Source organism: Bacillus sp. FSL R9-9410 (assembly GCF_038050385.1).
In the GTDB taxonomy this organism is placed as follows: Bacteria; Bacillota; Bacilli; order Bacillales; family Bacillaceae_G; genus Bacillus_A; species Bacillus_A cereus_U.
Genome location: NZ_JBBOTV010000001.1, coordinates 2,129,724 through 2,187,394 on the forward strand (window position 1 = coordinate 2,129,724; position 57,671 = coordinate 2,187,394).

Here is a 57,671-nt window from a genome sequence, read left to right on the forward strand (position 1 = left end):
TTCAGCTTTTTGCAAATTGGATTTATAAAGACAAAGATATATATTTGCATAGAAAATATGAAATATTTCAGAAAGAAAGTCTAAGTTTAGACCAATTACAAGATCGAAAACTTAAAAGAACTCAAGCTGCTGTTAAGCAAAGAAAACAAAATTTCCTTAACGAATATATGAAAAACAAATGTAATGCTACAGCTTGTTCCAATTTAGAAATAAGCGAATTAACTTTTATAAGTTGGATAAAAAATGATAATCAATTTAAAAAAGAATATGAACAAATTAATTCAATATATATAAATATTGATAATACAATATAAAATTCTAGAAAACCTTAGTATAGGTATTAAGATAGCCATACTAAGGTTTTTAATTTGAGATTATTAAAGGGTACTTATTTTTATTTATAGAACATAGTAAATACATAGATTTTACAATTAACTTATTTAAAAAGGAGGGATGTAATGATGCTTGCTAATAATACTCTAGAGAAAATACTACAAATAGCTTATGAGACTAAAATGATTTCATCTAGAGATAATTCTCCAACTATAAAAATAAGTGAAACAAATCTTCAATATTTACTTGTTATGCTTCATCTTAGAATTGAATCAAATACTATAAAGACAGTACTAAATTGGACTAATGAAGAATTTGAAAAGGATAGGAGAAGGCTACTATACGACGTGTATGGTTATAACAGCTTATAAAGGGAATACATTGTATAACCTATGTAACCCTCTAATTAAACCTACACTTAAAATGATTGAGAAATATTCTAATCAAATTGATATTATTTCTAAAAGAATTGAAACATTTGATTATTTACCTAAAGAATCGTATAGTCTATTACTTTATAGTGGTGTGTTACTAGATTTTGGACAAATAGATAATATTGAAGAAAACTATTTAGAAACGGAACGACCTTTGAGAAATGAGAAAAGATATTATTATGCGATCCAAGAACAGGAACAAACAGACATAGAGGCATTCGGGATGTATGGTAATACGTATTTAGATTTAGGAGAAGTTCAAATTGGCCTTTATGGAAACACACGATATTCAACCTTAAATTTAATAACAGCGAATAAGGAAATACTTGAAGAACATTTTCACGATGCTATTACTGATATTAATTACGCGAAAAAGCAATTAGTAAAAATTTTTGCAGCAGTAGATAGTCAAATAGACTTAAATTTAAATGTATTTTACGAAAAACTAGGCTTAAATCAAAATGCACAGCCTATTATTCCAGTTTTTAAAACAAACGACTTATCTATTCTTAGCGAAATCGCTAACACAATTAGTGAAGAATTAATCTTATTGTTAAAGGGAAATGATCAACCTCTTAAAGAATATTACGTAAGCAGCAGATACTCAATGGAAATAACCTATGAAGAATTTTTTATATGGTGGTATCACTTTTTCTATACAAAAGTAACTGATGAATTAATAAAACAAGACGTAATTAAAAGCAGCTCTCGAGGGAATCAAACATATATAACTCTTTAAACTGTATGTATAGAATTTAACTTCACATTGTAGCAGGAAGATACGTGTATGACTGTTATATGCTTAGTTAGGCACGAGGAAACTGAGTGAAATGCTATCGGAAAGCTCCAAGGTCGCGAGAACATTAAGCTAAATAAAAATGGTAAACAACAAGCTGAAAAATGCGGTTTATATTTACGTGAAAAACAGTGGGACATTACTTTTTACTGCTTGTATCAGTAGCATCTATTACCATCAAGAACAATGGAAAATAAGTGGATACAACAAAATAGATCATTTGTGAACAGATAATAGTTCAGAAGTCAGCTTAAATCAATACATAAAGAAAACACGATATAAAAAGGAGAGAAGTACATTGCAAAAGAAATTTATCAATCCGGAAACTTTGCCAGCAACTTTTGGATACTCACATATTGTTGAGGTTAGTAACGCTAAACGGACAATATACATATCTGGACAAGTAGCGATTAATGCTGATGGTCATATAGTCGGAAATGGAGATTTAGGTACACAAACGCGCCAAGTATTTGAAAATATTAAAGTAGCATTAGAAGCTTCAGAATTAAATTTTAATGATGTAGTAAAATTAACATTTTTCTTGACGGACATTTCTCAAATGGCCATTGTTAGAGATATTCGAGATCAATACATCAACACAAACAATCCACCAGCAAGTTCAGCTGTAGAAGTTAACAAATTGATTAACGATAAATTATTAATCGAAATCGAAGCAATTGCTGTAGCAAACTAATTTTAAAAAACTTATTCTGAATCATATCAACGCAATTCGTTTAAAGTGAACGAATTGCGTTGATATGATTCACTAAAATATAAATTATACACGGAAACATCCTTATCAATAACACAACATAAATAACTTAAAACAACTTTAAAAAACAAATAACCACACAATCTATAACACATTATTAACCTAATTAAAGAGGGGAGACTAACAACCAAAACTAACATATAATAAGTTTATTACTTTTTACTAGTTAACATAATATATATTATACAAAGTTGTATAGAATAAGTGTTTATCTGTATCAAAAACCAAGTAAACTATACTTAATGAGACGAGACAGGGATTTTTAATGAGATTCACATAAAATCTTATCTAAATGAATTTCTACAGTTTTTATCGTTTATTTTGCTATAAATTAATCACAGCAAATCTTAATCGATTAATTATCGTTTAACGAGTCAAAAATAATTTTGATTAGCACGGAATTTTTTTTATGCGAAATAAATTTTTCTATACAAATGATAAATTTCATTTTATGTTTTGCTTTATAGATTTATTGCTAATTACATATGTTTTATTATTTTATATTTTTGTTGTTATTTCTTTTATTTACGCTTGACTTTCATTGTATTCTTCATTCTAGTTAACATAACGTTTATTTTTAACGTAAAAAAATCCTCCTCACCTTCAGGAAGATTTCTTTTGCTAGCTAGTAATCCATTTATCTATTTTTAGTAACAATCCCAATTGTAAATAACATTGGAAAAATCTAGGTTAGATAAATCTTCCTTGCGTATAAAGAAATTAGCAACCCCAGAATCTCCCCACATAATATTTAATGAATCATCTGTATCGATTTGTAACAATAATATATCGTGTTGTTGGTGTTTTTCTTCCCATTCCCTCGGATCTGTCTGTGTGAAAAATGGATAACCGCCAATTTTATGCCCTTGATCTTCGTATAGATCATCATACAGTTCGCCTAATTTTGTTTTATTTTCTTCATCAACAATTTCTTCCCAATCAATGTTTTCCTTAAAAATCTTTTCAAATCGATAATCTCTTGATGTTACTGGTTGATAATCCAATTCAAACTTTAGTTTAGCTGCTTCAGGTATGATAAAATGCTCTAAATCTAAAGTGTTTAAATAACTAAAATCAGTAATAACCTTAGTTAAATCTTCCGTTATTGTAGAATGATAAATAATTCGAAAGTCTTTTTGGCTAGTTGGATGGTCAAAATCTATTCCAAAAAGTTCATCATCAGCACTTACGAAAAATTGTAATAGTCCCTTTTGAGGCATAGGTTCAATATGCGGCATTTCTTCAAAGTTTAACTGCGCAAGTAGCATCATAGGTTGTCCGTTTGAATCTTTAGGATGCTCTTGATTTATAGGTACATACGGATAGCCACCAAACTTACTTTCAAAAAGAGTTGTTTCTGCTTGCGTTCCAGACACTTTAATATACGGTTTCACACTTTCTTCTAAAATACTTCGATACTGCTCTAGTTCTTTCGGTAATTGAAGCTGATACGTATTCTTCATTTCTTCTGCCTCCCTTTAAAGATAAATAATAAATGCCTACCTCAATTATATTGCAAAAGATGGTTTCATTAAAAAAAGCTAAAAATCCGTTTTAACCCTCATTTTTTGCGCACTTGGCGGACAAAGTAAATTATGTTCTGAGACCTTTTTATTAATAGTTGTAATTAACATAGCTGCTTCTACATTATCCGTTAGTTCTTTTAAATTTTCTTTTAGATGATCTATTTCCTTTGAAAGTTCAATCCACCTAGGCAAAACATGATTATTTTTCAAAGTTCTATAAAGTTGCTTGTCAGGATTATACGAAAGATCTTTATCAAGATTAAGAGGTTTCCCTTTCCCAGGTAAATCATTAAACGCTCCTGTTTTTTCTGCCTGTTTAACGATAGAACTAATATGATCCTCATACGTGAACGACCAAACTTTTTCATCTTTAACTAAAATTTCTTGTTTTTTAAGTTTTTTATCTAGCTCATCTTGATTCATAGATTCTCTCTCCTTTTTATTTTATAGTGTGGTTTTTGTATGTTTTAATGCTATCAATCCATCACGTGACTTTTTATAGCGTCAAACACTGCTCTGATCCACTTTAAACTCTTCGTAAGCATTTAGGTACCCCTTTGCTTTTAAAGGCTCATATGGACGTCTATTAACTGTTAAAAGATGTTTGTTTTCAGACACTCCTGATTCCGTACACGAATGAGGATTAGACGCAATGGGATTTGAAGATGTAATTTCATTTTCAATCTAAGGAATATCATTTTTAAAACTATCCTTTTTCCAATGCACGGATTCAGATAGTGACAAAGTACTTGAAAAAATATGAGGATTTTGAAGCAATGTATAAAAAGCTGCAATCTTTGTATACTTTTCTTCTTGATGCACACGATAATTAGCTTGAATCTCTGTTAAAAATGGGTTCGTTTTATTGTTATAAGTTAATCATTCTAGCTCATTAACATAATCTGCAGCAACGACAATACAAGGCGTTATTTATTTTTCTCAAATTAAATAATTGAGTGTTTTTATAATAGAAAGGTTCAGTACAATAAGTATTTTTTGAAGTGGTGGTGTTTGAGAATAATTATGAGGTGTATGTTTATCATCTAAAATTGAACTAAAGGAAGAATAAATTTCTAGAGAGCCTTGCTACTTTTATTGTAATAAGACTCTTTAAATTTGGTTCATTCTGCTAATCTATGTAGTTAAGTTATCAATTGCTTGAATAGAAAGTTCTAATGCTTTAATTCTCCTTGTTAAAAGCGTTCTTTGAGGACTACCAGCCTTAGACTTATCATAGGCTCTCTCAATTGATGGAAGCAAACCAGCAAGGACATTACGAGCTTCTGCTAACTCTTCTTGGCTATACCGATGACTTTCTTGATTCCACACGTTCTCTAACACTGCTAGCCCTATACAAACGGCTTTAAGCCTTTTTTTCACTAAGGTAGTATTTGCTCCTTTTTGAGTCATCTGTGAAAAAGCATTTTCAAGTTTACGAATTGTCGATTGTAAAGATTTTATTGATTCCAATTTATCTATATTTGACACGTTTTCCATGTTAGTGCTGTCCCTTCTGCGTTTCTAATTTATTTTGTTTAATGTTTGATAAAATCGTTAAGAACTTGATTTTACTCGAAATATTTTAACATAAATAACTATATTCAAGCTGGACAATAACTTAAAGGAAAACGGCTACTAAACTTATTCTCCCTCCCTTACATCATTCTATATGTACTTCTTTCTTCTCATTAGAATTCCTATATAAACAAGTTGATTATATTTTATGAACTAAAAAAACGCACAAGCTATTTAACCTGTGCGTCTTCGTCTTTATTCAGTAAGATAGTAAAGTAATAGTTTCCGAGCCTTCTCATAATTTATGAAATCTCTATACAAAATGGGATACTTCACAATTTCTGTTTCTATAAAACGATATTGTGGAAACCATTCAAAAAACGATTTTCTTAGCCACTGTATTTGCTGAAACGAAATATTCTTTTCTTTTTTATTTAGTACAGAATTTAAAGTTGCTGCTGTATGCATCCAATAATAATTTAAATCAGAACTTATGCAATCATCTTCTGTAAATATATTTTTATAATCTTTCCGTATTTTTAGAATGTCACAATTCGGAAATGGTTTATATAGAGGACTATGCATTTTCTGCAATTCATTAAAAATAACTTCTTTTCCTAATACCAACGTTCCACTCCTTTATTTCTCCATCCAATTCAATAAATTTTCATAATGATTATGAGCATCCTTATACCCAAGATTATATAAATTAACGAGCTTTTCTTTATTTCTTTCTATTCCGCTTATAGGAAGCTGTGCGCTTGGCTGAATTACATAAAAATTATCTTTTTGTTCGTTGTGATTCATATAAGATACAGTTTCATTATAAAAACGATAATGTTCTACTAAATGCTCTGCGAGTTTTGGATATCTTCTATATAAAATTTTAGCTAGTCCAGAAAATTTATTACGCTGCTTCTCGTATCCTTCTGGCTTTGTCATTATAACAACGTTTTTTAAATAACCATCATTTTGCGCTTTAAAAACTGGAATAGGATCTATAATCCCTCCATCTAACAATTTTCGATTATCATATTCTACAGCAGGTGCTATAAACGGCACAGAGCTTGATGCACGAATAATTTTTAAAATATCATTTCCATGTTCTGTTTTATTATAATAAACTGCCTGTCCTGATTCACAATCAGTCGTTCCGATTACAAACTGTTCATTTGAATTTAGGAATGTTTGAAAATCAAACGGTACAATTTTGTTTGGTACTTCATCAAATAAAAAATCCATTCCAAATAATTCACGTTTTTGAATTAAGTTTCGATAAGATATATACCTGTGATCTGCTACTAGCTCTGTATTCACTTTCTTATTTCTTCCTTTTTGACGTGACAAATATGTTGCTCCCATACACGCTCCAGCGGATACACCGACTACATACGGAAAGAATAAGTCCCTTTCCATAAAATATTCGAGTACTCCTGCAGTATATAACCCTTTCATTCCGCCGCCTTCTAATACTAAACCGATACTCTTCATGCTTAATCCCTCTGCTTCTATTTTCTTAATTACATGTTAGCACAAGATTTTAGGATGAGGTTATATAAATTAATTGCAACAATAACGAAAAACTATTGAACTTATGTCATAATGTCTTATCCAATAGCATGGTACAATATAAGAAACTCATTCCACATATTATAAAGGAGGAATTTCATATGGGTTTATTTAGTGGTATTTTAGGAAATGCATCAAGTGCGAGTACAGAAAACGTTGAACGTGATTTAGAAAAGATTATGCTAGATGATGAGAAAGTTGAGCATGCTTATAAATTAATTCGTGATTTAATCGTATTTACAAATCGCCGTCTTATTTTAGTAGACAAACAAGGAGTAACTGGTAAAAAAACAGAATACCATTCTATCCCTTATAAAAGTATTACACAATTTAGTATTGAAACAGCTGGGCATTTTGATTTAGATGCAGAACTTAAAATATGGGTATCTAGTTTGAGCGCGCCAATTACGAAAGAATTTAAAGGCGATGATAGCATATTAAGTATTCAAAAAGCGTTAGTAACATATACGACAAAATAGTTCATTTTTGTATATTTATTCGAATTTAAAATTACTAACCCGAACTTTTTGGAAGAATATACATAAAATTTGTATATTTAATCTAAAGTGATACAAAAAGGTAAAGCATTTAAAATGTGCTTTACCTTTCTTTTTTATAATAAATTAAAGTTGCTTTATCATTTAATTTCTTTTTAAATTCCGCTCTTATATATCCCATCTTTTCATATAGAAAACAATTTCGTTTTTCCTCTAAAATTGTAGCAAGCTCCCAAGTCGTTATTTCCGGAAACATCTCCTCAATTAAAATTAATACTTTTTGAGCAATTCCGTTTCCTTGATAGTTTGGAATAATAAACATCGGGCTTATCCCAAATTTGGATACCTCTTCTTTACGTGATATACATATTGCTCCGACAAGATTCGTATTTACTAAAATTTTATAAAATCCACCGTCCGGATTATTTATTCTTGAAATCGTTCTTTCAATAAGTTCATTTGCCGGACTTGTTTCATAGTCCTTATACTTTTCTAGTAATGAGCTAAATGATTCTACTTGCATTTGAAATATAATCTCTGCATCAATTTCTGTCGCCTTCTCTAATGTTACCAATTTAAACGCTCTCTTAAAGAAGTAATGTGAGCTGTATGATGACGACCGTGCCATGCATATAGTCCAATTGCAGCAGCAAGTTTTGTTTCTCCTGATTCAGGATGATTAAATGTCTTTTCTAAATCTGCCGGTTCTAAAGAATATAATAAGTTAACCCATCTTTTATGTAATGAATCTAGCATTACAAGTGAAACATCTACTGGTAATTTCGAGTCAGGTAGCTCTGCCCATTTTTCTTCTTTGTACGGTTTAATAGTTGGATTCTTTTCTGTCAGTGCTAATTTAAAGCGTATGTAGCTATTCATATGACTATCAACAATATGATGAACAACTTGACGAACAGTCCATCCACCGACGCGATACGGTGTATCTAACTGCTTCTGATCTAAATCTTTTATCGCTCTTGCTAGTTCATTAGGTAAATCCTCTATTTCTTGAATCCATTTATCAATTATTTCTTCTGTAATAGTTCCTACATAAGTAAATTGACCTATTGGATAACGTAAATCCTTCATGTACATGTCCCCCCTATTATTTTTAATCCTTAGTAGTCCTCCAAATATAATGTACGAAATTTACGTTTTCCCCGTTTAAATCTACAGTAGTTGTCTCCGCTTCCTTTTCACGAGAAAATCCGCTCTTTTCTAATACAATTTGTGAAGCTATGTTATTTGTTGTTGTCATAGCATGTATTTCATTAATTTCATAGACTCTTGCTTGAGCCAAAATCAATTTTACAGATGCTGCTGCAACTCCTTTTTTTGTAAAATCCTCTCCAACTCGGTAGCCTAACGACCCAATTCGTTTTTCCTTATCTACATCAACTAAATTGATACGTCCTACAATTTCTTTTTCTGTATTACGTATGAGATGAAAATAAGAAACCCCCTCAGTTTGTTCTTTTAATAGTTCGTCAAGTTGCTTTTGAAAGTATTCATACACGTAATAATTAGAGCCACGACTTGGTACCATTGTTTCAAAAAATGATTTGTTCGTGAGTTCAAAGTTAAATAAATCTTCAGCGTCTTGTTTCTTTAATTGTTCTATGTATATTTTCATCTCGTTTACCCCTTCTTGATTTACTAACTGTTATACATTCTTTTTTAAACGATAATTTTCCTGCTATTTCTTTCGTCTGAGTAATACAGTAAGTAATACTCTAGGATGAAAAAGATGAAATGGACTACGAATTAAGTTCATAACTCTGACTAACCGAATATAAATATCAGAATCACTTGCAGAAAGTTGATATATTTGTTTCGTAGTTAATTCTTTCTGTAACTTAGGATGACGTGCTATCTCCGTTGTGGTCATTTCCCAAGGTGTTTTGATAATCATAGCAGTCTTCCTATAAAACTCTCGAGTTAATGTTTTACCAAGCCTTTTTCTCCCTTGAAGAATTAGTTGCAATTGGTGAGCTTCCATAGCTGCAACTGAAACACCTTGTCCGAAAACTGGATCAAAACGACAATGCGCATCTCCAACTACTAACAATCCTTCAGGCAAATTATTAACTAGATCAAATCGCCTGCGTACTTGATATGGAATTTTGTACGTTTTTATATCGGTAATCGCCTCAGATTTGTTTAGAAACTCTGTAACATTAGTGATTGATAGGTTTTCAGCAAAATCATAAAATTCATCATCTGTTTGCGGTGCTTTTTCATTTGCATATCCACTAAAAGTAACAAAATAACGATCATCTTCAATCATTTGAACTAGAACACCATAAGGATTCTCAGGAAAACTTGGAGACATAAGCATATTACAGCAGTCTAATTTCTCTTTTTCTTTGAGCCTAAACATTCTAGTTGCGTAAAACAAATCAATTCTTACTTTCTCTTCTTGTACTTCGAAATTGTATTCTTGTAACCAATCTATACTTTTCGAACCAAATCCACTTGCATCAACAACAAGATCTGCATGAAATTCTTCTTTCATTCCTGTTTTCAAACATTTAGCTGTTATTCCATAGACTTTATTAAGTTTGTTATCTACTAGTAATCCTTCAACCAACATTTCATACTTCGAAGTAACATTTGAAACTTGTTCAATTCGTTTTTGAATATGCGATTCTAACAGAAGACGACTTTGTTGAATCATATTTATTTCGCCTTTGAAAGGCTGCTTCCATAGGCCGAACTGATGCCATTTTAAATCGCGAGTAAAGTTATTTACGATGCTACCTGCTTCAATTAATTCATTAGTAATGTTAGGAAACAACTCCTCAAGTGCTTCTTCGCCGCCTTTTAATAACACATGCGGATGATTACTTTGCGGAACTCTTTTTCGCGGACCTTTTCCATCCCATTCTTCACCAGCTTCTACAATGATTACTTCTTCAAACGTATTTGATAAAGCCTTTGCGGCGAGTTTTCCTGCGATACTTCCACCAATAACAATAGCCTTAGTAAACATTTTTCCCCCTTAATGAAAAGAGATCCTGTCGTGTATGAATGGAACAGGATCTTAACTAATAATTCCTTGATAATTATATTTAAAACACCTGTGTGAATTGCAACGTTAAAATTAAAATACCTAATCCCCATACGTAATACGCGAATACTTTTAAAGAATGACGTTTTAAATATTGAATCATCCATGAAACTGCTATGTAACCAAAGAACGCTGCTGATAACGTTCCGACAATTAATGATGTACTAGAAATAGATTCTGCTTTCCCTTGAAAAACATCTGTAAATTGCAAGATGATAGCTCCGACAATAGCCGGTGTTGATAATAAAAATGAAAAGTACGCCGCTGTTTCGCGGTCTAACTTTCTCCATAATGCAGCGACAATTGTCATTCCAGAACGAGAAATTGCTGGAAATATAGCTACTGCTTGAAATGAACCAATTATGAATGCATCTTTATATGTAATATCATTCATTTTTTTACGACCGTTCTTTTGGTTATCGGCCATATAAAGAAATAAACCCGTCACTAAAAACTCCCAACCTATTGTTATACCTGTTTTTGAAATATCTTCAAAAAAGTCTTTAAATAATAAGCCGATTACAACCGCAGGGATCGTCCCGACAATAAGTAAAAACATAAGCTTTGAAAACGGATTTTTTATTAAATAAATGAATTCTTTTCTATAATAAATAAACACTGCAAGCAAAGTTCCGATATGCAGCATCGTATCTAAAAACAAACCTGCCTCATCTAAATGAAAAATATGCCTCCCTAAATATAGGTGACCTGTACTGCTTATAGGTAAAAACTCTGTCAGCCCTTGAATAATTCCTAAAATAAAAGCTTCTAGCCAATTCATGATGATCTCCTTTCTCATTTGCTTGTACCAATATATGATGCTTTATTTTTTGTTATGAAAAAAAGTATATTTCTCTTGGGGATTTACTTTAACCTTTATTTAGAAGTTATGGATTGCAATGACGATGGATATATATGTTAAAACAAAGGAGGGTTTACATGGAGAAACACACAAAGTTAGGCAACATATTACTTTGGATTGGACCTATTCTTGTGTTCTTAGGATTATGTATGACAAATGTAATTACAGACATACCTTTCTTCGAAGGAAAGCATAAAACTCTTGGAATTATTATGTTATTAATCGGGGTAATTTCTTTAATTGCCGCTCATTACTTTAAAATACGAAAAAATTCTGTCGATTAAATAATATATTCCCTTATAAGGAGGAACAAATGCGAAGGAAATCATTACGGATAAAAATTACAAAGCTATATAAATAAAAACAATCCTAGTGTATGTACTAGGATTGTTTCATTTCGCTAATGTTGTTTATTTATAAAACACTTTATCAACGTTATATTTCGCTTTGTATTCATTAATGATGTAAGTTTCGTAAATTTCTCTTTCTGTTGGATCTTCTACGATACATGCATCGATACGGTATACTTCATCACGATTATTTTTGATTGGTGAAACATTATCTTCAAAATGCTTTTTAATACGTTGTCTAATTTTACGAGCTTTACCTACGAAAAGAAGTTCGTCATTAATATTGTAAAACATAAAAATGCCGCCTTTATCTCTAGGGAACAAGTGGAAATCGATAAAACCGTTAATTGGAGTAATTAATGGCTCGTCTCCTTTAATAACTTGGTTACGTTCAGTAATTGAAACATCAGCTTCAGGAATATTAATTTTAATCAAGTTCATTCACGTCCTCTTTTATTATAAAGATAAATAATAGCATAAGTAGGTAAGAAAAGCTATGTTCAGAGACATATTTCATTTTATAATTCAAATATTATAGGTATATCATGTAAACTTTTTTTCCAAATCATATGATCACTTGATTCGCCCCAATAATCCTTCAGTACATAAATAGGCTCTCCGAATTTCTTCTTCCATATTTTTTGTGCGTTTTTATATCCACTATCCAAACAAAATTCTGTTATTCCTTTACCTAGTAAAGTAAGAAACATTGCATTTAACAGCAAACTCCCTATACCTTTTCTTTGATACTCCGGAAGTATAAATACAGTTCCTATTTCATACAAATCCTTAAGTACACCATCTGTACAACTATTAATTAATGTACTTGCTGGACCGATTTCAATCGTTCCAATGATTTTATCGTTATTTGTATCTATTGCTAATAAAAAGTAACGACTTTCTCCATTACTATCAAAATCATTTTTCAAATATTGTTTTTTCGAGTTAATTTCATTTTCTATGTCATCTAATAATTGTGATAACCCTTCGTTTTTATAAGTATTCGTAATAACTAGACGGAAAAATAAATTTAGTTCATCAATATCATCCGAATTCGGCCTTCTAATTTCAACGTTATACATGATTTAAATCTCCAATCTTTGAAAATATATGAGAAAGTGTATTCATTCAAAAAGATTTTATACAATTGTTAAGACCATACTTTATATACTCTATTCATTATTATTCTACACAGCTCTGCATAGATCCAGCAGTATAGAAAACTCAGTATAAATATTAATGTAATAATTTTCATATCCATAGTTGTATGAATAGTAGGACCAAGTACAGGAAAACGGAAGATATCGAGAATGATCATAATTCCTATAAGTAGACATATCGCTGAAAAGGAAATTACCCAAATCCTCCTCTTGAATTGTAAAAAGGATACTCCTAACGCTATACCTAATAATCCTGTAGTAAAGGGAAAGACAATTAGTTCACTTGGCTCAATAATGAATAATAGGAAAATAGTAAGAATATAAGAAAGTACTCCCTCACGAATAGAATAACAAATAGCCAGAAAAATCGGTAGCGTCGCGAAAGGACTAATAAATAACCCAATTCCAGGGATTAAGTTCCCCGCAGATTGAAAAATAGCAGCAAATGAACCGAGTAACGCTGTAATGACTAACCTACTTGCAGGAGTCACCTTTCTTTTATGAACAAAATTCGCATCCTGCTCTATCATCCATTGATACCAATAGCATCTAAAGCGATTCATCAAAATACCTCCTAAAGATACCTAATTCATCACTTACTATAGTATTCATACACTTATGGTTTATGAGTTACTTTCTGCTAGTCGTTTATACATAGAAGTTTTTTAGGGGGACAACAGGTCATGCATTTTGAAGAAGAATGAATTTCTTGTATTTTTAGACTTAGAGTTTATATCTTATCAAGGAACAATTTCATAAATAGTGCCTTTGTTAAAATCAGTTACTTTCATAGAACCGTAAACTCCTAAATATAATCTAGTTTGATCTAAGTTTGTTCCTAAACTAACATAATAAGCTGCTTGAGTCCCAAAATCATAAGTGGTTTCAATAACATGAAAATCATTACGTTTATCGTCTATACTTGCTCTAGTATAAGCTAACACTCCTTTTACTGGAGATTGAGATTCTTCTTTCTTGGCAAGATCAGTAAACACGACGCTACCTGATAAATTTGTGATTGTAGTTCCCATATATGGCTGAACTCCTGTAAGTGAAGTTCCTCCAAACTTATCCGGTCTGGAATCTTTATGAAAATAACTAATTAGAGGCTGAATACGTCTCACTGACGTTTGAATTGTTTCATTATAATAAACCATTGTTCTCTCATCCAAAGTAGGGTTCTCAGAACAGTGCCGTATGAAAGAAGTAGGTAATTCTCCTTCCCATCCTCGCCAACCAAAATTAATAAATCCATCTTGATTGGGAGTGGATCTCATTAAATGCGTTTGAACAAGTTCGGTAACCGGTATGGGTTTATAATGAACAAACGAAAAAATAGACTCTACAATATCTTGCCCGACATTTCCAGCATATTTGATATACTGATTATAAAACCTTTGAAAGGAAATACCTGTTATATTACGAACTCCTTTCGCAATTACTGTAAGTGTTTCTTGTATAGATAAAGGAAGTTCATTAAAGCGCGTAACTACTGGAGGGTTATTTATGAATGTATTTTTACTTACATCAATTTCAATTATTTTACCCGCTATTTCTAAAGCATCCTGGCTTAAATTAAATGGATCATAACCCGATCCACCATCTCCATTTGTAAAAACAAGTTTTCCAGTCTCAGGTGAAAAGTTTAAACTATTGACTCCGTTATGATTAAAAAAGGGCCTTCTTATGTTAAGTAATGTCCGTCGTTTTTGAGGTTGACTATGTGATTGTAAAATCCATTCCTCAACCGTATCGATATGATCGTATTGAGTATCTCTATTTACCCACTTTAAGTTTAAAGTTTTCGGATCACATGGATTAGGTTTAAAAGGTTCAGAAAGGGCACCCGGACCTTGAGTGCCAGCTACTGAATAATGAAGATAAAATAAACCGTTTTGATAAAATTGTGGATGAAACGCTAGTCCTAGCAATCCTCGTTCATCATACCCCGTACCAGAAACACCTTCTTCAGACTTACCTAATTTTATGATTCGCGGGCGAATATCTAAAAAAGTCCTTATAACTCCGTCTCCTATGTAAAAGATTTCTCCTACCTGGGTTGCAATAAATAACCTTTCAATTGAGTCACCTGGTAGTATAGTTGTTTTCAAAACAGTAGGTAAATTCAACTTACTTGCAATGGGTCGTAAACTAACCTTAACTTTTGTCAACTTACTTTACACCCCTTTAATTGCGTTTTATTAAAAGAGTATGATTAGAACTGTTCGATTAGTATTCAATTAGGGACTAGGGAATTGGATACTATTTCTGACCGCGCTGCATTTCCTGATTCTCCATATAACTACGCATCCGTCGCATATATTCAGGTGCGTCCATCGAATTCCCTGCGATCATTTCAATTATACAGAGTCTTTCGGCGCTTTCCTTTTCAGCATGGATTATAGCTTGATCAAGCTCTCCATAGGTCCGGACCGTAACGGTAAACGCGTTACCTCCAAAAGCTTCGGCCAGCTTGGTGTAAGACCATCGAGGGATTTGGTTGTACTTTTGATCCTCTGTTTTGACATTTAAATATTTCTCAATTGTATAACCATCGTTGTTCAAGACAAAGATTATGGGCTTGCAGCCGTAATAGAGCATAGAACTGATTTCCTGTGCTGTTAGCTGCAGGGCGCCGTCACCTGTAAACAGCAATACTCGGCGTGCTGGCGCCGCCATAATAGCACCGAACGCCGAAGGGATTGCGTAACCGATGGACTGCCATCCACCTTGCCCAATATATGTTACATTGCCCGGCAGTCTTACCTCTCCCATTCCATTATAAAACGTTCCGGTCTCGGCGATTACAATATCACCCTCTTTCAGCATACGCTGAAAACGCGGATAATAGCCGTCAGCCATTAGAGGTCCGTCAGCAGTAGTTGTTAATTGATCGTAAGGGAATGAAATTTTTTCTGTCAAACCTTTTCCCTTATAACCCACCTTCTGCACGGCAAGTAGCATGTCGGCTGCAAGAACATTCGGATATTCCGCCTCAGCGATTTTAACCATGTCTGGTTGAATATTGACAGTTATCAGTGGGTTCAGTTTTGCGGTAAATTTTGCAGTGTTTGTGTCCGCCCATACCATGCCAATCGCAATGATACAATCTGCATTCTCCACCGTACTTTGGACTTCAGCCCTCCCGAAAGAGCCTAGATACATTCCGATATAATTTGGATGGGTCTCGTCGAATGCCCCCTTCCCGTAAAGCATCGTTACAACAGGGACATTCATTGCATCGGCTAGCTGCCGAGTTGCTGTCTGAAGTCCGAAACGCATCGTTTTTACATCCACCAGGATAACCGGTCGTTGGGCACGTTCCAAAAGCGGACGGATATGATTCACTGCAGCCTGAAGGGTATTCGGGTTGGATGCTGGACGTGGTGGTATTGGCTCTGCCCAGACTTTAATCGGCTTGGTCACTAAATCATTAGCTATAACCAGGTATACCGGCTTTTTCTTTTCCTTAGCAATGCGAATCGCAGTCTGAATTTCAATCTTGGCATTTTCCGGCGTAAGCACCGCGGTATATGCCGTAATCTGCTCATACACCTTGCGAAAAACGTCAAAATTCCCATCCATTAAGGTGTGATGCATCAGCTTATGCTCTTTTTGATCCTTCTCAGGAGGGGCACCCACAATGTGTATTATTGGCACATGCTCGCTGTTGGCTCCCGCTATCGCATTGCATGCGCTGAGCTCCCCGACCCCAAATGTCGTAATAAGAGCCGATATTCCTTTGATTCTTGCATAGCCATCTGCAGCGTAGCCCGAGTTTAGTTCATTTCGTCCTTCTATAAAACGGATGCCGTTATAACACTCCAAAGTATCAAGAAGTGTAAAATTATAGTCCCCTGCGACACCAAAAATTTCGGTAATGCCCTCGAATTTCAGGCAATCGAACAAATACTGGCCAACCGTTTTTTGAGCAGGCCCCCTTTGTAAACCAAAGCTGCCCGCACTTATCATGTTGTCCATCGCTTGCTCACTCCTTATCTATTTTTTGGGCTTGTTCTGTTTTATAGTACCCTTTTTGATAATTCCCTTTAATTAAACCAGTTATCCGTTGGCAACAATTAATGGGGAAGAAATGCTACATATCGGTGGTCAACTCAAGATTTAATTACACTGGACAAGATTCCTTACATCGGTTAAATCACCTCTGGTCAAAAGAATGTATTAATTAATATTCTAATGCTTTCTTTAACTCCTTTCGATCACTTTTAGCCCACTTTGTTTTACGGTGAAGATTTTTGTACAACCATATATTACAACTACATTCTTCGTATTTTATATATTATCAATAAAGAGTTCAGAAAACCCATAAATAAAAAAAACGAGTGCTGTGAAGAAACGCACTCATTGAAAGGAATTTACCATTCTCGACGATTATCACAATCACAGTCACGATCATGATTACGTCTACGACGACATTCATCACAATCACAGTCGCGGTCACGTCTACAACGACGGTCATCACAATCTCTATGTCTGCGTCTACAAAACATTAAATCATCCCAAAATCTATCACAATCTCGGAAACGTCTAAAATTACCATTACATCCCATAAATATAATTACCTCCTCTTAACTCTAGGATTCATCATATTCTATGCTAAAAAACAAAAACAGCTTGTTTACTAGTCTATTTTCTGCATTTTAAAGTAATATAATGTTCTTTTTAAATTGTTTCCCTTTAAAATATCCCATTTATCATGTTCCTCACTCTGTTTTGCAAAAGTCTAGCTTACTTTTAAAAACTTTGTAACAGAACCTTAAAAATAATAAAAACCCACGAAGAAAATGCATTTTCTTCGTGGGTTTAGTTATTTAAATGGACTTTCACCTAACTCAAGAAGCATCCGCACCTTCAAACTGACTATTATAAAGCGAAGCATAGAAACCATCAGCTTTCAATAACTCTTCATGATTACCTTGTTCTACAATATCTCCGTCTTTCATGACAAGGATTAAATCTGCATCACGTATTGTTGATAATCTATGAGCGATAATGAAGCTTGTTCTACCTTCCATAAGGTTTTCCATCGCTTTTTGAATCAGTACTTCTGTACGAGTGTCAATGGAGCTTGTTGCTTCATCGAGTATTAATATTTTCGGATCCGCTATAAGGGCACGTGCAATTGTTAGTAGTTGCTTTTGTCCTTGGGATACGTTGCTTGCTTCTTCGTTTAGTTCCATTTGATATTTATTTGGTAATGTTTTTACGAAGTTGTGAACGTGAGCTGCTTTCGCTGCTTCAATTACCTCTTCGTCTGTAGCATCGAGTCTACCGTAACGTATATTTTCCATGATGGAGCCGTTAAATAGCCAAGTGTCTTGAAGTACCATACCAAACATGTTGCGCAGGTCTTCTCGCGTGAAGTCTTTTATATCGTGACCGTCGATACATATTGCACCGCTGTTTATGTCATAGAAACGCATTAACAGTTTTACAATCGTTGTTTTACCAGCTCCGGTTGGTCCGACGATTGCTACCTTTTGTCCAGGTTTAATGTTAGATGAGAAATTATTGATGATGATCTTATCTGGATTGTATCCAAATTGAACATCTTGGAAGGCAACTTCTCCTTGAACTTTTTGCAGCTTCACTGGATTTTCTGCTTCTGGCACTTCCTCTTCTTCTTCTAAAAATTCGAAGACTCTTTCTGCAGCAGCTGCAGTAGATTGAAGTACGTTCGCGATTTGTGCTACTTGAGCGATTGGTTGCGTAAAGCTTCTAACATATTGCACAAAGGCTAAAATGTCTCCAACTGCGATGGTTCTCTTTACCGCAAGCCATCCACCTAAAATAGATACAGCGACGTAACCGATATTACCGATAAATGTCATAATCGGCATCATCATTCCAGATAAAAATTGAGATTTCCATGCGGAATGGTAAAGGGTATCATTTACCTTTTCGAATTTTTTTACTTCTTCTTCTTCTTTGTTGAAGGCTTTTACGATATTGTGACCACTATAAATTTCTTCGACCTGACCGTTTACGTGTCCTAAATATTCTTGCTGGGATTTGAAGTATTTTTGTGATCGTTTTACGACTGCCATGATGAGAATCATCGATACTGGCAATATTAAAAGCGCCACTAATGTCATTTGCCAGCTGATTGATAACATCATGATAAGTACACCGATGATTGTAATAACGGATGTGATGATTTGCGACATACTTTGGTTTAAAGTTTGGCTCACCGTATCTACGTCATTTGTAATTCTCGATAATACTTCGCCGTGCGTTGTTTTATCAAAGTATTTCAGCGGCATACGGTTAATTTTTTCAGCGATTTCTTTTCTGAAGTTATAAGATACTTTTTGAGCTACTCCAGAAATAATGTACCCCTGGATAATACCAAACACAGTGCTTAGTATATATAACCCAAGGAGTAAAATGACAATGTTTCCGATATAGGTAAAGTCAATGGCCGCACCGGGTGCTCCTGATACTTTGCTTACGAGTCCTTCGAAAAGTTTTGTTGTCGCGTTTCCTAAAATTTTTGGACCAACGATTGTAAAGGCTGCACTACCGATTGCGAAAAGGATAACGACTAAGATTGATAATTTATAGGGCTTCAAGTATTGAAGGAGTTTATTCATCGTTCCTTTGAAGTTTTTTGCTTTCTCAATCTTTCTCATGCCGCCGCCCATAGGACCGCCACCGCCAGGACCAGGGCCGCTTTGTTTTCTATTTTCTATTTTTCTATCACTCATGATGACAACTCCTCTCTTGAAAGTTGTGATAAAGCAATTTGCTTATAAACTTCACAGTTTTCCATAAGCTCTTCATGAGTACCAGTCCCAATTATTTTTCCTTCGTCAAGTACAATAATCTTATCGGCATTCATGATTGTACTGATTCTTTGGGCAATAAGTAAAATAGTACTTCCTGTAATCTCATTGTTTAAAGCTCTGCGCAATGCTGCGTCTGTCTTAAAGTCAAGAGCTGAGAAACTATCATCGAATATGAAGATTTCTGATTTTTTCGTAAGAGCACGCGCAATAGAAAGTCTTTGTTTTTGACCACCGGAAACGTTCGTACCACCTTGTGATATTTCTGTGCGGAAGCTTTCAGGTTTCGCGTTAATAAACTCCATAGCTTGCGCGATTTCCGCCGCTTTTTCGAGTTCTTCTTCAGTTGCTTCTTTTTTACCATATTTCAAATTGCTCTCGATTGTACCTGAGAAGAGAACTCCTTTTTGCGGTACATAACCAATTTTCTCTCTTAATTCCTTCTGAGATACTTCTCTAATATCCGTTCCATCTATTAATATTTGGCCGCTTGTGACATCGTAAAAGCGTGGAATTAAGTTGATTAATGTTGATTTACCACTACCTGTACATCCGATGAAAGCTGTCGTTTCACCAGGTTTTGCAGTAAAGGTGATATTGGAAAGCACATCTTCTTCTGCACCTGGGTATCTAAAGCCAACATTTTTAAATTCAACGTAACCTTTCTTGTCTGAAGCAAATGTTTTCGGCTCTTTTACATCACTAATGGTAATGTCAGTATCTAAAACTTCTGCGATACGTTGTGCGGAAACTGAAGCACGTGGAACCATAATAGATACCATTGAAATCATTAAGAAGGCCATGATGATTTGCATTGTATATTGCATAAATGCCATCAAATCACCAACTTGCATATGTCCCATATCCACTTGGTGTGATCCAACCCAAATAATAAGTACAGTAACGGCATTCATGATAAACATCATCATTGGCATCATAAATGACATTAAACGGCTTACAAATAAATTTGTTTTTGTTAAATCTTGATTTCCTTTTTCAAATTTCTTTTCTTCATGTTTTTGAGTATTAAAAGCACGAATAACGAGCATACCTGTTAAAGATTCACGAGTGATCAAGTTAATTTTATCTACTAACTTTTGGATACGCTTAAACTTAGGAATCGCGATGCTAAATAAACCAATGACTAGGCTTAAAATCGCAATTACCGCAACTGCGATAATCCATCCCATTGAAAGGTCTGTAGTAAGTACTTTAATAATGCCGCCGATACCTAAAATTGGTGCATAGAATACAATGCGAAGCATCATAACCATAAGTGTTTGAACTTGCTGGATATCATTTGTACTTCTTGTGATTAGAGATGCAGTGGAAAACTTATCAAACTCCGCATTCGAGAAGTTGGTAACTTTCCGGAATACTTTCTTTCTAAGGTCTCTGCCGAGTCCTGCAGCTACTTTTGCAGCAAGTAAACTCACGATAACGGTAGCTGCCATACTTACTAAGGATAAAAGTAGCATTTTCCCGCCGGAAGTAAGAATAAAATTAGATTGAAGTTTATCAGTATTGATACCGATTTTCTTATACTCATTCTCAATGTATGAAACAGCTGATTGTGTTACCATGCTGCCTGGCATATTCTTAAACTTTTCATCTGCCTTTTCTTTCATTGCATTGATTTGATCTTGAGGAAGTTTCGCAATGATTGCAAAAGGATCTGTATTTGGCGGAAGTTTCGCTGGTGTGTTGTTGTCACCTGTCGCAGCAGAAGAGAAAGCAGATGAGCCACCTTTTTCAATTCCTTGTGTAATTAACATTGGTTTCCCAAAGATATCGTTAAGTCCGTTAATTATTTTTTTATCTTCTGTATGTAACTTATAAAGTGGCTCTTTATCAAGCTGCGGATAATCTTTTAAGTCATTTTTTAGTTCACTTTGAGAGAGGTTGTTCTTATCTAAAAGGACATAGTTGTCAGCAACTTTTTTCTTCTCATTTTCATTCATAAAGAGCGTAAGTTTATCCATTTCACTTTTACGAATAACCTCAGGTACTGCATTTTCTACACCTTTTTGTTGAATCCCTACATTGACAATGTTAGACATGTAGTCTGGCAGTGATAGATCGCATACTGCCTGTACAGTTAAAAGACATACAACTGCAATGATGGAAGCAATAAATGGTTTTAAATGCTTGATGATCTTTAACATTTAGTTCATCTCTCCATTTTCTTTGTCTAATTTTTTTAGTTTTTACTCCGCTTCTCTCCTTTATTCTTCGTATTCTCAGTAATTCATTCTAGCAGCTCTTTACGCATTTTCGACTACAGATTAATTTTATGACTATATGAAGATATGATGCATCTTTTAGTGTGTAGATGTTGTTTTATAGGACTTAAATCCAAAATAGAACGCACATGTTTCTTAATAAAACGATGATCTTGTTCCACTATATAATTAATATATCAAACTAATCTTTTCTGACGGAAAACCAGAGTTTCGTAAACTACCTGAATTGATTGATGAATATCGGATTAATATGTTTCCTGTAGTCTTAGGCAGTCGACTACCTTTATTAAAGAAATTACGGACAAAATCAATCTTAAACTTATAAAAAACAATACATTTAAAACTGGAGCGGTTGGTCTTATCCACCAACCGGAGGAAAATGCTTGACTACTCGGCACTTCAACTATCGAGTGCTAATATTCAACAACGCGTACCGAAAATAATTAACCATATTTTATAAAAAGTGATTCTATAAAATATGTTTAGAGCCTATTTTGATAACTCTTTTTTTCAAAAACAGGCTTTTTATATTAGGTAAATCAGCAGTAATAGACTTACCTTTGATCAAACATGTTTATAAACCAACATAACGTACAGGAAATCGACTTTTCTCTTGTCGAAATTTACTTAGCATACAGTGGTCATATATTTTCAAGAATAACGGAAGAATATATAGAAAATGCTACATAAACGTGAAGTTTGATCAACTTAGGGGGGACAACCTTGTTCAATCAAATAGTAAAAGCTGTACCCAATTTATTTACGATTGGAAATTTATTGTGCGGTGTTTTTTCAATTACCATGAATATGAGTGACTATTTGGAAGTAGCCTCCATTTTTATTTTCTTTTCAGCTGTTTTAGATCTCCTTGATGGAAGAATTGCGAGAAAATTAAAAGTGAACAGTGAGTTTGGTGTACAATTGGATTCCTTAGCTGATATTGTTAGTTTCGGAGTTGCTCCTGCACTTTTATTTCATTCGATAGCAACACCATCTATTTTAACTTCTTTGGCATTTATCCTTTTCCCAACGATGGGTGCTTTAAGATTAGCTAAATTTAGTGTAAAACCAACCATTGGATATTTTAAGGGATTACCTATTCCAGCTGCTGGATTACCATTGGCCGGTATGGGATTGTTTTCATATAGCAATGCATGGATTACATTAATCCTCGCTCTCTTAATGGTAAGTCCAATTAGGTTTAAAAAACTTTAATTGGGATCACGTATATCGCTTTATTTTGTGGGTTATCTATTTTCTTAGCTTGATAACGATGTGGTGGTACCCCTTGTTTAAAAGAACTCCTACCTCCCAAAATACTTAGTTACGCCCAAATAACATAACAAAAAGATTAGGAAATCACTCCTAATCTTTTTTGTTTATTACTATTCCATTGCCCCAGCAACATCATAATCATTTAAATCTAATTCAATCGGTTTCCCTAACGCAAGTTTCGCAAGTTCAGATCCTAAGTATGGACCTGCTGTTAATCCTGAAGCACCTAATCCGTTCGCAATGAGTATGCCTTCAAAATTAGGTAGTGGTCCAATAACAGGTAAGAACCCTGGTGTAAACGGTCTAAAGCCAACTCTTGTTTCAATCATTGTGCCATCTTCCAAGCCAGGCGCAACTGTTAATGCTTTATGGAATACTTCATGTAAACCACCTGCAGTTACACGGTGGTCAAATCCAGTATCGTTTTCATGTGTTGCACCAATTACGACATGGCCATTGTCAAATGTCAAAATATATTGATCGTTCGGCGGCATAACAACTGGCATATTTTCTGTTGCTGTATTTTCCATTTGTAAATGAACAATTTGTCCTTTTTGGAACGTAACTAAGAAATTAATTCCTAATGGGTTCAAGATTTCATTCGCCCATGCGCCTGCAGTTACCATTACCTTTTCAGCTACAATTGTTTCGTCATTTACTTTAACTCCCGTAATATGATTCCCTTCACGGACTAATACTGCATCACCTTTTATGAAAGTTGCACCATGCTTTTTCGCAGCGCTTATTAATGCGTTGCGTAATAATCTTCCATTTACTCGTGCAGCGCCACTAATATGAACAGAACTATATTCTTCCGATAATGCTGGGAATAATTTTTTCGTTTCTTCAGCTGATAAACGAGTGATTTCACCAATCTCCGGTGCATCTTCACGGCGGTTATACGCTCGCTCTTCCATTTGATCTAGTTTTTTCTCATCAGTATGTAAACTAATTGCACCTACACGGTTGTAACCTGTATCCGTTTCACCGTCTTCTTCTAATTGCTGAATTAACGAAGAATAGTAACGCGCACCGCCTTTAACGATTTTATACCATGCTTTATTACGGCGCTGTGAAAGCCATGGGCATACAATACCCGCTGCTGCATCAGTTGCTTGACCTAACTCTTGACGATCAACAATTGTTACATTTGCACCGGCCTTAGCAAGGTGATAGGCAGTAGATGCCCCTAAAATTCCAGCTCCAACTACAATATACGATTTCATTTCAAACACCTTTTCTCTTTTGCTAATTATTTAAATATAAGAACATACTTTAGTATACTGAAAGGAATCCTTTTTTCAATGTGCTCAACGTAATTAATTGTTGCATCATTGTGACGTTCCTAAACATTATTTTTTCTTCTTACGGAATAATTCAATTGTTTTATAGCCTTGTGAAAGGATTTCAATCATTTTCTCAAGACGTTTATCGCGTGTTTTTTCTTGTTTTACAGAAAATAAATTACGTGCCCAATCTTTTTGATATCCAGGTGTTAAACTTTGATAGAATTTCAACTCAGTCGGATGGTCAGTCAATAGTGTTTCCACATCTTGAATTCGATCAGCATAATCAGCAACACATTGACTTGCAGCAGGTGTTTTCTTCGCTTTTTTCTTTTCACGTTTTAAACCAACAACAGTGAAAACGTCATCCATACTTACCATTCGCGCAAATTTAATTTCACTTTCCCCCACATATCCATCATCTCCAACGTTTAATGCCGGAAACATCTCATCACGGTGAACAAACGTACTGTAACGAGCATTACCTTTTTTCGGATATGCGAAAAACACGTAACCTTTTTCAGTTAGTAAGTCTTCATTACTAATAATAAAATTCGTTTGTTTCACCATCTCATCAAGTGTTTCAACAAAAATAAAAATAGCATCATGTTCTTTTGAAAATGAAGTTTCTTTACCTGTGAAAATGTCATAATCACTTGGTTCGTTAATAACGACCATATTTGTATACTTATTTAGTTTCAATTTATCAATAACTGACATTATAATCTTCCTTTACATCCAATATTCATTTTATATACTTCTTTATACTGTTCTAGTGTATTATATCTATTAAGAAAATTAAACTTGAAATCGTATCATTCTGTTTCAATAGACCATAATTTTTTTACTATAAGGAGTGGTTTTATGCCGTATGTAATCCGAGATGAAGGGCTAGTTTTGCAAGGAGATAATGGAAAAGAGCCAGTCTTTCATACATATGAAGAAGCTGAGGAAACGTTAAAAACGTTAACTATACCGCAGTTTCCGAAACATATTAGACGAAAACCATTTAAACCAAAAATAATAAAAATAGCCGATTCTGAATAAGAACCAGCTATCTTATATTCACAACTCAATAGCAAATAAAGTATATAAAAGCTCTTTATATTGATTTTCTGTAATTTCACGCTTCGTTTTTTCTCCATAAATAATTTCAGTTAAACTAGTATTCGTTAATGAGACATGGCCAGAGTCCGTCAATTTCACTGCAATGGGTCCTTTATTGAAAATAGATTTCTCATCTTCTATCACTCTTCTTTGAACATCGTTTACTACTGTCTCATCAATAATATGTTTATAAAAAGCATGACAAACTTTCCATTCTCCATCAACATCTATTCTTTCTAGAACATAGTTTCCTTTACTCGTATCTTTTTGTCTTACTCGATACGAACCGTTTTTAGAAGAAACAAGTTCGCCAGTAAACGGTACTGGCACAAGAGGTACTAATGAAGCAATACCTACATCAATTAAGTACCTTACGTTTTCGTAATTTAAAATAATTGTTATATGCCCATCTTCAAGTGCCCAAGCGTTTATATCATTTTTATATACGGTACCTAGTGCGAGTTGTACATCATAACCACTATCTTTTAAAAAATAGTAAAAAAGAGTATTTAATTCATAACAAAGTCCGCCGCGGGATCTAGTTAAAATTTTTTCTTGTAAGTTTTCCATAGAAATTGTATTCGCATTACTTGCTATTACATCTAAATTCTCAAACGGGATTGTGTGGGCAAATGCAAAGAGTATTGTACTTAATTCTTCAAATTTTATTTCAGTACGTTTTTCAAGGTTTAATCTTGTGAAAAGTTGATCTTGTAACTTTGTCATATTCAGCACCCCTTAATAAGTTATAAATTAAAATAATATATGCTGATTGTAAATTTGAAGGGATATAGTAACAATGTACATTTGCAGTTACTGTACCGGTACAAAATTTAAATTTGAAAAACATATTTATATAAAAATACAAATAAGAGGCACCTTCACGGATGCCTCTTTCGAAATACATTTTATATCTTTATTTCAATGAGCTTAACTTTTCAATTGCTTGTTGCTCAGTTGCTAAGAAAAAAATATCCTTACCTTTATTACATTCATAAATGAAATCTTTTAAGCTTTTACTAGTGTACATAGAAAAATCCCCGACGATAGCAATTTTCACGCTGTAATTAATAAACTTTTGAAGAATATCACCCGCAAGACGTGTTTTTAAGTCAAAGAAACTTTCACTTATTAATGATTTTTTGATAATAATCCGCTTTGAATCTGCTTCATATTGAACTGTTGCCATGAGATCTAATGCAGATTGAACGTCGGATATTAATACTGTATCGTTTCTGACGACGGCAATATTTATTCCGCCAATTACTACTTTCTTTATTTTCATAGTCTCACTCCTATATACTTTATAAAGTATATATTAAACATGCTGTGTAGATCTTCATTAACACACATAAATGATTTGCCCCTGGCTCAATATCCTCTATATCATCGTAAATAATTATTGTTTTAAAACTTCTCATACGGTCAATGAAATTAAGGGTAATCTATCTTTTTACTATTTTTGAAAATTTATCTCTCCACAATAACTTAATAAATTATCAAAAGAAGTAATCTCGGCATATGGTTTTGTGTCGGTATTATTCTTAATCATATTAGGATTGAACCATATGCCCTTTATATTTGCATTTTGACAACCAGCAATATCCTTTTCTAAGTCATCTCCAACAAATAATACATCTTCTGATTGTACATTTAGCTTATTTAATGCTAATTCAAATATGCGTTTGTCAGGTTTACTAAATCCCGCTTCTTCAGAAATAATGATTGTATCAAAATAACGATTCAAATTCGTGTTAATTATTTTTGCTTTTTGCCTCTGAGTTGAGCCATTTGTTATAATTCCAACTTTAATATGTGACTTTATAGTATTTATGATATTAATAGTTTTTTGGTTTATAGAAAAACATTTTGGGAAATTATTATTCCAAAAGTCTTGAATGTAATTGCGTGGTAATCTATATTTCGGTGGGAATTCATCAAATAATGATTCCAATACCTTCACTTTATCGCTGTGGCCATAGCTTTTTTTATCATATCCCTTGAATTTCTGTAACATTGCGTTTTTTACTGAATGTTGTTCAACATCCCCATAAAACTCCTCTAAAATAATGGAAAACAGTTTATCTACTGCCTTATCCCTATCAAGTAACGTATCATCTAAATCAAATAGCATTGCTTTATAACCCCTCAAATAATTTCACAACCTTTCTCGCATTATATAAATAATCCCTAATTCATTCCTTTAAACTTTTGGTTTACCAAAAGAGTTGTTATTTAGGCGATTAACGATTAAACAGAGAACTAGATAAAAAACTCCAAAGTTTGTGGCACGCGCTCTAGTATTTCGGTAGCTTCTTTTATATTGAAATTCATTTCCTTTTCCCCTTCTGGTAAAGAAGCAAAAGTATATTTTCATACAGTTTTAAGAAATTACATGCAATTTACATTATTATACATTAGTTTTACTTAAATATTAATCGTTCATTTTATTGAACGTGGAGCTAACACAATAATCGTCTTGTGAAATCTCCTAATTTATCTCCACATAAACTCCAGATAGTAAGGCTATAATGACTACCAGAGGTGATATTATGAAAAACTATCATATTCTCGTGGTAGAAGACGATCAAGAAATTCAGGAATTAATTAAACAATTTTTAATGACACAACAGTATACAGTGGTAGTCGCATCAGATGGATTAGAGGGTATGACACAATTTAATAAGCAATCCTTTGATTTAATTCTTCTAGATGTAATGATGCCCAATCTTAATGGATTTGAAGTATCCAAGATGATTCGAAGTCAGTCAAACGTACCAATTATTATGCTAACTGCATTGGAAGAAGAGGAAGATCAAATGAAAGGGTTTGATCTTGGAATCGATGATTATATAACAAAACCCTTTTCGTTTCATGTTTTGATTAGACGAGTCGAAGCTGTACTGAGAAGAAGTTATGATAACAATGTAAATAATCATTTGGTGTTTAAAGAAGTGCGTGTCGATGTTGATGCATATAAAGTATATGTAAATGACGTTGAAATTTTATTAACGACAAAAGAGTTTGAAATTCTACAACTACTATTTCAAAATGAGAGAAAAGTACTTACAAGAGAAATTATCGTAGAAAAAGTTTGGGGATACGATTATTTTGGAGAGACACGAATAATTGATACACATATTAAAAACCTACGTAAAAAATTAGCTATCCCTTACATTAAAACAATAAAGGGTATTGGTTATAAAATTGATGAATAAAATTGTGAAAATCATGAAGATGAAGCAAATTACTTATAAACTCTTTTTGACTACATCCCTCATTTTGTTATCCTTTGCAGTATTGATTTATTTAACTTTATACTTTTTTCTCCCAACGTTTTATGAGCAATACAAAACAGATCAACTTCAAACAGGGATAAAAGAAATAATTGATAAGTCTAAAGATCTTACGTTTCAAGATGCGATACCACTTTTTGATGAATACGCCAAAAAAAATAATGCGATGCTTTATCTTCAAAATAAAGAGGGGAAAATTATTTACTCTCCTTCAATTTCTTTTATTGAAAGTGGTATGCAAACAACAGTGGTTACTAAAGCAACACGATTCGAGAATGCAGATACCCTTAGCAATTCATATAACGTTACGAAACCAATTCAATTCCAAGATGGTAGTTTAACGCTTGTAGTCTTTGCTACATTTCAACCAATTGATGAAGCTTCACAGGTTTTAGTACGCTTTCTCCCCTATATTAGTATCATTGTACTCGTAATTGGTGTAGGGAGTGCTTATTTCTATTCCAGGTTTATTACAAAACCACTTATTTATATTAATGAGGGTGCACAAAAGATGGCAAATTTAGATTTCTCCGAAAAAATTGAGGTTCGCTCTACAGATGAGTTAGGAGAATTATCTAATAGTTTGAATGACATGTCTATTAACTTACAACAAGCTATGTTTGATTTAAAAAAAGCAAATCAACAATTAAAAAATGATATTGAAAAAGAACGAGAAATAGAAACAAAACGCAGAGAGTTTTTTGCGATTGTAGCACATGAATTAAAGACCCCTCTTACTGTAATGAAAGGATACTTAGAAGGGATGATATACAATATTGGCCCTTATCAAAATCGTGATCAATATTTAAAGAAAAATCATCAAATTATTGAAAGTATGGAACAATTAGTTCGTGAAATTTTAAGCATGTCGAAATTAGAACAACACACCTTTAAACTAAAAGTAGAAGAAGTTAATCTTTCGAAGTTAATAGATACAATCACAAAAGATCTCGAATTTTTTGCTTCTCAAAAAAGCATCCAAATAATAAAAGAAATTGATTCTGATCTTTCTGTTTATACAGATCGTGTTCTTTTTGAAAAAGCATGTAAAAATATTATCCATAATGCGGTTATGTATTCACCACATAATGAAAAAGTCTATATAAAGTTAAGTGAGGATTCTAAACAAGGTCAAATCAAAATGCAAATTATGAATACAGGTGTCAATATTAAAGAAGAGGATATACAACAAATTTTCAAACCATTTTATCGAATTGAAAAATCAAGGAATCGAAATACTGGAGGAAGTGGTTTGGGGCTATATATTGTTAAACAAATTCTTGAAACGCTAGATATAAAGTATTCTATAAAGAATATGGGACGTAGTGTACAATTTAGCATGAACATTCCATTATCTAAACAAAAAACAAACAAACTCCCCTCTTAGTAGGACGAGTTTGTTTGTTTTTTGTAGTTTTAGTATTGTTATTTTTCGAGTTACTTTTTAAGCAATATTGGGATTAGTTTTTTTACCAATCCACATACCTAAGCCCACCATGCCAAGCCAACAGCAAATTGCTAACATAAACATCAATCGTTGTACGGATAACCCTTCAATCTGCATTTGACCCTTCCCAACAATTGTTTGGAAAAGTTGCGACCATTCGACATCGTAAAACACCCCTACTCCCACAATCACAATCAATATAAAAAATTGTAAAAATATATTCCCCATATTTCTCCATGTTGTGTAAATGAGTAAAGAAAGCTCTCTATGTGTAGCATTCACCATATATACTTTCATATTATTTTGAGAAGAAATACTATTAATGGCATAGCTCCCAAATGTAACGCTAAGGACTATAAATATTGGAGAATAAAACCCGAATATCATGATTAAAGTACTTACTAAAAACAAATGGATTGGATTAACTTTCTTAGCAGCTTTGATATCTAAAAATATGGACATCAAAATCCCTAATAGGTATGGTCCAACTAAAATGAAAATACAGGTTAACATGTTATAGAAAGTAAAACTATAAAAAATACCCATCAAAAATAAATATCCATTTCCTAATCCCAGTAAAAATGATTCTGCCTTTAAGCGAATTGGTAAAGAAGATGAAAGTTTATGAAAGAACTTTCCTTTTAACAAACTCAAAAACATGAAACAAATAAGCGCTATAGAGAGCAGAAAAAAATAGAAAATATATTGTTCATTATTTATGTTACGACTTGTTCGTATCAAAAGAATAAGCATTGAGACAAAAAGAAACTTTCCTACAACCGATACGATGGAGATAGGTAAAAGCCCTTTGGCTAACTCTGTTCTCTGCATTTTTTTTATAGCAAAAAGGATACTGATTAAACAAATCCCATATATGCATGTTATCAGCGGCGGCGATAGAAAACTAATCGCTAACAATACGATTAATAGTAAAAGAAAAACGATACCAATAATAATCGCTTGTTGATTTTTATTATAAACCTTTCCCCCGCCCTCCACATGTAGAAACAATAAAGTACTCGTCATGGTAGAAATTGTACTAACTGCAAAACCAGAAAATAACGCACTTATTTCTAGCCATCTTGAGCTCCATCCAAAGAAAGTAACACTAAGTAATGATACTATCAGAATAGAAACAGCCCAATATAAGGAGCGGTGAATCCCAGCCTTATTCACAATAGGTATCCAGATAAACACACCCGTCATATAAGTTGTATAAAACAAGATTGATGGCCAGTATCCCTCAAAGCCTTTCGAAATCTGTAATCCATAAACAATGTAAATAAGCATGGGTGTAAAGATAGTCGTTATTAGTAGACTAAATGTAGTTATACTTTGCACCACAAGTCTTTTTTGTTTTGTCGTATGTATCGTATAACACCTCACTTAAAATGAAATCAGTAGTTGTTATTACTTATTCTGTCCGAAACGAGGTTGTTATATATGCGCAATCCAATTGAAATTCCCATTACGAGGTAAACTCAATCTAAATCCACATTAAATTAAGTGGCGTGCAAAAAAGGTGGATTTTGTGATTCTTATAAATAAAATTAATGGATATATTCAAAATCTTAATCATAAATGGAACAAATGTGTTACTTAGATTGTCTATTACGTATAAAAAAGGTGTTTTTGGTAGTTCTCTTATTTTGTAATGCAAGAAACACATGAGGAGTGCTATCTGGTACATTTGTTAGTTGTATCGGTATGTAAAATACCTAAACAAAATCCATATATTCTTGAAAGAGGTTGAAAATGTATGATAGTTTCAAAGAAGTTTTTTCACATCGCGCATTATAAAAAGATGCTCCCTGTAGTATTACTTTCATGCGCAACGCTTATAGGCTGTTCTAATAGTAATACTCAATCAGAATCACCGAAACAAACAAAACAAGAAAATACAAGTAATCATTCTTTTGTAAAGCTGGAAAAAGAATATGATGCTAAGCTTGGTATTTATGCATTGGACACAGGTACGAATCAAACCGTTACTTATCGTTCAGATGAACGGTTTGCATACGCATCTACCCACAAAGCCCTTGCTGTGGGAGCACTGTTACAAAAGAAATCAATAGAAGATTTAGATCTAAGAATTAAATATACTAGCAAAGATCTTGTGAATTACAATCCAATTACTGAAAAATATGTAGATACAGGTATGACTCTGAAAGAGCTTGCGGATGCTTCCATTCGATATAGCGATAATACTGCACAAAATCTTATTCTTAAACAATTAGGTGGGCCAAGTGAATTCAAAAAATCACTGAGAGAAATCGGAGATACTGTTACAAACCCTGAACGTTTTGAACCAGAATTAAACGAAGTGCAACCAGGAGACACTCATGATACTAGTACCCCAAAGGCATTAGCTACTAGTCTTCAAACTTACGCGCTAGGCGATATACTTTCAACTGAGAAACGGAACTTTTTAATAGAATTGATGAAAAGGAATACTACGGGGGACAACTTAATTCGTGCTGGAGTTCCAGAAGAATGGGAAGTAGCCGATAAGACTGGCTCTGGGTCTTATGGAACAAGGAATGATATCGCAATCATTTGGCCACCAAATAAAAAGCCAATTATTCTTGCGATACTTTCTAATCATGCGAAAGAAGATGCGAAATACGATGATAAACTTATTGCAGATGCAACTAAAATAGTGTTAGATGTTTTAAAAGTAACGAATAAATAATAATAGTCATAACTGTAAGTTGCTCCTACTTTACGGCACATATAGTTTGAAAGACATATACGTATCTAAACGCTAAGAAGTATCATTGAATTTATTTAAATTATTCAATACCAAATAATAAGCATCTCTTATTAAAAGGTTTACTATGTTTTAAATGAACAAATACTTTAGTATATATATCTTTTGAATAATCAAATCTTAGTTTTTTGAAATTTAGTATGCAGCACTGGAAAACAGATTAATTCACTATAATTGTCGAATATTCTGTGCTTAGTTATCTCCAGGCTCATATACTATAAACACAATCGTTCTAGAAGGGTGATGATATTATGTATGAACAACAAAATAATAGGGATAGAGATCAAAAAATGATGTTTTCTATGCAAGGAGTTCCCACAAATAAAGTTAACATGAATCAATTACCTAAATGGATTAGAATTTTCGGCTATTGTGCGTTTGGTTGGATGATAGTATTTAGTTTAATTATGATTGTAGGTTTAATTCTTCAATAACTATACAGATAAACAGTTAAACGGGACAGTATTTAGATCATACATCTAGGTACTGTCCCGTTTTTCATATGTAATTCCTAAATAATATAGTTAACCGGTCATAACAAAAAGAACCTGTAGAATATTCTACAAGTTCTTTTTCAAATATTGTTAAAAAAGGAACAACAAACTATCTTAACATCCAATACAGGGAGACCATTTTGATTATGGCTTGGTTTTATTGTATATCAAATATTAATATTTGAAGAAATAATTTTTCGAAAATTATGTGAATTAAAAAATTAGAGTGTTTATATTAGATTTCGTTTACTACCAACTTCTTCTTACTTAAATAAACTGCACGATCTGATTTTTTAGCAACTTCCTGTGAGTGCGTCACAACAATAATACATTTATTTTCTTTATGTGCAAGTTCTTGAAACAGTTCTATTATATCCATTGCCGTTTCTTCGTCGAGGTTTCCTGTCGGCTCATCTGCAATCAGTAAATCAACATTGCAAGATAACGCTCGAGCAATTGCTACACGCTGTTGTTGCCCGCCACTTAGTTGCAGAACGTTACGTTTCGCTTCTACTTCTGTGAGTCCTACCTTCTCTAATAATTCTAATGCCCTTGCAGTTTTATTTTGCACTTTAACACCTGTAATTTCCATAGCTGTTAGGATATTTTGAAGAGCAGTCATATAGGTAATCAAATTATAAGATTGGAAAATGACAGATACATTTTGATTGCGGTATCTATCCAAACCAATTTTTCGAATATCTTTTCCATTATACAGTACATAACCATTTTTAGGGACATCCAGTCCACAACCTAAGCTAAGAGTTGTTGTTTTACCAGATCCAGATGGTCCTAAAATCGTGTAGAAATGCCCTTTTTGAAAAGAAAAATTAACATTATCTAGTATCGCTACATTTTTCCCATTACTTTCATAATAATAGTCCACATTTTTAAATTGTAAAATCGTTTCCATATCGAGCCTCCTTATTCATCTTTTAAAAGAATTTGTTTTGGATTTAAACGTAGAATAGATAATGCTGGAAGAAGCGTTGCTAATATAGCAATAGCTAGTCCAATCCCCCCCATTTTCCCTACATCTTCTCCTGTTACACTTACATCAATTTTATCAATCGGATCCTCTTTTTGATTTTGTACAGTTCCACCAGGTCCAGACATCATTACAGTCCCATTTTGCGTGGTGTCTGTTTCTTCGCTTGCTGTAGCGACTTCACTTGAAAGTAAATTATCCCCTATATATTGAGAAACTTTAGCTCCTGTTGTTATGGATAATCCAAATGCTAAAATAGCGACACATACTACTTCTACCACGAACTGTGCCATCAATTTCCATTTTTTCTCCCCAATAGACAACAAAATCCCCATTTCCTTACGACGTCCTTTAATTGATAGCATAATGATTAACCCTAATATTATCGCACCTGCAATTGATACAATATAAATAATCATTTGAGAAGTAGAAGAGATATTTTCGATAGGACCAATCATTTGTTTGTACAATGAATCATGTGCATCTAATTTATAATAATTAAAATCAATATCAGATTTTTTCGCTTCTTTTTTAAATGCTTCAATGTTTTGTGGATCTTTCAAGAAATACACGACTTGAACGCTACTTATACCTTGATCTACTTCTAATTTTTTCATAGTTGAATGCGGCATAAATAGTTTATTAGCTGGATCCATTATAGGTGGGGCCTGTTGACCCATTGCTTGCTCATTCGTTTCGTAAATACCGATAATTTCAACCTCGAGGGTTTCCTTCTTATCCCCTGATTGCACTTTAACTTTGTCTCCTACTTTCAAATTGTTTAATTCCGCTAATCGTTTTTCCATTAAAGCTACATTTTGATCTTTCATCTGTTCTGTAATTGGTTTCCCATCAATGATTTTACTTTTTCCATTCTTAAAGCTTTCTTGTAATGCAGTCTTGCGAACTCCCTCAATCATAAAAGAAGCATTCATATCTATTTCTGTACCGGAGCTTGAACCGCCTCGTACAGCCGCCATTCCCGCTTTACCTTTTCCTTCTTCTTCTCCTTCTGAAGCTCCTACTAGTTTAAGTCCATCCGAAATTCCGAAAGTATTGCTTATGTAATTATAGTCTTTTACATACTCTGACTTCGCTAATTGATCTGCTTCTTTTGTGTTAAGCTTCGGTGGATTAGGCATCTCTCCAGTTTCCCGAGCTTGTTGACCTAATTTGTCAAAATCAAGACTTAAAGTAACATCTGCACCGAGTTTTTTTCTTGCTGCATCCGCAGCTTTTTTTGATGCATTTTGGATTGTGAATCCTGCCAACACTAAATTTGTAACAATTAGGAAGACTGCCATCAAAATTAATGATGTTCCTACTCTTTTTTTCATACTGAGAATTGCTCGTTTCATAAAGTTCATTTTTTCTTACCTCCTTGATAACTTATATTCTATATAGGTTATCTAGAGTCTATATGGAGCTAATCGGTAGTTTATCTAGAGATATAAGGAGTTTATGTGTAGTTATTCAATAAGCTGGTCAAGAAAAACCGGAACACTAATCCAAAAACGTAATCGTTTTTGAATATTGATAAAGAGGCAGTCCTTAGAGTTAGAGGTTAAGATTTATTGAATGAGAGCATACAAATCCATGTTTATTACGTAATTTCTATACAACAAATAAAAAGCACCCTATTTGAATGGTTCTATGTGTGTTTGTTAAATATGAAAATTCATTAAAGAATATGGAGTTTTATTGAAGTTGGTCGGATTTTCTAATAATAATATTGTGTTAAAAAGCCTAACTTATAATTTTATAAGTTAGGCCTTTATGCTATCTATAAGAAAAAGTTATAGAGACTCATAATATTTTATAATTTAACCTATTGTATTTAAACAAGTAAAATAAAAGTAACAAGTGCATACATTAAGGAGGTTTTTTGATAGTGACAGAAACTATAACATTTAGGATTGCAACAGCAGATGATTTAGATGAAATTGTAAAAATGCTTGCTGATGATGTTTTAGGAAATAAAAGAGAGCGCTATGAAACACCACTCCCTGATAGCTATATAAGAGCTTTTCATGCTATTGATTGTGATCCAAATAACGAGTTGATTGTAGCGTGTGATGGGACGGAGATTGTTGGTATTCAACAAATTACATTTACGCCTTACATTGCACGTCAAGGGGGTTGGAGAGCTACAATTGAGGGTGTACGGACAGCCTCATCAAAACGTGGTAAAGGTATAGGAAGTAAACTTATTAAATGGGCTATTCAACGTGCTAAATTACGGGGATGTCATTTAGTACAGTTAACAACAGATAAAGAACGACAAGAAGCTTTACAATTTTATAAGAAATTAGGGTTTAAAGATTCTCATGAAGGATTAAAACTCTTTCTCTAATGAATATAGCTATTTATATACTAGAAAGACGCATATTGTAAGGTTAATTGACTATCGGCTTCGAAAATTATGGTAACTATCACTGTATAAGATATACAAATTGACACATTGTCTTTCATAGAAATCACGTCACTTCAAAAGATGTACCTTTTGATACGAAAATAAGCAAGTTAATGTTCTCTTTTATGAATGAGAATATTAACTTGCTTTTTAGATTTTAGTATAAATTATTTATAGTTTTATTTTATTACTAGCTTTATAATATAATATACAAATTCATTACCTGTTTTTGTAATTTAATCACCTAATATTAGGGAAAAAATATTTTATAATTAATTTACAGCATAAATAAAACATAAATTTTGTCCATGTTTTAAACAATATGTATTTTGGAGGAAGTTAATTTGATTTTTTCAAAACTCATTGATCGATACGCTTTGTATGATTTGCACAAAAAAAGAAGTGTCGAGTTTCAGTATGCTTCTCTTTCTAACACCTCACTAGATATAAAGGCCATAGAATTTTTTTATAAAATACAACCATCTAATATTCATTTTAACATTAAGCATTCAAAGCAGGAAAAGGAATACATGGTTGGACAATTCAAATATAAAAGCTCGGTTCAATCTGGTGATTCACGCAACGACTCTGTAACTGGGGAATTATTCTTACATAAAAATGAAGATGCACCTCATGTTATCTTTGTTCATGGTTGGAGAATGGATTCTAACGAACGTGTAAAAAATATATTTCACGATCATATGACCAACTTGAGGTGGAATATGTATTATTTCACTCTACCATATCATTTTGAAAGAAAACCCAACCAATCCTTATTTAGTGGAGAGTACATGGTAAGTGCCAATATTGAACGAACTGTACAAGCAACCAGACAAGCGGTAGCTGATTTACGAACTTTGATCAAATGGATTAAAGCAAATAAAAATGGTCCCCTGATTCTAATAGGAATCAGTTTAGGTGGGGTTATTACTAACCTAACATCTCTTGTTGAACCAGAAATTGATGTATTAGCATCCATTTTCTACGCAAATCGACTTTCTTATTCAATTTGGAAAACAAATCCAGGTAGATTTATTAGAGAAGACTTGGAACACCATGGTGTAACGTATGATGAATTAATAGATTATTGGAAAATCACTGAACCGAGTCAAGCGTTACCAAAAGTAAAAAAAGAAAATATTTTATTAATTTCAGGTAAGCACGATCTATATGTGCACTCTGAGGATACGGACTATTTGTGGGAATCCTGGGAAAGACCTACAAGATATATTTATACATGTGGACATGCCGGGATTGTTCTTAAACGTAAAAAAATTGCAACTGATACTATCAATTTTATTCAGAATCGATTGAACTCCCCACACTTACCCAATGTCATGCCTTAATGCGAGAGATTACTAAGTACAGAATCTTATACTTGCAATGTTTCATTTTACACTAAGCTCATTTTTAAATCTTCCTGTCTTCTGTCTTCTCCCTTAACCTTACATGATTGGAAAATGATATAGAATTTAAGAAGTAACTATGAAACAAACTCGCCATACGGAAAAGCGCTACTTATTCACCAGAAATTATTGCTGTTTACCCTTCTTATGCAATATTACATATAAAATGCTTTATTTGTTCTGTTATAATTTTAAGAGTAAATTATTCATCCATTAATTTACACCATCCATATCTATAGTTATGGAAACCCTAATTACACATAAAAAAGAGAAGAACATTGGTGAGTTCTTCTCTTTTTTTATTTTTTTAAGATTACTATCCAAAGTAATTATTGCAATTACTTTAAGCTGGCTTTTGAATTATAAATTCTGATTTTCATACTTCTTCATGAGTCTATATAAGGAAAAAAGAATCTACTCCTTTTCTAGCCAAATAAAAGGAATTTTTAAAAAAAGTTATTTTAATTTGTACTGTTCTCCTATATTAATGCCTGCCCATGAGTATTTCCCTGAATTATATATTAAGGAATAAAATGTATTAATCCTTTCCGAGTATGAATTCGAACAGGTATCCCTTGCAATATGTCATTAAAATAAAACGGATCACCTCTTGGTTCAATTAGAAAACTAATTGTAAATAACTACAACGACATGAAAACACTTTACTCCTAAATCAATCACTTGTATTACTGGTTGCATGAAACTCCTTCTTGAGAAAGGTTTTAATTTCCGAATATTCTGTTGACCGCTAAGACATATCCAATTTACAATTTAATTGTGATGTTTTTTCACAAACTACTTAGAATACACTTCATTTATTCCAAAACAATTACAAATAGAGGTGCTAAAATGAAAACAAGAGTAAATCCAGAGTTATTACAAGGGTTAGAGATGTTTCCAGATCTCGATTTACGCCCGGAAAACTTGCAATCAATCAGAGAAGGAATAGCTCAAATGAGACCACCTACCGTTGTTGATGAATCCCTTTCGTTAACAGATGAAGTCATTGTTGGACCAGATGCTAATCCGTTACCATTAAGAATTTATCGTCCAAAATCAAATAATGAATCTTTACCTGTCTTATTATGGATACATGGTGGTGGTTATATCTTAGGGTCTATAGATGATAACGATGATACTTGTATGAGGTTTGCAAAAGAAGTTGGCTGTGTGGTCGTGTCTGTAGACTACCGCTTAGCTCCTGAACATCCTTACCCAGCACCAATTGAGGATTGTTATTCAGCTTTAAAATGGATTGCTGATAATGCAAAGTCATTAAACATTGATTCTAATCGAATTGGGGTTGCAGGAGTAAGCGCTGGCGGTGGACTAACAGCAGCATTATCATTATTAGCCCGAGATCGAAAATATCCTTCGATTTGTTTACAAATGCCACTCTATCCAATGCTTGATGACCGAAATAATACACCTTCAACGAATGAAATTAAAGAGGGATTTGTTTGGAATCAAAAGGCAAATGAAGCTGGTTGGAAAATGTATTTAGGAGAAATGTATGGAACGGATCAAATCCCTGCCTATGCAGCGCCTTCTCGAGCTGAGGATTATAGTGATTTGCCATATACTTACACATTTGTTGGTCAATTAGATCCATTCCGCAGTGAAACATTAACCTATGTAAGCAAACTAGCGCAAGCTGGTGTTGATGTCGAATTTCATTTATATCCAAATGCCTATCACTGGTTTGAAGGATTAAATCCAAATGCCGAGGTATCTATTTACGCTGTGAACGAAATGGTACAAGCAGTAAAGACTGGTTTTGAAAAAATCGCTAAGATAGAAGTTTAGTCTTTTCACAAGAGAAACACTCACAAATGTGTACTGTTTGTGAGTGTTTTTGTCTTTCAAACAGAATAGCCGATTCTAAATAAGAATCGGCTATTCATATGTAAAATTCACCTGAAAAATGACTTTAAATTGCTTAAACCCGATATATTAAGACTGAGAAACAGATATAAGATGTTTAGATGATGTGTTTATTTCCTCTGCCAATGCTTTTATGTTCATCATGATTTGAAGTATTTCTTCTGTTGTTGTCCTCGGGTTGATAGAGCAAAGTCGAATTACTACTTTTTCTTTTAATTTAGTCGTACTTAGCATAGCAAATCCTCTTTGATTAATTTCTTCTACCAGTTTTTTGTTTATTTCATGAATTGTATCTGTAGATGTTAGCTCACAAGGAATATAACGAAAAGTAACAATTCCTAACTGGGCAGGTGTTACCACTTCCCAATCTTTTTCTTTCCTTAAAAACTCTTCAACTTGTTCAGCTAACATAATGCCATGATCAATTGCCTCGCGAAAAGCTGTGACTCCAAATACTTTAAAAGAAAGCCATACTTTTAATGCCCTAAATCTACGAGAAAGTTCAATTCCACGCTCCCCAAAATTCACTTTCTCTTCTATATTAGTTTCCGTATCCTTAATATACTCTGGGATCATACGGAATGTTTCACTTAAATATTGTCTATTTCGAATAAGTACACAACCAACATCATAAGGCTGAAAAAGCCATTTGTGCGGGTCTAACGTCAAAGAATCGGCACGATGTATTCCGCTTAACAACTCCCTTCCTTTTTCACTGAGAATTGCTGCAGCCCCATAAGCCCCATCCGCGTGCAGCCATACATCTTCATCACTACAGAGATCAGCCAATTCATTGAGGGAATCAACTGCTCCGCAATTGGTTGTCCCTGCATTAGCAATAACACAAAATGGTTTTTTCCCTTTTAATCGATCTTCTTTTATTTGCTTTCTTAAAGTACTAACTGAAATTTTTAAATCTTCATCTGTTTCAATTCGGCAAATCTGATGATGTTTAAACCCTAATACTTTAAGTGCTCGATCTACAGAAAAATGAGTTTGGTTAGAAAAATACACAACCGCATTTTCTATGTCATTATTCAGCTTGACCTGTCTCGCTACAGTAAGTGCAGTCAAATTAGCCATGGAACCGCCACTGACAAATAGCCCTTCAGCTGAATCAGGGAATCCTAGCATTGATTTTAACCAGTTGATTGTCGTTAATTCAATTTGTTCAGCACCTGCACCTACTATCCAAGCTGTAGGAAATACATTAAACCCACTTGCTAAAAAATCTGCTACTACACCAACATAATTATTCGGACCTGGCACAAAAGCCATAAAATGAGGATGATCCACATGAGTAATTTGATTAAACACATTGTTATTAAGAAAATGAAGTAACTCTTTTGGATTGGATCCGTTTTCTGGAATCTTTTCAATTAGCTTGTCTCTAAAAATATTACTATCAAGCGTTTCCGAAACTGGTTTACTTTTTAAATGATTCATATGATCAACAATCAAGTCCACCGCTTGATATCCTAACTGACGCATCTCTTCGGCTGATAACTGCAAGTTTTTTGTCATTTGGTTTACTCCTATTCTATTTAAAAAGGCGAGTTCTTGCTCGCCTTTTTATTTTTTTATAATTTGTAATCACCGATTGCCTGTATTGGATTTTGAAGAATCGTGTTGATTAACTGATGGATGTGATTCAATATTTCCTGTATTTTCTCCGCTTCATATACGGTTTGATCATATCCAAACTTTATTGTAAGTTTCTCTTCAGGGAAGCACATAATTCCATACTTTACATGCGGCTCATCAACAACTTCGTGATCTGTGATGGCAAAATTTCTGTTTTCGTTTGAAGAAAAGATAGCTGAGTTAGTTGGATAGTTTTCAAAAACCCAAAGATGGTCAGTCAACTGATTTTTTAATTCACTTTGTTTTTGTATATCAACAAATGAATAGTATGCATACTCATTACATTTCAATGTTTCTAGTTGTACTTTTTGCAGGAAGTCCACAAAAGATTGCGTTTCTGTCCATGCTAGTCGGATGGGCAAAACATTTGTGAACAGACCGAACATATTTTCAATCCCTTCTACTTCGGGAGGTCTGACTGATACTAGATTAGGTAATACTACTTCTCTCATTCCGTTGTATTTGCCAAGCAATATTCCCCATACAGCTAGTAATGCCGAATTCATAGTTATATTGTTTTTAGTTACAAATGTCTGTAACTGATTAGTCAACTCCTTATCTAATGTTAAATCCATAAATGTGAAATTTAACCCTTCACTTTGAGTTGGTCCTTTCTTTTTAGGAATACTAATTTTTCGATTGTATCCTGATAAATAATCCCGCCAAAAATGACGTGCTTTCTCATGATCTTGTGCTAAAGTCCAATCTATGAATGTTTCAAAAGGTTTTACCATAGGTAACACCGCCGTAGTTCCCGCATTTATTGTTTCATAGAGCTGGAATAATTCGTCTATCAAAATGCTGACGCTCCAACCATCACATAATAGATGATGGGAACTCCAAACTACCTTATGCTCATTATTACCTAGTTGGAATATACAGAGGCGGTTCATAAGTTCATCATTTTTGAATCCTTGACTTAAATTTTCATTCATCCATTGGTCTAGGAATTTTTGCTGTTCTTGTTTCGTCATCTCAATCAAGTTTTTTATCTCTGAAATCATTTGAACATCATGTAGAACAGCTTGCCAAGGTTTTGCTTGTTCATCTTGCACAATTATCGTTCTTAAAGAATCATGACGATCAACTAATTGTTGGAAACACTGAATAAAGAGATTAATATCCAGCTCCCCCTCAAGTGCCCAAATTGTTTGTTCGAAATATGCATTTGTATCAGGTTCAGTCGCAGCATGTTCATAAATAACTTCCTGGAAAGGTGCCAATGGGTAAATACGTTCTATTTTTATTTCTGGCATTTTTTCTTGTATTTTGATAAGTGTATGTTGATTAAGTTGTTTATCTTTAACATTTAGTAATGTAACTTTATTATCGTTCATTTTGTTTACATCACTTGTTTGCGAATTTGGAAGATGATCAAGCTTTTTAACAAATTGAACCATGTCTCCTAATATAGGAAATGAAAATAAATTTTTTGGCTCCAGCTCAAATCCTTGTCTATACAGTCTGACGGAAACTTGAATCGCTTTTATCGAATCTCCACCTAAGGCAAAGAAATGATCATTTACTCCAATCCGATTTACTTTGAGTACTTCTTGCCAAACACTAGTTAATATTTTTTCCATTTCCGTTTTTGGAGCAATAAATACTTCATTTGTTTGTTTCTCCGGAGTAGGGAGCGCTTTTCTATCTAATTTCCCGTTTGGAGTCAAGGGCAATTGTTCCAAATAAACAAAATAAGAAGGAATCATGTAATCTGGCAAGTGATCTCGCAAATGCTTTCGAAGTTCTGTTGTGCTAATATTTTTCTCAGTTACCACATATGCGACTAAAAATTTTATACCATACTCATCTGTCTGATCAATCACTACTGCATGTTCGACTTGTTTGTAAGTGAGAAGACAATGGGCGATTTCTTCTAACTCTACTCGATATCCTTGAATTTTGACTTGATAATCTTGGCGGCCTAAAAATTCAATATATCCCTCAGGATGCATTTTTCCACAGTCTCCTGTCTTGTAAATAAGACCAAAATCAGGATGTGATACAAATGCTTCATTTGTTTTCTGTTCATCATTTAAATATCCTTTAGCAAGGCCCACTCCCCCGATATATAAATCTCCAATTACACCAACAGGGCACATTTTCTTTTCATAGTTCAACACATAATACGTTTGGTTTGCCAAAGGTATCCCGTATGGAATACTCTTCCAATGCGATTCCAACTGTTTGACCGGATAATAAATTGACCAAATCGATGCTTCTGTTGCTCCTCCGAGTGAAACTACTTCCGCAATCGGAAAATGTCGTTTTATTTTTTCTGGTAAAGAAAGTGGAATCCAATCTCCACTATGTAAAACTAAACGCAAGGAAGAATGTTCAAAATGAGAACCTACTTGATCTAATGCCAAATCCATAATTGCAGGTACTGTATTCCAAATTGTAATTCCTCTACGTTCGACAGTACGGATTAATTCTTGCATGTCTCTTGGGTCACGAATCATTACCAACATTGCACCTGTGCTTAACGTTCCGAAAATATCGTATACAGATAAGTCAAAACACATAGAAGAAATACCAATAATACGATCATCTTCATTTACCTGATATTTTTGATTAATATCTTGAATGGTATTTGCAACCGCTTGGTGAGTAATAATTACTCCTTTCGGTTTTCCTGTACTTCCTGAAGTGTAGATAATATAGGCAAGATCTTCCGGACCAGCAATAGCAGGCATATCTTCTGTTGTGTATAATGACAAGTGGTTTTCTGCATAAAGACTAGGTTCTAATAAAAGTTTGCATGAGCTATTTTCTAAAATATATGTTTGGCGATCTGAAGGATGGTCGGGATCAATCGGAACATAAGCGGCACCTGCTTTTAAAATACCTATCATATTAGCAATTGTGTCAACTCGTCTTTGTGCTAAAAGACCAACTTTGTCACCTAGATCAATTCCTTGTTCTTTTAAAAAGTGCGCAACTTGATTGGAGCGCTTATGAAGCTCCGAGTATGTTAAGTAGTCTTGTTCAAAAACTACTGCTACTTCATCCGGTGTACGTTTTACTTGGTCTGTAAATAATTGATATAAAGTAGTCGACGGTATTTTTTCTGTTGTCTCATTGTATTGCTCAATTAAAGCATGGTCTGACTCTTTCATCTGCAAAGATGTTACGTCACTTTGTTTCACTAATTGTTCCAATAAGTCAACAAATTGGTGAAACATCGCTTCTATCACATCAACATCAAACAATTCTTCAACATAGTTCCAGCTAATTAATAACTCTCCATTTTTTTCAATTACCACATTATCCAAATACACTTGTGGAGTCCGAGCATGAATATGGCGAAGTGAACCAAGTTGTTCCCAAGCAAAAGCCCCCGCACCTGCTAGCATCGAGGTGAAAACAATTGGCATAACTGCTTTTGGCGTCATTTGATGATATCGAGTAAAATCTCGAATGAAATTAACTCCATCGTAATGGCGATGTTCGAGACCATCTAATAAAGTAGATTGCGTTTCTTTTACTCTAGTAAAGAAAGATTGATCTGGATTCACATCAACATCCAACAAGATGAGTGAAGTGAAATCTCCCACAATTTGCTCTACTTCTTCATGAACAGGATAACGGTTAAATACAGTCAAATTAATTGCCAATCGACGTTGATTACTCCAATATGCCAATACATCACCATATATTGTACAAAGCAGAGCCGAAGGAGTTACTTCTTTCTCTTGTGCTAACTTTCGTAGCTTTGTCCATATTTCATTGTCCAGGATCTTATTAAGTGATTGGAACTTAGGAGTAGCAATCTCTGCCGGATCCTTTTTTAACAGCAAAGAAGGCGCAAACGGAAAGTCAGGAAGCTTACTTGTCCAATAATCTTTTGCTGTTTTATATTCTGTACTTTGTTCCAGTTCATCATAGATAAACATGTAATCTTGAAAATCAAAAGATAGAGGTTCTAACCTTTGCTCTGGTTTATAATAATAATGAAACAAATCCTGTCCAACGATGTTCATGCTTGCTCCGTCCATTAATAAAGCATCGTATCGAAAACATAATAAATACGTGTCTTCTTTTAAAAGAAAGGCTTTTAATTCAAACAAAGGCCATTGCCCTAAAGGAAATACATGATTAGTCATTCGAGAACGTTCTTCTTGTAAGCGAGCATTTTGATTCCTATCATCTAAATCTATGAGACTTACTATTTCAATCTCGTAATCAGGAACGCTTTGTAATATTTGCTGTTCTCCCTCTGGTAAAATTACAGCTCGTAACATCGGATGACGTTGAATTACCTTTTGAAAACTTTTTGAAAGACGATTGATATTCAATTCTGTTTCATATTCAAAATAAGTTTGAGGTGAAATACCACTTAATTCAAACTGTGAATTCCGTCCTAACATGTACGCTGTCTGAACCTCTGTTAAGGGAAATGGCTTAGACAAATCTTTAACATGGGTTGGTCTATTTTCAAAGTTTTCCGTTTTATGCTCTAACTTTACACAAGTACTAAGTTGAGCAATCGTGGGATGCTTAAAAAAATCTGTTGTACTTATTTTTAAGCAGTCTTTTCTTAATAAATTAATTACCTGAAGTGCTTTAATCGATTCTCCTTTTAAAGCAAAAAAATTATCATGAATACCGATTCCCTCAATCTCCATAACTTTTTCCCATGCATGCACCAATTTTTGTTCAATTTCATTGCGCGGGGCAACGTATGGAATTGATACATAATCTGTTTGTGTTATATCTAATAAACTTTTCCTATCTACTTTCCCATTTGGATTCAACGGAATCTCTTCCACCTGAATCATTTTTTCAGGAATCATAAACTCAGGTAATTTATCACTTAAATATTTTCTGATTTCATCAAAAGAGACCTTATTATCCGATACATAGTACGCAGCTAATAATTTCCTATTTCCATATACTTGATCAATAACGATAGCTTGGTTTATTTCTGGATATTCCCTTAACTGGCTTTCGATTTCTCTTAATTCAATCCGATATCCCCGAATTTTTACTTGATGATCCATTCGACCTAGATATTCAAGTTCTCCATTAGGCAACCAACGAACGAGATCACCCGTATGATACATCATTTCTCCTGCCATAAAAGGACTCGGTACAAACTTTTCATCTGTTAGTTTAGGTTTCCCAAGATACCCTCGTGCTACCGCCACACCACTAATGCAGAGTTCACCCGGAATTCCAAATGGTTTTAATTGACCATACTTATTTAATATATAAGAATGATAATTCGGGTTGGGACTTCCAATCGTAACTTCTTTGGCAGAGCTCAAATCCTTTACTGTTGCACAAATGGTTGTTTCTGTAGGACCATAAATATTTAAAATTGTCGCTTCACTGATGCATCGAATTTTTTCAACCAAATCAATGGAAAATGCTTCTCCTGCTAACAAAATAGATTTCAAATCTTTTAGAAAATTTGCCCCTTCTGGATCACTCAAAATCACTTCCATTCGCGATGGCGTTGATTCCCATAAATCCACCTTATGTTCTTTGACCAAATGAGCCAATTCTTTTGTTGCAAACTGGTCCTCTGTAGCAATGACTACTTTCGAACCTTGCGTTAAAGGAAGACATATTTCTAACAAGGAAATATCAAAAGATACACTAGCAAGAAACAAGAATGACTGATTATCTTTTACTTTTTCTCTCATTACACTTAAAAAATGGACAAGAGATTTCTGTTCCACCATTACCCCTTTTGGATTTCCTGTCGATCCTGATGTGTAAATAACATAAGCCAAATCATTAGGATCACTTTCTCGAACTAAATTACTTTCTTCACCTTGGAAGAGATGTCCCTCATCAAGATACAACACTTCACCAGCAAATTGCGGTAATTCTACCTCTGTTCGCTTGCTCAGTAAACATTTTGCTTGACTATCTTGTAACATATATTCAATTCGTTCATTTGGATAGTTAGGATCGATTGGTAAATACGCTGCTCCTGCTTTTAAAATCCCCACCATGCCAATAATCATTTCCAATGACCGATCTACCATAACCCCAATAATATTTTCTTTCGAAACACCTTTACTTTGAAGAACAGAAGCCAATTGATTTGCTTTCTTGTTCAAGTCTCTATATGTCAAAGATTGATCATTACAAACAACAGCAATTTGATCTGGGGTTTTTAACACTTGCTCCTCAAACAAGTCTTGAAATGATTGAGACAATTCTATGTCCGCCTGACCTTGATTCAATTCTTCTAGCAACTCTTTCTCTTCTTCTGAAATGATACAAATATCTTTCACAGCCAAATTCGAATTTGTTGACACTTGCTTTAAAACATAAAGATATGAATTTGCAAACTGTTGCAAAGAAGAGAATGAATGAGACTTGAAAAAAATTTGAAATTCAAATTCATTATGTATTTCATTCCATTTTCTTCGTATCCATATGGCTAAATTATTCTCTGCATATTCTTCTATCGAATTTTTATTATGTAATCCTTCCATCCCAATAACAATTTGAAAAGGAGTTAAATGATGTTTCGCTAATAATTCAGAGAGTGGATACTCTTGATTGTCATACCCGAATAAAGTCGTTTGTTCAATCTGATTTACTACTTGTTTAAAGCTGTGATGCGGATGGATTTCACTTCCTAAAGGAATCAATTTATTAAGATTCTCGCTTTGTTCAAGATTTTTTTCGATTACAGGAATACCAATAGTAATTCTTTCTTGATCTGTATAGTGTGCCAAACAAATCCTTAATGCGGCCTGTAACCAGCTAAATAATAATAAATCTTGAGACTTACTTACTTTTTGTATCCTTTTACTAAACTCTACATTCATTATGACTTGAACATGCTCGCTACGATTTTCTTTATTTAGTTGGTAACCGCTATTGAATACAGAAAAATCGAGAACCTCGGAAGATAATTGCTCCTTCCAAAACGCCTCTATCCCTTTATTCTTATGAATCGAACTTCGATCTTTAATGTGCATTTTTATCTTTATCCCCCTAATATTTATTTCATCTATTCGTTAATTTTCAAGCCAACTTCAAGTCCATGGAGAAATACTTGATGGTTATCCAAACTTAAAAAACGCTCAATCTCTTCAAATTTCATATGACCAACCGAACAAACTCCTAAATTTAATGTCTCAGCTACCATATTTAAAGTAGCAGTGATGATGCCTGACTCAATACACGCAAATAAATAGCCATCTGAACCGTATTTTGGTATGGAAGCGTTCGCATTATAGACTAAATAAACTGAAAAGGCAGACTGAGTAAATAAATCCTGGTTAATTAACTCATGATCACTTTTGATTACTTGATCAATATTGTTTACAACCACAAGACTATTTTTTGATGGGTTATAATAATAAAAACCAGCTTTCATACCTTCTATACGTTTTGGTTTTATATAAACAAAGATATCAATAGGATAGAGTCCGCCTGCACTTGCGTAATGATAGTATATTTTTTCTTCCCCAACCTGTTTTAGAGTTGATATGAATTGGGAAAATTCTAAAAAACTAATATGTTTTTTCATATCAAATTGGCGACAAGACCTACGTTCCTTGATTATAGTAGGTAGCTCATTTGTTGATTCAAGTTGAATTTCGGTTGACCTCACAGCATGGTGCGTTCGATTCAATTGTTCACTCATATACTTATCTAAATCTTCTTTAGAAAAGCGAATTTGGTTGCTATATGGATTCGGAAAAATCTTTTTTTGTGTGGAAAATACTTCTCTTGGGGGTAATATGTTACTTACTAACACACGATTTTTTATCATAAGCTCTATTGTTTTTTGTGTCTCTTCTACATTTCCTAACGAAAAGTGCTCTACTAGTTCACTAATTTTCACACCTTTTTGAGTCAAAAAATAAAACTCAGGAAACCACTCAGACAGAACGCCTGCAAATCTTGTTTCCCCTATCAAAATTTCATTATGCAACTTCTCCCAATGCTTAATAGGAGACCAGTAATAAATTTGCTCGCTCATATAACCCTCCATAAATGTTTTACTTATTTTCAAAATACAATTTTCTAATCTACAAAAATAATCTTTAGATTCTGCCCCTTGTCTCATAGTGATTATAAATACATGTACTTCAACGAAGCTTGAGAATAATAAAATAACTTTTTCTTCATTAAATTTTTTTATTTCATCATAAAAAATGATTTTTTATTAGACATTTCACATCCTTTCCCATAGTAATCCTATAAGGTATAAACCATTTAGAACATTGAGAATTTTCATGTATTTCCAACGTGAAATTATTGTAATGGATTGGAATGCAGATGGATATAGTTATTAAACAAAATAATATTGAGAAAGTTTTATTTGTTATAGCGATAAAATTTCCTAATGAGATTTATTACAAATAGATTAAGAAAAGAATTTAAAATTTTTCTTTAGAAGTTAGTGTAAAAATGTAACATACTATTACATACAAGTGAGTTACTAACATATCGTATTCAAAATAGAGAAAAGACACCAATTAAGGTGTCTTTTCTCTATTTTAATTCCATATACTTTTACGCCGTTGTTATTTTCAAACGATTTGTAGGAATTAATATAATTCAAATACCTAGATATTTAGTTATTAGATTGTATAATGAAAATTATATAAATTAAGAATGTATTTCAGATAATTTTATAAATAAATACAAAGATATCTCCTCTCCCTACTGTTACAATAGCAATAATCTCTTGTTTATTTCCGTTATTAAATTGTAATATAATTACAGTATGTGAAATTATACTACATTAACTTTAAAAGCGAAGTGAAAACAACCTTCACTTCGCTTTTTTCATTTGCAATCCTAATTCAATTTGCTCAATTCAGTATATACTTCCACATGATTTGCTTTTATTTAATCGGTTTCTCTGTTTTTAAAACTAATGAACTTAATGCAGGAACTTTAATTTTATTGTCATGGACAACATAAAGTGTTTTACTACCTGCCTGCTTACCGTCTACTAGTACTTTCCAAGGACCTTTCGATGGAAGCGTTATGTCAACGGCTTCTCTATTTGCATTGTGAGCCACCATAAAGTATTCACTTTTATTCCCATTGCCCTTTCCATCTATTGAATAAGCTACAACATTTTTGGGCGCATCAATAAAAGATACTTGTTTTTTAATTTGCTCTGCAGATGTCATTCGAAAAGCTGAGTACTTTTTGCGTAAATCTATTAAGCCTTTCATATAATCTACTTCATTATTAAATGCTGCACGGCGCAACCAGTCCATCTGGTTAATTGAATCAGGAGATTTGTAACTGTTATGATCACCATATTTCGTGCGCATAAACTCTTGTCCTGCATGTAAAAATGGAATACCTTGTGATGTTAATAAAATAGAAGAAGACAATTTGTGCATTTGTTTTCGCACTTCTTCACTGTCACCTAGATTAGTCAACTCAAGTTTATCCCATAATGTATGATTGTCATGTGCTTCCACATAAGTTAACACCTGCTCCGGATCTTGATAAGTAGACGAATTTGTATCGTAGTCAATGCCTGCCGTAATGCCTTTTTTAATACGGTCTTCCATGTTTTCCTTTCCATTTACAAAACCATTTTCTTTCTCCTCAAATACACTACCTTTCAATCCATCACGTATATTATCGTTAAAATGAGCAATCCCTTTCATTTTCTCTGCGTTTTTTTGATTTGCTTTCAATTCAGCTGCAAGAGGTGTATTTAAATCCCAGCCTTCTCCATGCAGAATAATAGAAGGATCAATTTGATTAACAGCTTTACGTATCTCATTCATCGTTTCAAAATCATGAATACCCATTAAATCAAAACGGAATCCATCTAAATTGTATTCTTTTGCCCAGTATGTGACGGAATCAACCATAAATTTCCTCATCATTTTTCGTTCTGAAGCAGTATCATTTCCTACTCCAGTTCCATTTGCAAATGTTCCATCTTCATTGTATCGATAATAATAACCTGGAACTAACTTATGAAAATTAGATTCAGCGGCATTATACATATGGTTATATACTACGTCCATCACAACACGAAGGTTATTATCGTGCAGCACCTGAATCATTTGCTTTAATTCAGTTATTCGAACAGTCGGCTCATAAGGATTTGTAGAATAGGAGCCCTCTGGGACGTTGAAATTTTTCGGGTCATATCCCCAGTTATATTGTGGTTCATTTAAAGTTTCTTCATTTACCGAGGCATAATCAAATATCGGTAAAAACTGAACGTGTGTAACACCAAGATCTTTCATATGATCAAGTCCTGTTTTAACACCTTCAGGACTTTTTGTTCCTTTTTCTGTTACACCTAAATATTTCCCTTTCTGCTTAATACCACTTTCAGGTTGGATGGAAAGATCGCGTACATGCAATTCATAAATAATAGCATCTTCCGGATTTTTAAATTTCGGTTTTTTGTTTGCTTTCCATTTTTTCGGATTTGTTTCTTTTAAATCAACGACTACACCTTTATCTCCATTTACGGAAGCAGCACGCACATACGGATCAACCGCTTCAGTCCACTTATCACCAATTTTTACTTTATACGTATAAAAGAGACCTTTTTGGTTCCCTTTAAGTTCTGTTTTCCAAGTTCCCTTTTCACCTTGTTGCATATTTATTTCAGTACCTATTTTATCGCTCCAATTTTTATATGAAACTAACTTCGCTTCACTCGCAGTAGGAGCCCATAAACGGAACTTTGTATGTTGCGGAGTATATATATTACCTAAATCATTACCACCATAATAAAATAAATTATCAAATTCCTCGCTACGAATGACTTTACCGATTTCAGTATTCGTATTAGCTAAGTTTTCTATTTTAACTTTGTATGTCTGTTTTAAATCAATTTTCTGCTCCGTAATTACTTTCACCTTATTAGTAATATCTCCACCATTTTTATCAAAAGGATTAATTTCCTTAATTTTAATGCCCTCAATTTCAATTTTCTGTTCCTTACTATTAAACGGAACATTAGTCGTTACAGTGATTTCATTAAAACTATCAATAGTAGCTTTTTGAATTGAGAGATCAGAAGAAGGCTTAGAATCATATACTTTTTCATCACCCGAAAGGATCCATACTTCAGCACGACCATCCCTTATATTTTCAACCCAGTGATCACCTCCATCTTTTTCCCATTCATTGGTACGAACTATAAATCCTACACGATTATAGTCACCATCTATTTTTATCTTTGCGTATTTTCCAAATTCATCTTCACCAGTAAATTCATATGATTTACCATTTGCATTTTCTCCCCACATCCAAAGATTCCAGTCTTTCGTATTTCCAGGCTGCTCTTTGTAATGAATGATAACTTCAGTTGTTTTCGAATTTGAAACTGCCTTCACATTCTGAAATGAGAAAACAGATGATAACATAACGATTATAGTAAGTAATAAAACTGATTTGTTAATTAATCTTTTTGTCATTTGCACCACATACACCCTTTCTTTAAATAGTACGAGCGATTTATTATGCTCGTCTAAATTACACTGCTTAAATAAATCTAGAAATCTCTTTTACTTCACCCCCATATTGGCTATTTTCACGTATGTATTTCAATGATCTTTTAATACGAAAGCGTTTGCATTAAAACTTTAAAAAATAGATTTCTTTATGCCTTCATATATTTGTAAATACTAAAAGATCAAGGAAATCATTTTAAAGCAATCGTTTGTTATCGCTTTCATTCTATAGCACTTTCTATTAAGAGGTCAATATATTATTAATTTTCTGTTTTTATATACTTTAAACCTTATATATTTTTCGCAACTTATTGAAGATAGACAGCGTGATTATTGCTTAGTAAGTTTATTTTCACTAATGCGTTGCTGCGTAAAAAAACAGCTAATATCCTTAAAATGACATTAGCTGTTTTTTCATAATGTATTAATATATGAATGAAAACTATATTTCTAACTTACTTAATTTTTGCTGCATCAAATGCCTTTTGCACTGCTTGAACTTCAGCTGTATTCGCTCCATATTTATTAGTTGCCACTCGAATACACGCTGATTTCAATTCTTTGAAATTAGAAGTCATGTTTAACTCATCTGTATTTGCATAATAGAAAATATCAAACATTTTATCTTCACCAATTCCTTTAACAGTTACTCCGTTATGAGTTCCGCCTTTTGCAATGAGATACGCAACTTTATTAATAATGCTTGAATTAAAATGAACGCCACCTTGATCCCATCCATTAAAATCGTTAAATTCACTGTAATCATCTGGATAAGGTACTCCAAGTGAAGATGGCACGGAAGCTGGGTTTTCCATATCACGGAAAACAGATCCAGTTTGTTCTCCCATTGTCCAGTTAAAACTTCCATTATTTACGTATTTCTCAATAGATGTTCCCATAATATCAGATAGCGCTTCATTAATCGCACCAGATTCACCGTAATATTCAAGATTAGATTCGCTAGAAGTAACCGCATGGGTAAATTCATGTCCAGCAACGTCATATGCTTTAACGATAGGATCGCCATATACAAGCATACTTCCATTATTAGCACTTAACGCATTCTGCCAATTTTTCGGATCGTTCGTATCTTCAGAATCCCAAGCATGTACAACTGAAACTACCTTTTGGCCCTTATTATCAAAGCTATTACGCTTGTATTTATCTTTATAAAAATCAAATACCTTTGTTGCTAAGTAATGAGCACTTACTGCTTTTGGATCGTTAAATGTTGTTGAAGTACTAGTTGCTAATGTACCAGGATAATAGCTTTCTTCTTTAGTAATATCTTTGTAATTCACATCATAAGTTTCAATTCCTTGCCCTCTTGTATAATCAGCAAGTGCATATTTTCCATTACTTTGTTTAGAAATGCCAAATGAACGAGAAATTCCTAAATCATCTTTTCCTGTTCCAGTTAATGATGTAAGACCGCTTTTTTTACTTTCCTTTAAGGCTCCAACTAGTTTTTCACTTGCTTTTAAATTAGATTCTTGTACCATATTTTTTAACATATCGCCATTTTGCGCATTTACTAAATAAGTTCCAGAAACATAGTTTGGTGTTGCAGCTTCAAATGTAACTTGGTATGCATTGCTAGCTTGTCCATTATTTTCATCAACAAAAATAACTTCCTTAACTTCTGGCTCAGAAATAAACTTGATATCGTTCCCGTACTTCGTATAAATATATTGTTTTGCTTCATCTTTTGATAGATTTATAGGTTTTTTCAATTCTTCTTGTTTTAAATTTTGCGCGCTATCGCCTGAAACACTTTTAATAACACCCTTATTATCTACGTGTGCAGTTAATTGATGGCCATATACTTCTTTTCCTTCATATGTTTGCTGCATACGTACGAGTGTAGTCCCATCATATGAATCACGTTTTTGAAGAACCTTATAATCTACTCCTGTTTCTCCATTGACTTGTTTTTGGGACAGAGCTTGTTCTGTTTTCTCTTTAAGTGCATCCTTTACTACATTTTCTGGTGCCTTTTGTGACGGTTGTGTAAGTTCACCTGAACGGAAAGATTCCTCCTGAATTTGAACTTGTAGTTGATCTGTTTCCTCTGCATGACCTATTCCATATGGTGCCACAGCTGTTAAAGCTAATCCTGTTGTTAATGCTACCTTAGTTAATGTCTTTGTGTTTTTCATTTTTTCACCTCGTATAATTTTTGAAATAGAAAGCTTGTACAAAGTATACTGTCTATTTATGTCGAAAAAAAGAGAAAATACAAAATTTATGTAATATTATGCAAAATTACATATATGTGGTCGATAAAATAAAAAATGAGCCCTTTTAGGTGCTCATCCAATTGGTTAGTTGTTAATTATCTATATTCATTCTAATCAAAGTACACTTATATCTTATTAACAACATAAAAAACCACTCTTTACTATTTTAAGAATAGTAGATAAATACTTTAGTGAGGCAACGCATATACAAGTTAGATTTTTCAATATAATTTTGTTATTTATGTCTATAGCTGCATGGATTGGAACGTTTTGAAACTGCTGAAGTCTTATATGAGTTTCAGGCTTTTTTATCTTGTCAAAAATATCTTTTAAAGATAAATTTTTCTCCCCATTTAAATATAGAAAAGGACGTATCTATTGCATGTTATTAACTTAAGGTATGTTCTTTTAAAGCCATATTATAAATATACATAGTGAGAAATGAAACAATAATTATTCAAATGAAAAACCCCCTGAATTTTTAAAGCGATCCAGGGGATTTTTTACCGATGATTCTCTATATTTCCATACCGATCACAAACTTTTTTAGGATAATGGTATGTCCAAGTTGAATAGTTTTTTGCACGAGAGCCATCTTTTTTATATTTATTTAATTATCCTACTAAGTTTTTTGTAAAATTCACCTTTTCTTTTTACATGATTAAACTGATTTGGATTAATATTAGCTTTTTGTGAGAGTGCTACAATCTCTTCTTTTGTAATTGAATCTTTAGTATTTATAGATGCTATATTTGTATATTTTCCATCTTCTGTTTTTGGGATTTCTAAAATCCCTTTATTTACAAGATCAACTACAGCCTTATGCTCTGAAGAATGTGTATCTACACCAGTAATTTTCCAATTATGCATAACTTTTGGCGTGTATACACCGTTCTTTACCTCTTTTAAATATGTAATAGCAAGGTTACGAATGGTTCCACCTGTTTCTCCGAATGCATTCTCTTGTTTAGATGACCAAGTTTGTTCAAATTTACGTCCCTCTAAAGCTCCCCCTTTTGCCTGAAGAGCCTCCATTCTATACGCATTCATTCCTAGCGTCATAACATCGCTCATTTTGATTGGTTTATTTGTACGAATAGAGCGTAAATTTGTAATTCTACTACCATATGGTTTTGTTAAGTCAATTTCGTATTTTACGCCTCCAAAGAAATCGTTCGTACTGTATTTAGACGCACGACGGTTTTTATCAAAGCTAACTGTTACATCTCCGGCACGAGATGAGTTAAAATATCCTGCTGCCCATTCCATATAGTCTTTTAAATCTTTTCCAGTTATCTTATATACTGTAATTTCTCCCAAAGCATATTGATAATTATACGCAATATCTTTCTTCTTTATAGGACCTATATCCAAACGGGCATAATCATTATCAATTTGATGGGCTACTACATCCGCCTTGCTGTAATGGAGCATGACTTCATGAAAGAAATCTGATAAAGGTGTCTCTTGAATCTGCACACTTGGAATACCCTTTATTTCATTTTCAGGAACAAGGTTTCTACCCTTTAATTGAGCGACTACAACATTTGCATCTCCTCTCGCATACTCATGAAAAGGTGTTAGTGTTTCTTCAAGTGTAGAATCAGATAATACTGTAGTTCCATCAGCATTTTTTACAGGTATAGCGGTAGCTGTTTTATCTTTTAAAACAAGCTTCCCATCTTGCTTTGTAAAAGTAAGGTCAATACGTGAAATATGCGTTCCGTATTTATCTGGTTCTGTAATAATTACGCCATTTACAACTTCTTTTTTTACAAGTTTATGCATATGAGCCGCAAAAATAGCGCTTAGTTCCGGACAAGCATTCGCAATATCTTGAACACCAGTACCTGGGATTCCATTCTCATTTTCTAGTCCCATATGCATAACCCCTACCATTACATCTACTTTATCTTCTAATTCTTTAATAGCCTTTTTTGTCTCTTCTACTGGATTTTTCACTACTAAACCATCCAAATGATCTGTCCCTTTTTCAAAATCACTAATCATTGGTGTATTCATACCAATAATCCCGACTTTAATTCCACCTTTTTCAACA

Annotated in this window: 45 protein-coding genes and 4 pseudogenes (2 of these 49 cut by a window edge); 15 read left to right on the forward strand and 34 right to left on the reverse strand. The window is 33.4% G+C overall.

Annotated elements, in window-relative coordinates:
• The 4 genes and pseudogenes from MKX77_RS11220 to MKX77_RS11235 form a co-directional block, all read left to right on the forward strand.
• On the forward strand, positions 1-314 hold the 3' end of the coding sequence (locus tag MKX77_RS11220) for an LAGLIDADG family homing endonuclease (RefSeq protein ID WP_341306664.1). It extends 688 nt beyond the left edge of the window; only the last 314 of its 1,002 coding nucleotides appear in the window; the start codon falls outside the window, past its left edge; the stop codon is at positions 312-314.
• Between the two features lie 147 nt (positions 315-461).
• A pseudogene (locus MKX77_RS11225) lies at positions 462-1,506 on the forward strand (hypothetical protein).
• A 96-nt stretch (positions 1,507-1,602) separates the two neighbouring features.
• A pseudogene (locus MKX77_RS11230) lies at positions 1,603-1,704 on the forward strand (histidine phosphatase family protein); the annotation flags it as partial.
• Positions 1,705-1,861: 157 nt separating this feature from the next.
• Positions 1,862-2,257, forward strand: coding sequence for a RidA family protein (locus MKX77_RS11235; protein WP_215556472.1), 396 nt, complete (start codon positions 1,862-1,864; stop codon positions 2,255-2,257).
• A gap of 725 nt (positions 2,258-2,982) precedes the next feature.
• On the opposite strand, the gene MKX77_RS11240 is transcribed toward MKX77_RS11235, so the two are convergent.
• The 6 genes and pseudogenes from MKX77_RS11240 to MKX77_RS11260 form a co-directional block, all read right to left on the reverse strand.
• Complete coding sequence (locus MKX77_RS11240; RefSeq protein WP_341306665.1) at positions 2,983-3,798, reverse strand: YwqG family protein; 816 nt, start codon at positions 3,796-3,798, stop codon at positions 2,983-2,985.
• 78 nt (positions 3,799-3,876) lie between these two features.
• Positions 3,877-4,284, reverse strand: a complete 408-nt coding sequence (locus tag MKX77_RS11245) for a DnaJ family domain-containing protein (RefSeq protein ID WP_002065707.1) — start codon at positions 4,282-4,284, stop codon at positions 3,877-3,879.
• Positions 4,285-4,557: 273 nt separating this feature from the next.
• Positions 4,558-4,938: pseudogene (locus MKX77_RS30660) on the reverse strand (hypothetical protein); the annotation flags it as partial.
• A gap of 57 nt (positions 4,939-4,995) precedes the next feature.
• Complete coding sequence (locus MKX77_RS11250; protein WP_341306666.1) at positions 4,996-5,358, reverse strand: hypothetical protein; 363 nt, start codon at positions 5,356-5,358, stop codon at positions 4,996-4,998.
• A 273-nt stretch (positions 5,359-5,631) separates the two neighbouring features.
• Positions 5,632-6,003, reverse strand: a complete 372-nt coding sequence (locus tag MKX77_RS11255) for a YxiJ-like family protein (protein ID WP_341306667.1) — start codon at positions 6,001-6,003, stop codon at positions 5,632-5,634.
• A gap of 12 nt (positions 6,004-6,015) precedes the next feature.
• Positions 6,016-6,867, reverse strand: a complete 852-nt coding sequence (locus MKX77_RS11260) for a patatin-like phospholipase family protein (protein WP_341306668.1) — start codon at positions 6,865-6,867, stop codon at positions 6,016-6,018.
• A 179-nt stretch (positions 6,868-7,046) separates the two neighbouring features.
• Between MKX77_RS11260 and MKX77_RS11265 the strand changes: the two genes are divergently transcribed.
• Positions 7,047-7,424, forward strand: coding sequence for a PH domain-containing protein (locus tag MKX77_RS11265; protein WP_283747204.1), 378 nt, complete (start codon positions 7,047-7,049; stop codon positions 7,422-7,424).
• A 121-nt stretch (positions 7,425-7,545) separates the two neighbouring features.
• Here the strand turns inward: MKX77_RS11265 and MKX77_RS11270 are convergent, their stop codons facing one another.
• From MKX77_RS11270 to MKX77_RS11290, 5 genes are all read right to left on the reverse strand, one after another.
• Positions 7,546-8,070 (reverse strand): GNAT family N-acetyltransferase, encoded by a 525-nt coding sequence (locus MKX77_RS11270; RefSeq protein WP_341306669.1) that lies wholly within the window; start codon positions 8,068-8,070, stop codon positions 7,546-7,548.
• A complete protein-coding gene (locus MKX77_RS11275) occupies positions 8,010-8,531 on the reverse strand; it encodes a YfiT family bacillithiol transferase (RefSeq protein WP_341306670.1) in 522 nt (173 codons plus the stop codon). The genes MKX77_RS11270 and MKX77_RS11275 overlap by 61 nt, the downstream gene beginning before the upstream one ends.
• Positions 8,532-8,553: 22 nt before the next feature.
• Positions 8,554-9,075: a GNAT family N-acetyltransferase gene (locus tag MKX77_RS11280; protein WP_341306671.1), complete on the reverse strand. Its 522-nt coding sequence runs from the start codon at positions 9,073-9,075 to the stop codon at positions 8,554-8,556.
• Between the two features lie 63 nt (positions 9,076-9,138).
• Positions 9,139-10,434 (reverse strand): FAD-dependent oxidoreductase, encoded by a 1,296-nt coding sequence (locus MKX77_RS11285; protein WP_341306672.1) that lies wholly within the window; start codon positions 10,432-10,434, stop codon positions 9,139-9,141.
• Between the two features lie 79 nt (positions 10,435-10,513).
• Entirely contained in the window at positions 10,514-11,293 is a 780-nt protein-coding gene (locus MKX77_RS11290; RefSeq protein WP_341306673.1) for an undecaprenyl-diphosphate phosphatase, read from the reverse strand.
• A gap of 158 nt (positions 11,294-11,451) precedes the next feature.
• On the opposite strand from MKX77_RS11290, the gene MKX77_RS11295 reads away from it, so the two are divergent.
• Positions 11,452-11,658 (forward strand): hypothetical protein, encoded by a 207-nt coding sequence (locus tag MKX77_RS11295; RefSeq protein WP_215556461.1) that lies wholly within the window; start codon positions 11,452-11,454, stop codon positions 11,656-11,658.
• Positions 11,659-11,784: 126 nt separating this feature from the next.
• On the opposite strand, the gene MKX77_RS11300 is transcribed toward MKX77_RS11295, so the two are convergent.
• The 9 genes and pseudogenes from MKX77_RS11300 to MKX77_RS11340 all read right to left on the reverse strand — a co-directional run.
• The gene (locus tag MKX77_RS11300; RefSeq protein ID WP_002136542.1) at positions 11,785-12,165 is read right to left on the reverse strand and encodes a nucleotide excision repair endonuclease; all 381 of its coding nucleotides are present in this window, start codon (positions 12,163-12,165) and stop codon (positions 11,785-11,787) included.
• Positions 12,166-12,242: 77 nt separating this feature from the next.
• A complete protein-coding gene (locus MKX77_RS11305) occupies positions 12,243-12,806 on the reverse strand; it encodes a GNAT family N-acetyltransferase (RefSeq protein WP_215556460.1) in 564 nt (187 codons plus the stop codon).
• A 68-nt stretch (positions 12,807-12,874) separates the two neighbouring features.
• Positions 12,875-13,447: a hypothetical protein gene (locus tag MKX77_RS11310; protein WP_215556459.1), complete on the reverse strand. Its 573-nt coding sequence runs from the start codon at positions 13,445-13,447 to the stop codon at positions 12,875-12,877.
• 177 nt (positions 13,448-13,624) lie between these two features.
• Positions 13,625-15,055, reverse strand: coding sequence for a PQQ-dependent sugar dehydrogenase (locus MKX77_RS11315; RefSeq protein ID WP_341306674.1), 1,431 nt, complete (start codon positions 15,053-15,055; stop codon positions 13,625-13,627).
• A 91-nt stretch (positions 15,056-15,146) separates the two neighbouring features.
• On the reverse strand, positions 15,147-16,865 hold the full coding sequence (locus MKX77_RS11320; RefSeq protein ID WP_215556457.1) for an alpha-keto acid decarboxylase family protein: 1,719 nt from the start codon (positions 16,863-16,865) through the stop codon (positions 15,147-15,149).
• A 395-nt stretch (positions 16,866-17,260) separates the two neighbouring features.
• Positions 17,261-17,455 carry a hypothetical protein gene (locus MKX77_RS11325; protein ID WP_215556456.1) on the reverse strand — a complete coding sequence of 65 codons (195 nt, stop codon included), beginning with the start codon at positions 17,453-17,455 and terminating at the stop codon, positions 17,261-17,263.
• Positions 17,456-17,737: 282 nt separating this feature from the next.
• Positions 17,738-19,612, reverse strand: a complete 1,875-nt coding sequence (locus tag MKX77_RS11330; RefSeq protein ID WP_341306675.1) for an ABC transporter ATP-binding protein — start codon at positions 19,610-19,612, stop codon at positions 17,738-17,740.
• Entirely contained in the window at positions 19,609-21,855 is a 2,247-nt protein-coding gene (locus tag MKX77_RS11335; protein WP_341306676.1) for an ABC transporter ATP-binding protein, read from the reverse strand. The genes MKX77_RS11330 and MKX77_RS11335 overlap by 4 nt, the downstream gene beginning before the upstream one ends.
• A 162-nt stretch (positions 21,856-22,017) precedes the next feature.
• Positions 22,018-22,109 (reverse strand): annotated as a pseudogene (locus tag MKX77_RS11340) (IS6 family transposase); the annotation flags it as partial.
• A gap of 547 nt (positions 22,110-22,656) precedes the next feature.
• Here MKX77_RS11340 and pssA point away from each other — a divergent pair.
• Positions 22,657-23,148, forward strand: coding sequence for a CDP-diacylglycerol--serine O-phosphatidyltransferase (gene pssA, locus MKX77_RS11345; protein ID WP_002085344.1), 492 nt, complete (start codon positions 22,657-22,659; stop codon positions 23,146-23,148).
• Between the two features lie 170 nt (positions 23,149-23,318).
• Here the strand turns inward: pssA and MKX77_RS11350 are convergent, their stop codons facing one another.
• On the reverse strand, positions 23,319-24,434 hold the full coding sequence (locus MKX77_RS11350; protein ID WP_341306677.1) for an NAD(P)/FAD-dependent oxidoreductase: 1,116 nt from the start codon (positions 24,432-24,434) through the stop codon (positions 23,319-23,321).
• Positions 24,435-24,560: 126 nt separating this feature from the next.
• Positions 24,561-25,214, reverse strand: a complete 654-nt coding sequence (locus MKX77_RS11355) for a YdeI/OmpD-associated family protein (protein ID WP_341306678.1) — start codon at positions 25,212-25,214, stop codon at positions 24,561-24,563.
• A gap of 144 nt (positions 25,215-25,358) precedes the next feature.
• Between MKX77_RS11355 and MKX77_RS11360 the strand changes: the two genes are divergently transcribed.
• Positions 25,359-25,541 carry a hypothetical protein gene (locus MKX77_RS11360; protein ID WP_002013279.1) on the forward strand — a complete coding sequence of 61 codons (183 nt, stop codon included), beginning with the start codon at positions 25,359-25,361 and terminating at the stop codon, positions 25,539-25,541.
• Between the two features lie 18 nt (positions 25,542-25,559).
• Here MKX77_RS11360 and MKX77_RS11365 read toward each other — a convergent pair whose 3' ends face one another.
• The 3 genes from MKX77_RS11365 to MKX77_RS11375 form a co-directional block, all read right to left on the reverse strand.
• Entirely contained in the window at positions 25,560-26,327 is a 768-nt protein-coding gene (locus tag MKX77_RS11365; RefSeq protein WP_341306679.1) for an arylamine N-acetyltransferase family protein, read from the reverse strand.
• A 190-nt stretch (positions 26,328-26,517) separates the two neighbouring features.
• Positions 26,518-26,886, reverse strand: a complete 369-nt coding sequence (locus MKX77_RS11370) for a DUF4180 domain-containing protein (RefSeq protein ID WP_002085351.1) — start codon at positions 26,884-26,886, stop codon at positions 26,518-26,520.
• Positions 26,887-27,057: 171 nt separating this feature from the next.
• Positions 27,058-27,735 (reverse strand): HAD family hydrolase, encoded by a 678-nt coding sequence (locus tag MKX77_RS11375; RefSeq protein ID WP_341306680.1) that lies wholly within the window; start codon positions 27,733-27,735, stop codon positions 27,058-27,060.
• A gap of 418 nt (positions 27,736-28,153) precedes the next feature.
• Between MKX77_RS11375 and MKX77_RS11380 the strand changes: the two genes are divergently transcribed.
• Entirely contained in the window at positions 28,154-28,819 is a 666-nt protein-coding gene (locus tag MKX77_RS11380; protein ID WP_098778334.1) for a response regulator transcription factor, read from the forward strand.
• Positions 28,812-30,284 carry a sensor histidine kinase gene (locus tag MKX77_RS11385; RefSeq protein WP_341306681.1) on the forward strand — a complete coding sequence of 491 codons (1,473 nt, stop codon included), beginning with the start codon at positions 28,812-28,814 and terminating at the stop codon, positions 30,282-30,284. Before MKX77_RS11380 ends, MKX77_RS11385 begins: the two co-directional genes overlap by 8 nt.
• 57 nt (positions 30,285-30,341) lie before the next feature.
• Here the strand turns inward: MKX77_RS11385 and MKX77_RS11390 are convergent, their stop codons facing one another.
• On the reverse strand, positions 30,342-31,634 hold the full coding sequence (locus MKX77_RS11390) for a hypothetical protein (RefSeq protein ID WP_341307953.1): 1,293 nt from the start codon (positions 31,632-31,634) through the stop codon (positions 30,342-30,344).
• A gap of 469 nt (positions 31,635-32,103) precedes the next feature.
• Between MKX77_RS11390 and bla the strand changes: the two genes are divergently transcribed.
• Complete coding sequence (gene bla / locus MKX77_RS11395; protein ID WP_341306682.1) at positions 32,104-33,036, forward strand: class A beta-lactamase; 933 nt, start codon at positions 32,104-32,106, stop codon at positions 33,034-33,036.
• Positions 33,037-33,365: 329 nt separating this feature from the next.
• The gene (locus MKX77_RS11400; RefSeq protein ID WP_002172101.1) at positions 33,366-33,548 is read left to right on the forward strand and encodes a hypothetical protein; all 183 of its coding nucleotides are present in this window, start codon (positions 33,366-33,368) and stop codon (positions 33,546-33,548) included.
• Positions 33,549-33,843: 295 nt separating this feature from the next.
• On the opposite strand, the gene MKX77_RS11405 is transcribed toward MKX77_RS11400, so the two are convergent.
• Together MKX77_RS11405 and MKX77_RS11410 are read right to left on the reverse strand one after the other, a co-directional pair.
• The gene (locus MKX77_RS11405; RefSeq protein ID WP_098778329.1) at positions 33,844-34,521 is read right to left on the reverse strand and encodes an ABC transporter ATP-binding protein; all 678 of its coding nucleotides are present in this window, start codon (positions 34,519-34,521) and stop codon (positions 33,844-33,846) included.
• A gap of 11 nt (positions 34,522-34,532) precedes the next feature.
• Positions 34,533-35,963, reverse strand: coding sequence for an ABC transporter permease (locus MKX77_RS11410; RefSeq protein WP_341306683.1), 1,431 nt, complete (start codon positions 35,961-35,963; stop codon positions 34,533-34,535).
• 524 nt (positions 35,964-36,487) lie between these two features.
• Between MKX77_RS11410 and MKX77_RS11415 the strand changes: the two genes are divergently transcribed.
• From MKX77_RS11415 to MKX77_RS11425, 3 genes are all read left to right on the forward strand, one after another.
• Positions 36,488-36,949 (forward strand): GNAT family N-acetyltransferase, encoded by a 462-nt coding sequence (locus MKX77_RS11415; protein ID WP_016129523.1) that lies wholly within the window; start codon positions 36,488-36,490, stop codon positions 36,947-36,949.
• A 404-nt stretch (positions 36,950-37,353) separates the two neighbouring features.
• Positions 37,354-38,355: an alpha/beta hydrolase gene (locus tag MKX77_RS11420; RefSeq protein ID WP_341306684.1), complete on the forward strand. Its 1,002-nt coding sequence runs from the start codon at positions 37,354-37,356 to the stop codon at positions 38,353-38,355.
• A 909-nt stretch (positions 38,356-39,264) separates the two neighbouring features.
• Positions 39,265-40,221, forward strand: coding sequence for an alpha/beta hydrolase (locus tag MKX77_RS11425; RefSeq protein ID WP_341306685.1), 957 nt, complete (start codon positions 39,265-39,267; stop codon positions 40,219-40,221).
• 147 nt (positions 40,222-40,368) lie between these two features.
• Here the strand turns inward: MKX77_RS11425 and MKX77_RS11430 are convergent, their stop codons facing one another.
• The 6 genes from MKX77_RS11430 to MKX77_RS11455 form a co-directional block, all read right to left on the reverse strand.
• Positions 40,369-41,823: a pyridoxal phosphate-dependent decarboxylase family protein gene (locus MKX77_RS11430; RefSeq protein WP_341306686.1), complete on the reverse strand. Its 1,455-nt coding sequence runs from the start codon at positions 41,821-41,823 to the stop codon at positions 40,369-40,371.
• Between the two features lie 56 nt (positions 41,824-41,879).
• A complete protein-coding gene (locus tag MKX77_RS11435) occupies positions 41,880-48,890 on the reverse strand; it encodes an amino acid adenylation domain-containing protein (RefSeq protein ID WP_341306687.1) in 7,011 nt (2,336 codons plus the stop codon).
• Positions 48,891-48,922: 32 nt separating this feature from the next.
• Positions 48,923-49,900, reverse strand: coding sequence for a SagB/ThcOx family dehydrogenase (locus MKX77_RS11440; RefSeq protein WP_341306688.1), 978 nt, complete (start codon positions 49,898-49,900; stop codon positions 48,923-48,925).
• An 871-nt stretch (positions 49,901-50,771) separates the two neighbouring features.
• Positions 50,772-53,342: a type I pullulanase gene (gene pulA / locus MKX77_RS11445; RefSeq protein ID WP_341306689.1), complete on the reverse strand. Its 2,571-nt coding sequence runs from the start codon at positions 53,340-53,342 to the stop codon at positions 50,772-50,774.
• Positions 53,343-53,827: 485 nt separating this feature from the next.
• A complete protein-coding gene (locus tag MKX77_RS11450) occupies positions 53,828-55,531 on the reverse strand; it encodes a M4 family metallopeptidase (RefSeq protein WP_341306690.1) in 1,704 nt (567 codons plus the stop codon).
• A gap of 687 nt (positions 55,532-56,218) precedes the next feature.
• Positions 56,219-57,671 carry the 3' portion of a bifunctional metallophosphatase/5'-nucleotidase gene (locus MKX77_RS11455; RefSeq protein WP_002136510.1) on the reverse strand. 494 nt of this gene lie beyond the right edge of the window, so the window shows 1,453 of its 1,947 coding nt (coding positions 495-1,947); its start codon lies off the right edge, out of view; its stop codon occupies positions 56,219-56,221.

Excerpts from the sequence above, each read along its gene's own strand:
- MKX77_RS11240 (WP_341306665.1), bottom strand. The coding sequence starts at position 3,798 with ATGAAGAATACGTATCAGCTTCAATTACCGAAAGAACTAGAGCAGTAT.
- MKX77_RS11245 (WP_002065707.1), bottom strand. The coding sequence starts at position 4,284 with ATGAATCAAGATGAGCTAGATAAAAAACTTAAAAAACAAGAAATTTTA.
- MKX77_RS11250 (WP_341306666.1), bottom strand. The coding sequence starts at position 5,358 with ATGGAAAACGTGTCAAATATAGATAAATTGGAATCAATAAAATCTTTA.
- MKX77_RS11260 (WP_341306668.1), bottom strand. The coding sequence starts at position 6,867 with ATGAAGAGTATCGGTTTAGTATTAGAAGGCGGCGGAATGAAAGGGTTA.
- MKX77_RS11265 (WP_283747204.1), top strand. The coding sequence starts at position 7,047 with ATGGGTTTATTTAGTGGTATTTTAGGAAATGCATCAAGTGCGAGTACA.
- MKX77_RS11270 (WP_341306669.1), bottom strand. The coding sequence starts at position 8,070 with ATGGCACGGTCGTCATCATACAGCTCACATTACTTCTTTAAGAGAGCG.
- MKX77_RS11275 (WP_341306670.1), bottom strand. The coding sequence starts at position 8,531 with ATGAAGGATTTACGTTATCCAATAGGTCAATTTACTTATGTAGGAACT.
- MKX77_RS11280 (WP_341306671.1), bottom strand. The coding sequence starts at position 9,075 with ATGAAAATATACATAGAACAATTAAAGAAACAAGACGCTGAAGATTTA.
- MKX77_RS11285 (WP_341306672.1), bottom strand. The coding sequence starts at position 10,434 with ATGTTTACTAAGGCTATTGTTATTGGTGGAAGTATCGCAGGAAAACTC.
- MKX77_RS11290 (WP_341306673.1), bottom strand. The coding sequence starts at position 11,293 with ATGAATTGGCTAGAAGCTTTTATTTTAGGAATTATTCAAGGGCTGACA.
- MKX77_RS11295 (WP_215556461.1), top strand. The coding sequence starts at position 11,452 with ATGGAGAAACACACAAAGTTAGGCAACATATTACTTTGGATTGGACCT.
- MKX77_RS11300 (WP_002136542.1), bottom strand. The coding sequence starts at position 12,165 with ATGAACTTGATTAAAATTAATATTCCTGAAGCTGATGTTTCAATTACT.
- MKX77_RS11305 (WP_215556460.1), bottom strand. The coding sequence starts at position 12,806 with ATGTATAACGTTGAAATTAGAAGGCCGAATTCGGATGATATTGATGAA.
- MKX77_RS11310 (WP_215556459.1), bottom strand. The coding sequence starts at position 13,447 with ATGAATCGCTTTAGATGCTATTGGTATCAATGGATGATAGAGCAGGAT.
- MKX77_RS11320 (WP_215556457.1), bottom strand. The coding sequence starts at position 16,865 with ATGGACAACATGATAAGTGCGGGCAGCTTTGGTTTACAAAGGGGGCCT.
- MKX77_RS11325 (WP_215556456.1), bottom strand. The coding sequence starts at position 17,455 with ATGGGATGTAATGGTAATTTTAGACGTTTCCGAGATTGTGATAGATTT.
- MKX77_RS11330 (WP_341306675.1), bottom strand. The coding sequence starts at position 19,612 with ATGAGTGATAGAAAAATAGAAAATAGAAAACAAAGCGGCCCTGGTCCT.
- MKX77_RS11335 (WP_341306676.1), bottom strand. The coding sequence starts at position 21,855 with ATGTTAAAGATCATCAAGCATTTAAAACCATTTATTGCTTCCATCATT.
- MKX77_RS11350 (WP_341306677.1), bottom strand. The coding sequence starts at position 24,434 with ATGAAATCGTATATTGTAGTTGGAGCTGGAATTTTAGGGGCATCTACT.
- MKX77_RS11355 (WP_341306678.1), bottom strand. The coding sequence starts at position 25,214 with ATGTCAGTTATTGATAAATTGAAACTAAATAAGTATACAAATATGGTC.
- MKX77_RS11360 (WP_002013279.1), top strand. The coding sequence starts at position 25,359 with ATGCCGTATGTAATCCGAGATGAAGGGCTAGTTTTGCAAGGAGATAAT.
- MKX77_RS11365 (WP_341306679.1), bottom strand. The coding sequence starts at position 26,327 with ATGACAAAGTTACAAGATCAACTTTTCACAAGATTAAACCTTGAAAAA.
- MKX77_RS11370 (WP_002085351.1), bottom strand. The coding sequence starts at position 26,886 with ATGAAAATAAAGAAAGTAGTAATTGGCGGAATAAATATTGCCGTCGTC.
- MKX77_RS11375 (WP_341306680.1), bottom strand. The coding sequence starts at position 27,735 with ATGCTATTTGATTTAGATGATACGTTACTTGATAGGGATAAGGCAGTA.
- MKX77_RS11380 (WP_098778334.1), top strand. The coding sequence starts at position 28,154 with ATGAAAAACTATCATATTCTCGTGGTAGAAGACGATCAAGAAATTCAG.
- MKX77_RS11385 (WP_341306681.1), top strand. The coding sequence starts at position 28,812 with ATGAATAAAATTGTGAAAATCATGAAGATGAAGCAAATTACTTATAAA.
- MKX77_RS11390 (WP_341307953.1), bottom strand. The coding sequence starts at position 31,634 with ATGCTTATTTACATTGTTTATGGATTACAGATTTCGAAAGGCTTTGAG.
- bla (WP_341306682.1), top strand. The coding sequence starts at position 32,104 with ATGATAGTTTCAAAGAAGTTTTTTCACATCGCGCATTATAAAAAGATG.
- MKX77_RS11400 (WP_002172101.1), top strand. The coding sequence starts at position 33,366 with ATGTATGAACAACAAAATAATAGGGATAGAGATCAAAAAATGATGTTT.
- MKX77_RS11405 (WP_098778329.1), bottom strand. The coding sequence starts at position 34,521 with ATGGAAACGATTTTACAATTTAAAAATGTGGACTATTATTATGAAAGT.
- MKX77_RS11410 (WP_341306683.1), bottom strand. The coding sequence starts at position 35,963 with ATGAACTTTATGAAACGAGCAATTCTCAGTATGAAAAAAAGAGTAGGA.
- MKX77_RS11425 (WP_341306685.1), top strand. The coding sequence starts at position 39,265 with ATGAAAACAAGAGTAAATCCAGAGTTATTACAAGGGTTAGAGATGTTT.
- MKX77_RS11430 (WP_341306686.1), bottom strand. The coding sequence starts at position 41,823 with ATGACAAAAAACTTGCAGTTATCAGCCGAAGAGATGCGTCAGTTAGGA.
- MKX77_RS11435 (WP_341306687.1), bottom strand. The coding sequence starts at position 48,890 with ATGCACATTAAAGATCGAAGTTCGATTCATAAGAATAAAGGGATAGAG.
- MKX77_RS11440 (WP_341306688.1), bottom strand. The coding sequence starts at position 49,900 with ATGAGCGAGCAAATTTATTACTGGTCTCCTATTAAGCATTGGGAGAAG.
- MKX77_RS11450 (WP_341306690.1), bottom strand. The coding sequence starts at position 55,531 with ATGAAAAACACAAAGACATTAACTAAGGTAGCATTAACAACAGGATTA.